Annotated in this window: 52 protein-coding genes (2 of these 52 only partly in view); 27 read left to right on the top strand and 25 right to left on the bottom strand. The window is 57.1% G+C overall.

Annotated features, from left to right (window positions below; all coding sequences use genetic code 11):
• From GGE09_RS10450 to GGE09_RS10415, 8 genes are all read left to right on the top strand, one after another.
• Nucleotides 1-250 carry the end of a nitrite/sulfite reductase gene (locus GGE09_RS10450; RefSeq protein ID WP_309746063.1) on the top strand. 1418 nt of this gene lie to the left of the window's left edge, so 250 of the gene's 1668 nt are visible here — the last part of the coding sequence; the start codon falls outside the window, past its left edge; its stop codon occupies nt 248-250.
• Between the two features lie 12 nt (nt 251-262).
• Entirely contained in the window at nt 263-1000 is a 738-nt protein-coding gene (locus GGE09_RS10445) for a phosphoadenylyl-sulfate reductase (protein WP_309746062.1), read from the top strand.
• Nucleotides 1001-1003: 3 nt separating this feature from the next.
• Entirely contained in the window at nt 1004-1438 is a 435-nt protein-coding gene (locus GGE09_RS10440; protein WP_309746061.1) for a DUF934 domain-containing protein, read from the top strand.
• A 43-nt stretch (nt 1439-1481) separates the two neighbouring features.
• Nucleotides 1482-2318: a ferredoxin--NADP reductase gene (locus GGE09_RS10435; protein ID WP_309746060.1), complete on the top strand. Its 837-nt coding sequence runs from the start codon at nt 1482-1484 to the stop codon at nt 2316-2318.
• A gap of 405 nt (nt 2319-2723) precedes the next feature.
• On the top strand, nt 2724-3026 hold the full coding sequence (locus GGE09_RS10430) for a DUF2282 domain-containing protein (protein ID WP_309746059.1): 303 nt from the start codon (nt 2724-2726) through the stop codon (nt 3024-3026).
• Nucleotides 3027-3109: 83 nt separating this feature from the next.
• Nucleotides 3110-3979, top strand: coding sequence for a DUF692 domain-containing protein (locus GGE09_RS10425; RefSeq protein ID WP_309746058.1), 870 nt, complete (start codon nt 3110-3112; stop codon nt 3977-3979).
• Nucleotides 3976-4740 carry a DNA-binding domain-containing protein gene (locus GGE09_RS10420; RefSeq protein WP_309746057.1) on the top strand — a complete coding sequence of 255 codons (765 nt, stop codon included), beginning with the start codon at nt 3976-3978 and terminating at the stop codon, nt 4738-4740. The genes GGE09_RS10425 and GGE09_RS10420 overlap by 4 nt, the downstream gene beginning before the upstream one ends.
• Nucleotides 4741-4750: 10 nt before the next feature.
• A complete protein-coding gene (locus GGE09_RS10415) occupies nt 4751-5305 on the top strand; it encodes a DoxX family protein (protein ID WP_309746056.1) in 555 nt (184 codons plus the stop codon).
• Here the strand turns inward: GGE09_RS10415 and GGE09_RS10410 are convergent.
• On the bottom strand, nt 5302-5625 hold the full coding sequence (locus GGE09_RS10410; RefSeq protein ID WP_309746055.1) for an ArsC/Spx/MgsR family protein: 324 nt from the start codon (nt 5623-5625) through the stop codon (nt 5302-5304). The genes GGE09_RS10415 and GGE09_RS10410 overlap by 4 nt on opposite strands.
• Before the next feature lie 233 nt (nt 5626-5858).
• Here GGE09_RS10410 and GGE09_RS10405 point away from each other — a divergent pair, with 233 nt between their 5' ends.
• Entirely contained in the window at nt 5859-6068 is a 210-nt protein-coding gene (locus GGE09_RS10405; RefSeq protein ID WP_309746054.1) for a cold-shock protein, read from the top strand.
• Between the two features lie 87 nt (nt 6069-6155).
• On the opposite strand, the gene GGE09_RS10400 is transcribed toward GGE09_RS10405, so the two are convergent.
• From GGE09_RS10400 to GGE09_RS10385, 4 genes are all read right to left on the bottom strand, one after another.
• Nucleotides 6156-6989: an ABC transporter permease gene (locus tag GGE09_RS10400; RefSeq protein WP_309746218.1), complete on the bottom strand. Its 834-nt coding sequence runs from the start codon at nt 6987-6989 to the stop codon at nt 6156-6158.
• 1 nt (nt 6990) lies between these two features.
• Nucleotides 6991-7758, bottom strand: a complete 768-nt coding sequence (locus GGE09_RS10395) for an ABC transporter ATP-binding protein (protein ID WP_309746053.1) — start codon at nt 7756-7758, stop codon at nt 6991-6993.
• A gap of 59 nt (nt 7759-7817) precedes the next feature.
• Entirely contained in the window at nt 7818-8840 is a 1023-nt protein-coding gene (locus tag GGE09_RS10390) for an ABC transporter substrate-binding protein (RefSeq protein ID WP_309746052.1), read from the bottom strand.
• 63 nt (nt 8841-8903) lie between these two features.
• On the bottom strand, nt 8904-9584 hold the full coding sequence (locus tag GGE09_RS10385) for a GntR family transcriptional regulator (RefSeq protein ID WP_309746051.1): 681 nt from the start codon (nt 9582-9584) through the stop codon (nt 8904-8906).
• Nucleotides 9585-9873: 289 nt separating this feature from the next.
• Between GGE09_RS10385 and GGE09_RS10380 the strand changes: the two genes are divergently transcribed.
• Nucleotides 9874-10356, top strand: coding sequence for a MarR family winged helix-turn-helix transcriptional regulator (locus tag GGE09_RS10380; protein WP_309746050.1), 483 nt, complete (start codon nt 9874-9876; stop codon nt 10354-10356).
• 65 nt (nt 10357-10421) lie between these two features.
• Here GGE09_RS10380 and mdoH read toward each other — a convergent pair whose 3' ends face one another.
• The 9 genes from mdoH to GGE09_RS10335 all read right to left on the bottom strand — a co-directional run bounded on the left by mdoH (nt 10422) and on the right by GGE09_RS10335 (nt 24605).
• A complete protein-coding gene (gene mdoH / locus GGE09_RS10375) occupies nt 10422-12311 on the bottom strand; it encodes a glucans biosynthesis glucosyltransferase MdoH (RefSeq protein WP_309746049.1) in 1890 nt (629 codons plus the stop codon).
• Entirely contained in the window at nt 12308-13495 is a 1188-nt protein-coding gene (locus GGE09_RS10370; protein ID WP_309746048.1) for an OpgC domain-containing protein, read from the bottom strand. Before GGE09_RS10370 ends, mdoH begins: the two co-directional genes overlap by 4 nt.
• Nucleotides 13496-13535: 40 nt before the next feature.
• Nucleotides 13536-14909, bottom strand: a complete 1374-nt coding sequence (locus tag GGE09_RS10365; RefSeq protein ID WP_309746047.1) for a tetratricopeptide repeat protein — start codon at nt 14907-14909, stop codon at nt 13536-13538.
• A gap of 182 nt (nt 14910-15091) precedes the next feature.
• A complete protein-coding gene (locus tag GGE09_RS10360) occupies nt 15092-16714 on the bottom strand; it encodes a thiamine pyrophosphate-binding protein (RefSeq protein WP_309746046.1) in 1623 nt (540 codons plus the stop codon).
• A gap of 64 nt (nt 16715-16778) precedes the next feature.
• Entirely contained in the window at nt 16779-17609 is an 831-nt protein-coding gene (locus tag GGE09_RS10355) for an alpha/beta fold hydrolase (RefSeq protein ID WP_309746045.1), read from the bottom strand.
• Between the two features lie 11 nt (nt 17610-17620).
• The gene (locus tag GGE09_RS10350) at nt 17621-18055 is read right to left on the bottom strand and encodes a rhodanese-like domain-containing protein (RefSeq protein WP_309746044.1); all 435 of its coding nucleotides are present in this window, start codon (nt 18053-18055) and stop codon (nt 17621-17623) included.
• Nucleotides 18056-18574 (bottom strand): YHS domain-containing (seleno)protein, encoded by a 519-nt coding sequence (locus GGE09_RS10345; protein WP_309746043.1) that lies wholly within the window; start codon nt 18572-18574, stop codon nt 18056-18058. It abuts the gene before it with no gap.
• A 314-nt stretch (nt 18575-18888) separates the two neighbouring features.
• On the bottom strand, nt 18889-20067 hold the full coding sequence (locus tag GGE09_RS10340) for an FAD-dependent monooxygenase (protein ID WP_309746041.1): 1179 nt from the start codon (nt 20065-20067) through the stop codon (nt 18889-18891).
• A 98-nt stretch (nt 20068-20165) separates the two neighbouring features.
• Nucleotides 20166-24605 (bottom strand): LamG-like jellyroll fold domain-containing protein, encoded by a 4440-nt coding sequence (locus GGE09_RS10335; protein WP_309746040.1) that lies wholly within the window; start codon nt 24603-24605, stop codon nt 20166-20168.
• Between the two features lie 376 nt (nt 24606-24981).
• On the opposite strand from GGE09_RS10335, the gene GGE09_RS10330 reads away from it, so the two are divergent.
• Nucleotides 24982-26622, top strand: a complete 1641-nt coding sequence (locus GGE09_RS10330; protein WP_309746039.1) for a sulfatase-like hydrolase/transferase — start codon at nt 24982-24984, stop codon at nt 26620-26622.
• A 2-nt stretch (nt 26623-26624) separates the two neighbouring features.
• Here GGE09_RS10330 and GGE09_RS10325 read toward each other — a convergent pair whose 3' ends face one another.
• On the bottom strand, nt 26625-27374 hold the full coding sequence (locus tag GGE09_RS10325) for a sulfite exporter TauE/SafE family protein (RefSeq protein WP_309746038.1): 750 nt from the start codon (nt 27372-27374) through the stop codon (nt 26625-26627).
• Nucleotides 27375-27496: 122 nt separating this feature from the next.
• Here GGE09_RS10325 and xylB point away from each other — a divergent pair, with 122 nt between their 5' ends.
• The 4 genes from xylB to GGE09_RS10305 are packed head-to-tail and all read left to right on the top strand — an operon-like array spanning nt 27497 to nt 32568.
• Nucleotides 27497-28963: a xylulokinase gene (xylB, locus tag GGE09_RS10320; RefSeq protein WP_309746037.1), complete on the top strand. Its 1467-nt coding sequence runs from the start codon at nt 27497-27499 to the stop codon at nt 28961-28963.
• Between the two features lies 1 nt (nt 28964).
• Nucleotides 28965-30272, top strand: coding sequence for a xylose isomerase (gene xylA, locus GGE09_RS10315; protein WP_309746036.1), 1308 nt, complete (start codon nt 28965-28967; stop codon nt 30270-30272).
• A 5-nt stretch (nt 30273-30277) separates the two neighbouring features.
• Nucleotides 30278-31258: an aldose epimerase family protein gene (locus tag GGE09_RS10310; RefSeq protein ID WP_309746035.1), complete on the top strand. Its 981-nt coding sequence runs from the start codon at nt 30278-30280 to the stop codon at nt 31256-31258.
• Nucleotides 31255-32568, top strand: coding sequence for a cytochrome c peroxidase (locus tag GGE09_RS10305; protein WP_309746034.1), 1314 nt, complete (start codon nt 31255-31257; stop codon nt 32566-32568). Before GGE09_RS10310 ends, GGE09_RS10305 begins: the two co-directional genes overlap by 4 nt.
• Here GGE09_RS10305 and GGE09_RS10300 read toward each other — a convergent pair.
• A complete protein-coding gene (locus GGE09_RS10300) occupies nt 32562-34106 on the bottom strand; it encodes a CRTAC1 family protein (protein WP_309746033.1) in 1545 nt (514 codons plus the stop codon). The genes GGE09_RS10305 and GGE09_RS10300 overlap by 7 nt on opposite strands.
• Complete coding sequence (locus GGE09_RS10295; protein WP_309746032.1) at nt 34096-35304, bottom strand: ROK family transcriptional regulator; 1209 nt, start codon at nt 35302-35304, stop codon at nt 34096-34098. Before GGE09_RS10295 ends, GGE09_RS10300 begins: the two co-directional genes overlap by 11 nt.
• 177 nt (nt 35305-35481) lie before the next feature.
• Here GGE09_RS10295 and GGE09_RS10290 point away from each other — a divergent pair, with 177 nt between their 5' ends.
• The 5 genes from GGE09_RS10290 to GGE09_RS10270 all read left to right on the top strand — a co-directional run bounded on the left by GGE09_RS10290 (nt 35482) and on the right by GGE09_RS10270 (nt 40608).
• Complete coding sequence (locus tag GGE09_RS10290) at nt 35482-36507, top strand: substrate-binding domain-containing protein (RefSeq protein ID WP_309746031.1); 1026 nt, start codon at nt 35482-35484, stop codon at nt 36505-36507.
• 135 nt (nt 36508-36642) lie between these two features.
• Nucleotides 36643-37965: a sugar ABC transporter permease gene (locus GGE09_RS10285; protein ID WP_309746030.1), complete on the top strand. Its 1323-nt coding sequence runs from the start codon at nt 36643-36645 to the stop codon at nt 37963-37965.
• Nucleotides 37966-37977: 12 nt separating this feature from the next.
• Nucleotides 37978-38748 (top strand): ATP-binding cassette domain-containing protein, encoded by a 771-nt coding sequence (locus tag GGE09_RS10280; RefSeq protein WP_309746029.1) that lies wholly within the window; start codon nt 37978-37980, stop codon nt 38746-38748.
• Nucleotide 38749: 1 nt separating this feature from the next.
• Nucleotides 38750-39679, top strand: coding sequence for an ROK family protein (locus tag GGE09_RS10275; RefSeq protein ID WP_309746028.1), 930 nt, complete (start codon nt 38750-38752; stop codon nt 39677-39679).
• Between the two features lie 32 nt (nt 39680-39711).
• On the top strand, nt 39712-40608 hold the full coding sequence (locus GGE09_RS10270; RefSeq protein ID WP_309746027.1) for an alpha/beta hydrolase: 897 nt from the start codon (nt 39712-39714) through the stop codon (nt 40606-40608).
• Nucleotides 40609-40693: 85 nt separating this feature from the next.
• Here the strand turns inward: GGE09_RS10270 and GGE09_RS10265 are convergent, their stop codons facing one another.
• From GGE09_RS10265 to GGE09_RS10250, 4 genes are read right to left on the bottom strand one after another with little or no spacing between them, the layout of a single operon-like run.
• Nucleotides 40694-40939, bottom strand: coding sequence for a MoaD/ThiS family protein (locus GGE09_RS10265; protein ID WP_309746026.1), 246 nt, complete (start codon nt 40937-40939; stop codon nt 40694-40696).
• The gene (locus tag GGE09_RS10260; RefSeq protein ID WP_309746025.1) at nt 40932-43181 is read right to left on the bottom strand and encodes a xanthine dehydrogenase family protein molybdopterin-binding subunit; all 2250 of its coding nucleotides are present in this window, start codon (nt 43179-43181) and stop codon (nt 40932-40934) included. Before GGE09_RS10260 ends, GGE09_RS10265 begins: the two co-directional genes overlap by 8 nt.
• A 1-nt stretch (nt 43182) precedes the next feature.
• Entirely contained in the window at nt 43183-43656 is a 474-nt protein-coding gene (locus tag GGE09_RS10255; RefSeq protein ID WP_309746024.1) for a 2Fe-2S iron-sulfur cluster-binding protein, read from the bottom strand.
• Nucleotides 43653-44513 carry a xanthine dehydrogenase family protein subunit M gene (locus GGE09_RS10250; RefSeq protein WP_309746023.1) on the bottom strand — a complete coding sequence of 287 codons (861 nt, stop codon included), beginning with the start codon at nt 44511-44513 and terminating at the stop codon, nt 43653-43655. Before GGE09_RS10250 ends, GGE09_RS10255 begins: the two co-directional genes overlap by 4 nt.
• Nucleotides 44514-44942: 429 nt before the next feature.
• On the opposite strand from GGE09_RS10250, the gene GGE09_RS10245 reads away from it, so the two are divergent.
• From GGE09_RS10245 to GGE09_RS10220, 6 genes are read left to right on the top strand one after another with little or no spacing between them, the layout of a single operon-like run.
• Nucleotides 44943-46637, top strand: coding sequence for a class I adenylate-forming enzyme family protein (locus tag GGE09_RS10245; RefSeq protein WP_309746022.1), 1695 nt, complete (start codon nt 44943-44945; stop codon nt 46635-46637).
• 6 nt (nt 46638-46643) lie between these two features.
• A complete protein-coding gene (locus tag GGE09_RS10240) occupies nt 46644-47930 on the top strand; it encodes a 3-hydroxyacyl-CoA dehydrogenase NAD-binding domain-containing protein (RefSeq protein ID WP_309746021.1) in 1287 nt (428 codons plus the stop codon).
• Between the two features lies 1 nt (nt 47931).
• The gene (locus GGE09_RS10235) at nt 47932-48708 is read left to right on the top strand and encodes an enoyl-CoA hydratase-related protein (RefSeq protein WP_309746020.1); all 777 of its coding nucleotides are present in this window, start codon (nt 47932-47934) and stop codon (nt 48706-48708) included.
• A 20-nt stretch (nt 48709-48728) separates the two neighbouring features.
• Nucleotides 48729-50030: an acyl-CoA dehydrogenase family protein gene (locus GGE09_RS10230; RefSeq protein ID WP_309746019.1), complete on the top strand. Its 1302-nt coding sequence runs from the start codon at nt 48729-48731 to the stop codon at nt 50028-50030.
• A 3-nt stretch (nt 50031-50033) separates the two neighbouring features.
• The gene (locus GGE09_RS10225) at nt 50034-50807 is read left to right on the top strand and encodes an SDR family oxidoreductase (RefSeq protein ID WP_309746018.1); all 774 of its coding nucleotides are present in this window, start codon (nt 50034-50036) and stop codon (nt 50805-50807) included.
• 9 nt (nt 50808-50816) lie between these two features.
• A complete protein-coding gene (locus GGE09_RS10220) occupies nt 50817-51587 on the top strand; it encodes an SDR family oxidoreductase (RefSeq protein ID WP_309746017.1) in 771 nt (256 codons plus the stop codon).
• An 83-nt stretch (nt 51588-51670) separates the two neighbouring features.
• Here the strand turns inward: GGE09_RS10220 and GGE09_RS10215 are convergent, their stop codons facing one another.
• Genes GGE09_RS10215 through GGE09_RS10200 form a run of 4 tightly spaced genes read right to left on the bottom strand, consistent with a single transcriptional unit; the run spans nt 51671 to nt 56749 of the window.
• Nucleotides 51671-52684, bottom strand: coding sequence for an amidohydrolase family protein (locus GGE09_RS10215; RefSeq protein WP_309746016.1), 1014 nt, complete (start codon nt 52682-52684; stop codon nt 51671-51673).
• A 20-nt stretch (nt 52685-52704) separates the two neighbouring features.
• Nucleotides 52705-53577 (bottom strand): acyl-CoA thioesterase II, encoded by an 873-nt coding sequence (locus tag GGE09_RS10210; protein WP_309746015.1) that lies wholly within the window; start codon nt 53575-53577, stop codon nt 52705-52707.
• Entirely contained in the window at nt 53577-55535 is a 1959-nt protein-coding gene (locus GGE09_RS10205; protein WP_309746014.1) for an acetoacetate--CoA ligase, read from the bottom strand. Before GGE09_RS10205 ends, GGE09_RS10210 begins: the two co-directional genes overlap by 1 nt.
• Nucleotides 55532-56749: a serine hydrolase domain-containing protein gene (locus tag GGE09_RS10200; protein WP_309746217.1), complete on the bottom strand. Its 1218-nt coding sequence runs from the start codon at nt 56747-56749 to the stop codon at nt 55532-55534. Before GGE09_RS10200 ends, GGE09_RS10205 begins: the two co-directional genes overlap by 4 nt.
• Before the next feature lie 125 nt (nt 56750-56874).
• Between GGE09_RS10200 and GGE09_RS10195 the strand changes: the two genes are divergently transcribed.
• A protein-coding gene (locus GGE09_RS10195) for a carboxyl transferase domain-containing protein (protein ID WP_309746013.1) crosses the window boundary here: on the top strand, nt 56875-57671 show its start. The gene runs 2428 nt beyond the window's last position; 797 of the gene's 3225 nt are visible here — the first part of the coding sequence; its start codon is at nt 56875-56877; its stop codon lies beyond the right edge, outside the window.

Below are 57671 nucleotides of genomic sequence, written 5' to 3'. Positions count from 1 at the left end.
GGATCGCGCAGGCGTTGAAAACTACCAGATCACGCTTGGGGGCGATCACACAGAAACCGCCGCTATCGGGGAACGGGCTGGTCCGGGCTTTGCCTATGACGAGATCGTTCCTGCCATTGAACGTCTGGTTTACGGCTATCTGGATCTGCGCGCCGATGCTGACGAGACATTTATCGAAACATTCCGTCGGTTGGGGGCCGCGCCGTTTAAGGCCGTGCTGTACCCCGCCGAACAAATCGCAGCCGAATAGGAGACGCATGCCATGCCTTTAGAAGCCGCTTACCTGACTGTTCCCGAACGTGTTGAGATGCTGAATTCCAGCTATCGCCACCACGCTGCCATTCCTGTTTTGACCGAAGCGCTGAACGACCCCTTGCTGGGCAAAGTCGCTTTGGTGTCCTCTTTCGGGGCTGAATCCGTTGTGTTGTTGCATATGGTCGCCAACATTAAACCCGATACGGCTGTTGTGATGATCGACACGGAAATGCTGTTTCCCGAAACGCTCGACTATCAGGCCGAAGTGGCTGAAAAGCTGGGCCTGACCAACATGCAGATCGTGCGGGCGGATGCTGCGGCCATTGCGGCGGCAGACCCTGATGGCACGCTGAACCAAACTGCGCCTGACGCCTGCTGTTCCTTGCGCAAGACCGAGCCGCTGCAAAACGCTTTGGGCAATTTTGATGCTTGGATCACAGGGCGCAAACGGTTCCAAAGCGGCCAGCGGGCTGTGCTGGACCTGTTTGAAAGCGAAGACGACATCCGTATCAAGATCAACCCTCTGGCCCATTGGCGTCAGCAGGATCTGATCGAATACATGGAAAACAACGCCCTGCCCCGGCATCCGCTGGTGGCCAAAGGCTATCCTTCGATCGGCTGTGCCCCCTGCACAACCCCTGTCGGGCGCAACGAAGACCCCCGCTCGGGGCGCTGGCGCGGACAGGAAAAAGTCGAATGTGGTATCCATTTTGGTGCTGATGGCAAGATCGTCAGAGGAGCCTGAGACATGACAACTATATTAATTCAAGACAGCGGTTTCGTCCAAGACGACTGGGACGGCCCTTTGCTGGACTGGGATGTCACCACACAGGGCGGCGCTGAACCAAAACGGGGTTACGGGTTGGATGTTCCCAACACCGTGACCGCGGAACAGTTGAAACCCTATTTCGACACGGTCGGCATGATCCGCGTCTTTTTCCCCAATTCCCATGACGGGCGCGGCTTTACCATTGCGCGGACAGCGCGGTTGCTCGGTTATACCGGACGGCTGCGTGCCTTTGGTCATGTGATCGCCGATCAATATGCCATGGCCCGCCGTGTTGGCTTTGACGAAGTCGAGATCGACCAGACCCTTGCCGCCCGTCAACCCGAACCCCAATGGCTGGCCCGCGCCGACTGGCAACATCACAGCTACCTAAACCGGTTGCAAAAATCTGCATAATTGTTATTACACTAACAATTGACCTTTCGACAGGAATACGACAATGACGGATCAGAATCCTATCACTACGACCGAGGCAAAACCTGTGCCAGTACTTCCCGACGCCCAGATCGTCACCAAAGTCACCCATTACACCGACCGTTTGTTCTCGTTTCGGGTGACACGGCCTGCCAGCCTGCGGTTCCGTTCGGGCGAGTTTGTAATGATCGGCTTGATGGGCGATCCTGATCCGAAAACCGGAAAGCAGAAACCCCTGCTGCGCGCTTATTCCATCGCCTCGCCCAGCTGGGACGATGAACTGGAGTTCTATTCCATCAAGGTTCAGGACGGCCCGCTGACCTCCAAGTTGCAAAACATCAAAGTCGGCGACGAAGTGATTGTGCGCCCCAAACCCGTGGGAACACTGGTTCTGGACGCGCTGCTGCCGGCCAAACGGATGTATTTCATCGCCACAGGCACCGGTGTTGCGCCTTTTGCATCCCTGATCCGCGATCCTGACCTGTATGAACGCTATGACGAAGTAATCCTGTGCCACACCTGCCGCGAAGTGGCAGAGCTGAAATATGGCGCCGATCTGGTGGCATCCTTGGCGGATGATCCGCTGATTGGCGAAGTTGTGGGCGACAAACTGAAATACTTCCCCACAACCACCCAAGAAACCAGCGCCCGCATGGGCCGCGTCACTGACCTGTTGAAAGACGGCTCGGTCGCCAAAGAATTCGGCCTGCCGCCGCTGAATCCCGAAACAGACCGCCTGATGGTCTGTGGTTCTATGGGTCTGAACCTTGACATCAAAGCCATCTGCGAAGCCGCTGGCATGACCGAAGGGTCCAACAGCCAGCCTGCCGATTTCGTGGTCGAAAAAGCCTTCGTCGGCTAAAACCGCCCAAAGATTTCAAATACTGAAAGCCCCCCACAATGGGGGCTTTTTGCGTTTTACTGTCGGCGTCTTAAAGAATTATCGCGGATATTAATTCAATATTATGTTTCAAAGGATCAGACTGTCAGGCTCACAGCGCCGTTCTGTTCGGGCACGCAGTTAACGCCACGTCATCAAAAGGCTGCCAACCGACCACTCTGAAAACCTGTTTAAGAACAACTGTATAGGCCCGATTTTACGCGAATAATCGCCTATGTACATTCTTCCACACGATACCTGCTCGAAATGTTACAACGCCTGAACTACCTGTTATACACATCCATGTGAGTGGCAATTGATCCCCCCACATGAATAATCAACCCATCGCAAACTGCGAAATTTAGTTCACGACAGAGAGGAATTTACATGTCCAACACAGTAAAAACACTGGCCGTTGCATCTGCCGTCGCCGCGGCGGTTGTGTCCCACGCGAATACAGCTTCTGCCCAATCCAAAGAAAAATGCTACGGCGTTTCCCTGACAGGCCAAAACGGCTGCGCCGCAGGCCCGGGCACATCCTGCGCTGGCACGTCCACAGTGGATTACCAAGGCAACGCATGGTCGTTGGTTGACGCAGGCACCTGCACCGAAATCGAACTGCCTGCCATGGCCGATGGGTCCGCACGCAAAGGTTCGACCGAAGCTTTGAGCCGCGACCTGCCAAGCTGATTAAGCGCAAACCACATAGGGTGTGGCTGGTAAACCGGCCCACCCCGATCTGAATAAAACCTTGATACAAGGGGATTTTTAAAATGCTGGACGCACGGGCAGACAGACCAAACACCGTTCCAAATCGGGCTGGTGTCGGGTTCAAAGCACAGCATCTCGACGGTATTTTAAAAGACCCTGACAGCATCGGCTGGTTGGAAATCCACGCAGAAAACTATATGGGCGACGGGGGCCGTCCCATTGCCCAATTGCGCCACCTGCGCGAACGGTTCGCCATTTCCTGCCACGGCGTTGGCCTGTCCATCGGGGCCGAGGGTCCGTTGGACGCAGACCATCTGACACGGCTGAAAACGCTGGTCGACTGGCTGGAACCAGGGCTGTTTTCCGAACATCTGGCATGGTCCACCCATGACAGCCATTTTCTGAATGACCTACTGCCCCTGCCCTATACGCAGGCCACCGTAGACCGCGTTGTGGATCATATAGATCAGGTACAAACCACCATCGGACGACAAATGCTGCTGGAAAACCCCTCTACCTATGTGGCTTTTGCCGAAAGCGACCGCTCTGAAATAGACTTCCTGCGCGATGTGGCACAGCGTTCGGGCTGTGGGCTGTTGCTGGATGTGAACAATGTTTTTGTGTCAGCCACCAACCAGAATTACTCGCCTGAAGGCTATATAGATGCGTTTCCCACGGAATTGGTGGGCGAATTGCACCTTGGCGGCCATGAACAGGACGCCGATGATTTCGGCGCACTACTGTTGATTGACAGCCATTCACGAGCAGTGGTTGATCCGGTTTGGGCGCTTTATGAATACACGCTGGCCAAATCCGGCCCGCGCCCCACCCTGATCGAATGGGACAATGACATCCCGGACTGGTCCGTGCTCGCAGCCGAGGCGGCGCGCGCTGATCATCTTTTGTCAGCCCAGCCTGCGTTACCAAAATGAGCACGCACCCTGCAACCGTCGGACAATCCCCCTTCGCACAGGCGGTTCTGGACCCCAATATGGCTGTTCCCCAAGGCCTGATTGACCCCGCAGGCCGTCCTGCGGGCAAGCGTTTTGACGTTTACCGTAACAATGTAATTGTCAGCCTGCTTGACGCGATGGAGACCGCTTTTCCGGTGATCCAAAAGCTGATTGGCGCTGGAAACTTTCGCACCCTATCTGGTCACTACGTGCGCCAGCACCCACCGCAAACACCTGTGTTAATGTTCTACGGCGTGGATTTTCCAGAATTCCTGACCGGTTTCGAACCGCTTGCCCATCTGCCCTACCTGCCCGATGTGGCCCGTCTGGAACTGGCACGGCGCAGCAGCTATCACGCTGCCGATGCCTTTCCTGTGGCCGGTGATGCCCTATCCCAAATCGACCCCGCGCGGCTGATGGACACCCGTTTTACGCTGGCTCCGACGATGCGGATCGTTCCCAGCCCCTATCCCATCGTCGACATCTGGGATTTCAACATGATCGATGGCACGCCGCCCCCACAAGCCGCCGCGCAAACTGCCCTAATCACACGGCCGGAGCTTGACCTTGAAATGCAAGTAATCCTGCCAGAGCAAGCAGATTTTCTAACGGCAATTGCCCAAGGCGATCCCCTTGGCGCGGCTTATGATGCTGCAACCGGGATTAACCCGAACTTCGATCTCTCCGCCGCTATTGTCCTGATGTTGCAATCAGGCCTTATCACCAAAATCCAACCTTAAAGGGGCGTCCATGACTGCTGTTTTGAACCTGTACACCACACTTATGGGCACCGTCCTGCGGCTTTTAGGCGACTGGTTTCTCCCCTCATTCGCCCGTTTTTCCTTTGCGGCGGTGTTGTTATTCTACTTCTGGAACTCGGCGCTTACAAAAATTGGCAGCGGTATTTTTGGTATTTTTTCGCCAACCGAAAACGCCTACATCCAGATTTTCCCCAAAAAATTTGAGGCCGCAGGCTATGATATCACACAGATGGGCGGGTTTGACTGGCTTGTCGCGGTTGCAGGCACCTGCGCCGAGTTCATCCTGCCTTTGCTGATTGTTATCGGCCTGTTCACCCGCCTTGCAGCCCTTGGCATGGCAGGTTTTGTAATCGTGCAAAGTTATGTGGATGTGGTTGGCCACGGCGTGTCGGGCAAGACCTTGGGCGCGTGGTTTGACGGGCCATCAGATGCGCTGATACTGGATCAGCGCCTGATGTGGATGCTTCTGTTTGCAGTGCTGTTCATCAAAGGGGCCGGTCCGATTTCGATAGATCGGATTCTGCGCCAACCCGTTAAAATCTAAAGATACTTTGCCTGAGTGTCTTTGCCCCACCCAAGGGTTAGCGTGCCACCTGCATCTATCACGGGCCGCTTCATCAAGGTCGGGTGCTCCCCTAACAAAGCAAGCGGCTCCGCTTCACGGGCCGCTGCATTCAAACCGCGCCATGTGGTAGAGCGGGTGTTCACCAAATCCGCCCCGAATTCTGTATAAAATCTTTGTAATTCGGACGCAGGCACACCATCAGCCCGCACGTCTACAAAACTGATTTCGCGCCCGGCCTTTTGCAGCGATTTAAGCGCCTTGCGACAGGTATCGCAGTTTTTCAATCCGTACAGTTTCATGGCCGATCCTTTTAATATTTTCTTGATTTCTAAGACTTCGGCACGTTTTCGCAAGCATTTGGCGTCATTAAACCTTCACTTGCAAAAAAATAAATCGTGAGTCATAGATTCAGTGTGAGGTTCATCTTTATACGATCCGCTCCTTCTTTGATGTAGCAGACGCGACCTAAGACCCTGAGCTACACCACCAGCCGCAGCATCGTGCGGGCGGCGATTTTAAAGGAGCGTTTTTAATGGCTACCGGTACAGTAAAATGGTTCAACTCAACCAAAGGCTATGGTTTCATCCAGCCTGATTCCGGCGGAGCAGATGTATTTGTACATGTTTCTGCTGTTGAACGGGCAGGTCTGAACGGCTTGAACGACAACCAAAAAGTAACTTTTGAAGTTGAAACAGGCCGGAACGGTCGCGAAGCCGCGACGGATCTGAAACTGAACGATTAATTCAGTGCCCTTGTGAATTCAAAAAGGCCCCGTCGCATTTTGCACGGGGCCTTTTTCTTTTGGCAGCCTAATCAGGCGCCCAAGATGTTAGCTGCGCCAGTCCAGCAAGCGGCGTTCAATCAGCCCGATCACGGTGCTGACAACGATTCCAAGCAGCGACAGCAGTAAAACCCCTGCAAACAACCGTTCCAGATCATAAAGCGCGCCTGCTTCAAGGATATAAGCGCCGATGCCGTATTCCGCGCCCAGCATTTCAGCGGCCACCAGCAGGATGATGGCAATGGCCAGACTGATGCGCAGGCCTGACAGGATACCGGGCATGGCACCGGGCAGAACGATTTTGCGCACGATGGAAAACCACGACAGGCCAAAACTTTGCCCCATGCGGATCAGGCTGCGATCCACGTTATCCACCGCCCCATAGGTCGCCACAACCGTGGGCGTGAAAGTGCCAAAGGCGATCAGCGCGTATTTAGAGCCCTCGTCGATACCGAACCAGATCACGAACAAGGGCAGCAGGGCGATTTTGGGGATCGGGAAGATTGCTGCGACCAAGGGCACAAGCCCCGCGCGGATATAGGAAAACAGCCCGATCAACACCCCAACGCCAACGCCAACAAGCGCCCCTAGCGTTGCACCTACTGCAAGTCGGGACAAGGATGGCAACAGATGTTTGTACAACAGCCCCGATTGATGCAATTCGATCAAGGTCTGCAACACATCTGACGGTTTGGGCAAGGTCAACGCGGTTATCCAGCCTGTCCGTGTACCCCATTCGGCAACGGCAATCAGCAGCACAAAGACCACCGCCCCCACCCAGCGTTTGCGCACAGGGGCAAAGCCGCCGCCGCGAAAGGTGACGGGCTGGGCCCGTGTCTGGGCGTGTGTCGGGGCCTGTGTTGAGGCGTGACTTGCAGTCATATCAGACATCCAACAACTCCGCATCAGCGGCGCGGGCTTCATCGCGCATCAACTGCCACAAGTGGCGTTGGTGCTTGTCCAGATCGGCATCCCCGAACTGACGCTCTACCAAAGGTTTGTCCAGATGCACGATCTCGCGGATCTGCCCCGGCCTGCGGGACAGGACCACGATGGAATGGCCCAGACGCACAGCCTCGGCCAGATTGTGGGTGACGTAAACCGCAGTGAACGGTGTGCGGGTCCACAGGGAAACCAGATCATCCATCAGCAATTCACGGGTCTGACTGTCAAGCGCAGACAGGGGTTCATCCATCAGCATCACAGCAGGGTTCACTGCCAACGCGCGGGCAATGGCCACCCGTTGTTTCATGCCACCCGAAAGCTGTTTGGGCAGCGCTTTTGCAAAATCCGTCAGTTTGGTGCGGGCCAGCACATCGTCGATGATTTCCTTGGCCCGCGCACCGCGAATGCCGTGGTCTTCTAGCACCAGCGAGATGTTGCCCGCCACAGAGCGCCACGGCAGCAGTGCGAAATCCTGAAAGATATAGGTGAGCGGGTTCAGACAGTCCGCAGGCGGGGTGCCAATTTGCAAGACCCTGCCCTTTTTGGGCCGTTCCAGCCCACCGATCATGCGCAGCAATGTGGATTTTCCACAGCCCGACGGCCCCACAATGCAAACAATTTTGCCATTGGGAATGTCGAGTGTGATGTCGCGCATCACCTCAAAGCTGTCATAGGAATGGCTGACATTTTCCAGACGGATATCCATAGAACGGCCCTTATAGAATGGTTGCGGGGCGCGGATCATCGCACCCCGCTTTGGCTGGTTTAGGCCTTAATGGTTTCCACGTAGGACGCGTCAACAAGTGTGTCCAAAGTGATATCCGCATCCACCAGATTTTCCGATTGGAACCATTTCAACTGATCCTCGATCGACGCCACATTCAAGGCTGCGTTCTTGTTCAGACGCATGGTGCCGTTGATGATAGAGGGGGCAGCTTTTTCCAGCGGACGATCCGTGTAGACGTATTTATGGATCAGTTCGACCATGTCATTCATCGCCGCGTCGCCACCGGTTTTTTCGATCATCGCGTTGTTGTAATCGTCAACCCCTTTGGAATACCCACCAAGGAAGCTTTCGGTCATACCCCGTTCATCTGCCGCATTCTTGGCTGAAGTAAACACTGTAGTGACCTGATAATTCGGAATATAATCCGCAACATTGCCGATGATGTGCACAGCACCCGATCCCGCCAGAGGCTTGGCGATATGGGGGACGATAGACCAGGCATCAATCTGGCCGGATTTCAGTGCGCCGATGATGGCCCCGACTTTTTGCAACGGTTTGAAGCTGACGTTTGCATTCTCGGCCGCCGCAACTTTTGCACCCATGTAATGGAAAGAGGACCCTGCCGTGGAAATCCCGAAGGTTTTGCCGTCCAGCCCCGAAGGATCGGTCAGACCTGCCTGAAAAGCTGCGTCCGAGGCCAGGATTTTCTGCCCGTCGATACCCGCTTCTTCAGACAAAGACCCGCCGATCACTTTAATCGCGCCTTTTTGCGCCAGCGAAATCAACCCGCCAGACACAGCCGTCACCGCGTAATCCACATCGCCCGAGGCAATGGCCACTGCCATTGGTTGCGCGGCCTGAAAGAATTTAAATTCTACATCCAGTCCCGCGTCTTTGAAATAGTCCCGCTCAAAGGCAACAAAACTGCCCGAATGGGATGTAAAGCGCAGTGCGCCCACAGTGATCTTCTTGTTGCTGGCCAAAGCCGGTGCTGCCAATGTCGAGGCCGCGGCAGCGCCCCCCATCAGGATCAGTGCCTTACGGCGGTTCAAAGTAATCATGGTTTCCTCCCAGTGATTCAAGTTTAGTGGTGAATTAAGTTATTATTCACGGGTAAATCTGTGTCAGGCCGTGTTCGGCTCTGCCCGTAGTTCTGCTTCGATATCCTCGGTTAAAACCTGCAGCGCGGCGACTGTGTCCCGTTGAAGCACGGCATCCAGCAGGGCTTGTTGACGGGCTTTACGACGGGCAAAATCCAGATTGCCCTCGCGCAGCAGGGCCAGCCGAAAGCGGCGGGATTGGTTGAAAAACTTGGCCTGCATATCAATAAGACGAGGCGACCCAGAGGCATCAATCAAGGTAGCAGCAAAGGTTTTGCAGGCTTCATCCCAAGTCAACGCAGTCAGGTCATCGGGCGTGGTTGCTACGGCAATTTCGGCCTTTTGCAAAGCGTGATGTGCGGCCATAACGCGACCCTCCCACTGTACATCGCCGTATTCAAGCGCCAGTTCCAGCCCCGCCTTTTCAATTTGGCCACGCACCATGATGATGTCGCGCAGATCGTCCTCGGTGGCGGATGTCACGCGGAACCCCCGCTGGGCTGTTGCTTCTACCAGACCTTCGGCAGACAGCAGACGCAGGGTTTCGCGCATGGAATGGTTCGAGCCGCCATAACGCTGGCGCAACTGTTCGATTTTCAGCTTTTGATCCGGCATCAGACTGCCAAACGAGATATCCCGACGCAGGGCCGCAGCCAGCATCGCAACAATCGTTTCATCCTCTCCCGTCGTGCGCTTAAAGATCATCTTATCCGTCATTTTGCAAAATGTTGGATGTTTTTGCGGCCAATCCCCGCTTAGGTCAACATCAAATCCGCCCCCACTCTGAGTCGACCCGTTAACCTTAGGTTGGGTTGAGAATTCGTGTACCAACCATGGGTGAATTTCCAGATTTATCGACATGGGAAAATTGTTGCAAAATGGGTAAAATATTAAAAAATATTGGTGTTTTATACGTCTTGCCAAACTTTGTTGACACATCAACTTAAAATACAGTGTATGCGGGCGAGACAATATTGAGAGAGCACGTTCAAATATGGAAGATTCAGTCGAATACTCCGCACAAGCGCAACCGGATGTCCCGCTGAACCGGCTGGTGACCTATAGAATTGCGCGCTTGCATGCCAAGTTGAACTCTCAGGCGACCCGAATACTAAAGGAAAACGGAAAACTGACGCTGATGCAGTGGCGGGTTCTGGTGATTGTGAACGCGACCGAAGACGCCACCCATTCGAAAATTGCTACCAAAACTCAAATTGACGGGGGGCAGATCAGCCGCTGCGTAAAATCAATGATCGCAGCCGATTTACTGTCGGCAGAAGTGCATCCCACCGACCACCGTCAAGTCAATTTACGCATGACACCGAAATCCACAGCCATGTTTCAACAGGCCCTGCCCGCCATGCGCAAACGCCAGTCTTATTTCGGGAAGGCCCTGCCAAAAGAACAACATGACGTTCTGATCACCGCGTTCGACACATTGGACGCAATGACAGAGCTGAGTGTTTTTCCAGACTGATCCGGTTCTTGCGCCCTTGTGACTGTCACACCTCACAAAAGCGCAAAAACCGATAGATCACCGCTTTATTCTGCCGCCATTGGAACGGGTTCCGGACGGGCCAGCATCTCTGCCAGCTTGTCCCGCTGGATAAACGCCGATTGCAGAATTTCAGGCAGCTTCAGGTCTTGGGCTGTCATCAAAGCGACAGTCCCATTCTTGCGCCGCAGATTCAGGCCGCTAATAGCGGACATGGGGACAGCAAGCAGCAAACTGACACCGATGGGCAGCAGCCACAAGGTAATCATTCCGCTCGCAATGCCCACCATCAGCACGAGCCCGAAAGCAGTTTCCACCCTATGGAACCGCAGCATATCAGGCAGGGAATACCCCGTTTGATAGCGCTTTTGCAGCCCCCAGCTTTCATGCCGCCCCAGACAAATCCGAATGATTGCTATGGTTTGCTGTATCATCATTACAGGGGCTACCGCGATCGAGCCGATGACCTCCATCGCGAAAGACCCACAAAACCGCCATGTGCCGCCAAAGCCCTTGCGTTGCTCGGGATCAGATAGAACTAATGCAGCGCCTGCGAATTTCGGAGCCAATAGCAAGACATAGACAAAAGCCAACATCCAGACCGTGCCTTGGGTTAGAAACGACTGTCCTACCTGCCCGCCAGCATCGGGTGTCAATTGCGGCGTGGAATACGCAACAAGGCTGGCTGAAATCCAGATCAACACCAGCGCAAACCACGCAGGCGACATCAGATAACTTAGCGCGTTATGCCCCATGTGAAACCGCGAAACAGGGTGAAAACCCTTGCGCCACAGAATCCGCAGATGCTGCATGTTTCCCTGACACCAACGACGGTCTCGCAGGATGTAATCAATCAGGGTGATCGGGATTTCTTCAAAACTATCCGTCACTTCCGGAACAATCCGCACCCCCCAGCCTGCACGGCGCAACAATGCGGCCTCTACGAAGTCATGGGAATAGATCAGAGTGTGCTTGCCACCGCGCGCAGGCAGATACGGCAGCCCCGCACAATCGGCGAAGGCGCGTACACGCATGATCGCGTTATGGCCGATGTAATTCCCCTCTCGCACGGACCAAAAGGCCAGTCCCTCGGCAGGCAGATGGCCAAAGGCAGCCCCTGCGAATTGTTGGAGGCGGCCAAACAGGCTGTGCGCACCAAAATGCTTGGGATTGCTTTGCACCAGCGCCAGCGTCGGATCAGAGCCGAGCGCATCCGCCAGCCCGACCATGCCATGCTGGCTCATCACGCTATCCGCATCAAGCACCAGCATCGCATCATAACCGCCGCCCCAATTGGTAATCCAATCACGCAGGTTTCCGGTCTTACGATCCGCATTGTTATGACGGCGGCGATAAAACAGGCGACCTTGCTCTGCGACCATCCCCATGGCGCGTTCTTCTTGCAGGGCAATCGCCTCGTCCTGCGTATCGCTTAGAATGAAAAACGTAAATTCATGATCCGAGGATTGACCTGTCAGATCATCCATCATGGCTTTGACATTGCCAAAAACGTGGATTGGACTTTCATTGTAAATTGGCACTAAAACCGCGATACTTAGCGGGCTTATCCCGTCAATTTGTGGCTTTTGTGCAATAAATTCCCGCGCCAGCCCCGCCACTGTATGGGCCACAACCAGTGTGATCCAGAAGAAAGTGACCCCCACCAGAAACAGCCAGACGGATTCAATCAGGTTAAACCCGTCAGCGGATTGCCAGCTATAGAACACGCCAATCATAGCGCCTGTCAACACCAGCGCAGGCCCGCCAATCAAGGCGCGTTTGACCCAGTCCATCGGATTTCGTTTCACACCCGGCGCGTTTGGATCTGTAAACGGCTGGTCAAAATCCTGCGCCGGCATTGCCAGTGGGCTGCGCGGTGGCATCCACGCGACGGCCGCGTCAAGTTTGTGTTCAATTGAAATGGGATGCGTATTCATTGCGCCACCTGTTTGTTACGCCAAGGTTGGGATTTGAACCAGCCCGCCAGATAGGCAACGCCGACAATCAACCCAAAACCGATCAGATTGCCCAGCAACACGACCGAAGTCGCGCGCCCGAGCTGATCAAAACCAAAACCGATAATCCGTGCCAAAACCATTGAGACCATAAAGACCGCCAAGGATTGCTGCCCCACTTTCAGGATCAACCGCAGCACAAACCGCCAGGCCGCTGCCGCAAGCCCGCTTCCCGTGGCTAGCAACCGCGTGCCACCCTGCCCTGCGATGGCCCAGCCCAGATAGGCCAGAGCCATAAAATGGACATACCGCAGCACACCGAAATCGGTTTTCTGGGTCAGGAAGTGAATGTCTTTCGCGATAGATTTCAACTCGGGCACCGCATTCAGAATGCGGAAATAGGCAAAGGGCACGGTTGCCAGCACAAAAACGACCGCCAAAGCCACCAGCCCCCAATGGAACCGCGGTTGGGGCAACCAGCCCGACATCAATGCAAAACCGGTGAAAAACACCAATTGCCAGCCGAAAGGATTAAAGAACCATTCCCGATCGGTCCAAGGCTCTGCCGGCATCATTAACACGTCAAAGTTCGCCCCGAGCCAGACAGCCAGCACAAAGCCAACAGCAAAGCCAGTGTGCAATTTTTGCAAACCGACCACCACAGGCATCATCGCCAGTATGCCGATATACATGGGCAAAACGTCGAAATAATTCGGCACATAAGTCAGCGTCATCAGCCCCACCAGATTGGCGGGAGTTTCGTCAAAAAACGGCCAAAGGTTCAGGTCGCCCACATAGTCTTTTTCGAAAGCCCCCGTGCCGTTCAGAAGGGCGACAAATGTGGCGATCATCAAAAATACGCCGATATGGGCCCAGTAAACCTGCCAGATGCGCAGGGCCACGCGCGCCGTGCCCATCCACCAGCCTTTGTTGCGAAAAGCCGAGCCAAAGGCGATGGCCGAGGCCATGCCCGAACAGAACACAAAAATCTCGGTCGCGTCCGAAAAGCCAAAGCGCGCAGGAATCCACAAGGCAGGCACATTGCCCGGAATATGGGCGATCAAAATGATGAACATGGCCAGCCCGCGATAAAAGTCCAGACGCGGGTCGCGCGTGCGAATTTGGCGCGTATGTGCCGAAGGGTTGTCACCCAGTTGCGAGGTCATAGAGGTTTGTTTCCGTTGGGATATATCATATCAAATGCCGTTATTCAGCAGCGACAGTGCGCAGGGTTTTCGCGTCTGTCAGGCCTTTGGCGATCATTTCGAAACGTACTGCAGCATAACGATCCTCTGCGCCATCCCGTTTTGCACATCTTTCCTTCAAAATGCCTTTTGCCTCGTTCAAAAAGCCCCCGCGAATGGCGGAATCGATGGTCAGCCGCTCAAAAACATCTCTTTGAGCATGGCTGCCCCCTGCCAGTTGCAGGTTTTGGCGCGCTTTGGACAGGTTCAGAAAGGCAGATTCGTAATTGGCATCGCCAAAAGCCTCTAGTCCTGCTGCGGCGGCCAGCCCCGGATCAGCCATGGTTTGCCCCAGATCAGTCCCACGGTTTTGCGCGTCTTTGGCAAGACGGGCGGTGATGTCGCGCACTGCTTTCGCACGGTCGTCGCGCACCAGCGCCATCAGATAATGCAGATCGGCAAAGATCAAACAGCCGTCCTGCGTGCGGTTTTCCGAAAGATCGGCCAGTTCTTCCCAACGGTGACCCACGTCAACCCCGTCCAGTTCCAACCGGCTGAGCAGCGACGTTGCGTTGGAAATATCCCGATAGTCGTCAGTTTTGTCTTTGCGGATTTCCGTGTCATACAGCGCAAGTACCTGCGCCACGTCCCCCTGATCCAGATGCATCAACGCCTTGTGCCACCAAACGTGATAGCGGAAATTATTACAGTGCGACCACGCCTCTTCCCGTCCTGACAGCCAATCCAAACCCGCTTTGGCGTTGGCGGTCATGTCAAACACATGGGCCACCGCATGCAGCCCCCAAGCATCGTCTTTGGCAAAGGTTAACCCTTTCAGCCCTGCCAGTTGCGCCCGCGCGTAATCGCCGGTTTCTTCCAGTGCAAAGGCGTAGCAGCCCATCACATAGCCATAGGCCGCGTGGTCCTCGCCGTAGTGGGGCAATGCCGCTTCGATAGACTGCCGCATGCCGCTGGCATCGCCCACCACAAAGCCTAACCCGTGGCTTATTTTCAGGGCCAACGCATCTTGTGGATGGCTGCGCAGAACCGTTTCCATACACTCTCGCGCGGCACGGATTTGACCGTTCAGGCACTGCCCCAGCGCGGTTACAAACAACTGTTCACGCGCCGTCACTGGCGCTTGGCGTAAAGCTGCCTGCGCCGTGGTTAGCGCCTCTTGTGCCGTTTGAACCAGCTCGCGCCGGCTGAGCATCATGTAAAACAGACCTTTGACTGCATGGCCCATTGCAAAGCCGGGTTCTGCCGTCAGAACGGCCGCCAAATAGGTCGGCGTCGCGGCTGAATGCGCCAGAAAGGCCAGTTGCATTCGATCCCAATCATCCCGCGTTGACGGGCTGTCCAACGAGACATCATTTCCAAAAATATCTGTGAGCATGCGGTTCCCTTTTTACGTCCCCCGACAAGAGGGCCTCCTATTGGATTAAACCGCTTTTGGATTTCGCAAAATGGCTGGGACAAGCAGATAACGTGCAAGTGAACCGCCGTGTGTAAAATCGGCGAAACTTGCAGGTTTTTGCCGTAAAACAAGGGGAATGACGGCGTAATCTTGCCTAAAACTTAGATCCTGCCGTCATAGCTGCCCCGTTCTATTACAGCCGCGATCAAGGTAAAAGCCGGCGCTGTGCGGGCCTGTTCCATCGCAGTGCGCAGATCAGCGCGGTTTGACACGGTAACACCATTGCCGCCAAAGGCCCGCGCGATGGCAGCGTAGTCATGGACGGCGAAATCCACCCCCTGATTTTGCATCTGGTTCTGACGTTGTTTCAATTCGATCAGGGCAAGGCTGGCATCCACGAACACCACAAAAATCGGCGCGATTTTCAGCTCTGCTGCGGTGGCCAGTTCCCCTGCCACCATCAAGAACCCCGCATCCCCTGAAAAGGACACCACATCCCGATCCGGTGACGCCAGCTTTGCGCCAATCGCCAGAGGCACTGCGCAGCCCATGGTGCAAAACCCCGAAGATTGCATCAATGCGCGGGGTTCATGACAGGTCCACATTTGCGACAGTAAAATACGGTGCGCGCCACTGTCTGCCGTGGCCAAAGCTGTATCCGGCAGTGCTTTGCGGCATTCGTCGATTACCGCCGCAGGCCCCCAAAGGTCATCTGTCGGGAATGCCTGTGCCAATGCGGTCTTTACCGCTGCTACTTGTCCGTTTTCCCATGTTTTCTGCGCGCGCAGGCCTGTCCCCAAAAGGTCCAGCGTTTGCCCTATATGGGCGATAAAATTCACCCCCGCCTGATGCATATAATGGTCGTTCGGAGTGGACGAAATATCAATCACGGGGGTTTGGTCTGGATTCCATATCTCGCGCCAGCCGGGGCGCATTTCAATCGGGTCATAGCCAGCGCAGATCACCAGATCAGCGGATTCGATCAGTGGGATCAAATGACCATCGGCCAAAGGCGACAACCCCGCCCCGCCAAGGCACAACGGGTGGGTTTCCGCCACAATGCCTTTGGCTTTATAGGTGGTCACAAAAGGCACGCCGAAGCTTTCACAAAACGCTGCGATTTGCGGGCCTGCGGCATCATTCATCGCATCCAGCCCGACGATCATCACAGGGCGTTTGGCCTGCGCCAGCCAGTCCCGCGCTTGGGTAAGGTCTGAACTGGACGAAGGCACTACGGGGGCTGCAACCGCGCGGCGGCGCAGCCTTGGCAGGGTGACGGTTGCACCCGCCACGGCAATCGGCACATCAATGTGCACCGGACCAAGGCGGGGCTGTGTGGCCAACCCAATGGCACGGTCCGCAATGATGTCACAGCTCTGCACTGTCAGGCGAAACGATTGTTTGGTGATCGCGGAAAACACCGCACTATGGTCCATCACTTGATGGGTATAGGTCATGGCCTCATCCGCATCCACGCAGCCAGTCAGCACGATCAGCGGCACCCGATCTTGCAGGGCGTTGGCGATGGCATTCACCCCGTTCATCGCCCCGGGCCCAAGGGTCGCCACCAAAATTCCGGGCGCACCTGTGCGGTGGTATTCGGCTTCGGCCATGAAGGCGGCGCTGTTTTCGTGTTTCACCAGTATGAATTCAATGCCAGCCCGCACCAGCGCGTCGATCAGGGTTAAAACCTCGCCTCCGGGCATGCCAAAGGCGCGGCGGCAGCCCGCTTGGTACAAACGTTCAGCCAGATAATCAGCGGCACGGCGGGAGGGATTTGACATAGGGTTAAAGGCCTTCGTTTTCATGGTTTTGGGGACTTAATCCGGATTCGCGCGGATGGACGGACTATTCTGGCACAGCTGCATCAAACCAATCCAGCGCCATTTCGGCCCAGCCCTCGGGCACCACATGGCCGCCGTCAAAAAGCGCCAGTTCCAACGCGCTGTTCGGGCTGCATTCGGTCCAACTGCGCCGCCAGAACGGGGCGGCTGTGTCAAAGCTATCGGCACGGGGTTGTTCGCATGTGTTGGTGCTGGCCCAAAGGCTCATGGCGTAGAACACATCGCCTTGGGTGAATCCCGATCCAACGGTGCGTCCTTCCAGCGGGACGGTGCCATCGCGCCAGCCATGGGTGTGCAACAGGCGCACGGGGGCGGCGCATTCTGTGGGATGGGGCCGCCAAAAACTGCCACTGACGGGGGCAAAAGCCGTGGCAATATCAGGGGTCTGGCAGGCCAGATAGCTGGTCATTGACCCACCGATGGAAAATCCTGCCAGCAACACGCGGTCCGGGTTCAGGTTAAACCGCGTAGCAGCATCCTTGATAACCGCACCGATGAAGGCGGCTTCATCCCGTCCGCTGTTGCGCTGGGGGTGAAAATTCCAACTGGTGTTTCTGCCGCGCATCAGCGCGTTCGGGGCGATGATCGCAAAGCCTCGGTCCAGAATCGGCTGCACCATAGATTTCCGCCCCAGCGATCCGTTGCCGTTGCCGCCATAGCCGTGCAAGAACACCACCATCGGGGCATTCTCCGGGGCGTTCGGGGGGAGTTTTACTTCGTAGTTGCCCTCGGCAATCACGCAGGAGTCAGGTTTATCACCACAATTTGCCAGCGCGGCGGTTGTGCTGACAGACAGCCCCAAAGCGGCTATCACAGCCAATGTGATCGTTTTCACACAATCCCTTTCTATTTCACCAACGGCAGGCCAAGTTCAATCCAGCCAATCCCCGCATCAGAGCCTAGCATACCTTCTGGCACATCCAGAACCCTGTCAAATCCCGCCGCAACAAGCTGATCCGCCACCCGTTTGGAGCGCACGCCGCGGGCGCAAATCACTGCCACAGGGCGGCTGCGATCCCCGCCCATATGCGCATCCAGCGCGGCGATAAAATCAGGACGCCGCATATCCAGCCGATAGGCCCCCGCGCCGCTGCCTGTGTAAAGCCATTCATCGGGGCGGCGAATATCCAACAGGGTAATCTGCCCGTTTGCCGCCATATCATAGGCTTGCTCTACATTTATTGTCGTGCTGTCTTGGGCCCTTACAGAGTGAAGGCCAGACAGTATCACAGCCCCGAGAACGAGGCTGCGACGCGTAATATAGCCAGCTCTTATGCGCATTTAATCCGCAACAGGGGCTTGCGAGGTATAAAACGGAATGGTCCGGTCAGAGGCCGCCTTAGGCTCTAGCCCGGGCCAATTGCCTTCGGACTTTTTCAGGTTGCCACTGATGTCTTCTTCCCAAAACCCCACCACGTCTTGGGTCACATTCAGGTATAGTTTGCCATCCACAATACGCCACAGGTTCGGATTGCCCGGAACCTTGCCCTGCTGCGCCACTCCGTAAGCGCAGTGGCCGTCATATTGGGGCACGTAAGCCGCAGGATCGGCGACGAATTTGTCGCGATTTTCTTCGCTCGCAAAGGCCCAAGTCGCGCCGTTATACTCCGCCGTTATGGATTTCTTGCCATTCACAGCAGGGGATTGTGGTGTGCCAACCGCAGATTGTTCCATGTCAAAATAAGCCACCACATCATGGCCCGAAACGGCAAATTGCGTTTCGTCCAGATATTGCGGGCCAGCCCAAGCCAAAACAGGTGCTGTCACGGCGACAAAGGCCAGAGGGAGTAAGCGTTTCATTATCGAGGTTTCCTTTTCCAGATCAAGGATCACTAGGGACTGAAACGGATTTTAAAGATAGCCTGCCTCACACGAAATTGAGCGAACGTCAGCGGCTGCGCAAAAGGCTATGCTGAACGGCTTTGGGCGGCTAGGGGGTGGGAACAGCGAAACAGCGGCACGGGATCGGGACTGGCAGCCTGCCAATGATTTCACACGAACCGCCGAGGCGTTGTATGCGTTGTTCGAAAGCTGGCAGCCGTGGATATCTGGCGATACCAGTAATGCGCTCCGCGCGGAGGTATTTCGGCTCAAAAGAAGACGTTGCGGGGGTTTTATGACAGGACGGTTGTGGCGTTATAGCCGTAGACTTCATCAAAGGGCCGCAGGGCGAGGCGCTCTGAAAGCTGCCCTGCGACAGCCAATTTCAGGCGGGGCAGCAGGCCATTGGCAAAACCCGTTTGATGAAACAGCGCCCCGTTTGATCGGGCACGGGCTTGCAAGCGGCTGGTACGGGGTTTGCGCAATGCGGTGTAACGGGTCAGCGCGGTTGTCGCGTCTTTTTCGGTTGCAACGCAGCGAGCCAGAACAAAAGCATCTTCAATTGCCATAGCCGCCCCCTGAGCCATGAAGGGCAATGTGGGGTGGCAGGCATCACCGAGCAGCCCGATGGGGCCTTCGGACCAAAAAGGCAGAACAGGACGGTCAAACAGCGCCCATAAAAAGGGTTGTTTTACCCCTGCCAACAGGGTTTGCACCTTGGGGTGCCAGCCCGCAAAAGCGGTTTGTAACTGGGCAGGATCGCCTTGCTCGGTCCAACTGGGGTTATGCCAGTTGTCCCGTTCCTCGACCGCCACGAAATTCACCAGATCGCCGCCCCGCAGGTAATAGGTGACCAGATGTTTGCCCTGCCCCACCCAGACAGAGGCATCCGGCCCGATCAACCCTTTTGGCAAGTCAGCCGTCCGCACAGACCCGCGCCAAGCCACTTGCCCCGTAAAGCGAACAGGCAGGTTCAGGTGCATCTGTGCCCCAATGGCAGAGCGGATGCCATCTGCGCCAATTGACAGGTCAGCGGATTGTTCCTCTCCTGCCACCATCAACCCTGTCTTTGTATAACCTGTTACCGCTTGGCCCAATTTGAATGTGACCCCAAGGCGCTGTGCTTCTTGGTACAAGATTGCCTGCACATCGGCGCGGTGCACATGCAGATACGGTGCTCCGTATAGCGGGTGGCAGACTGCGCGCAGCGGTAGATTTACGCGGTCGCGCCCTGTTACTCCGTCTATCACACGCGCCCGCTCTGGTGCGAAGGCGACGGCTTGTAAAGCCTCCTCGATACCGAGCGCGGCCATGACACGCATGGCGTTGGGGCTAAGTTGCAGACCTGCCCCGACCTCGGTCAGTTCTGTGGCTTGTTCGTAAACGCAAACTGTGACGCCTTGGCGCGCCAGTGCAATGGCGGCGGTCAACCCGCCGATCCCTGCGCCTGCGATATTTGCACTGCGGATCATTGGGCGCTGTCCTGCGGATTAAGGTTCGTATCGGGTTTGGTCATGGCCCTGCCTAACAAGATCACCGTCCCAATCCAACACTGCTTTCGTGTCACAGCTTACAGCAGGCTATCAAAGGTGACTGTTTGATCCGCAAACACCAGCCTGTCGATATCGCTGAGCACATCGCGCCCTTCATACAAGCCATCACTGCCCCCGTTGGCGCGATCTGTTACGATCAAACGGGTCACATCTGCACCGCGGGCGGAATTGAAATACGTATTGGTTTCAAAGGTGTAGTTGGCAAGGTCGCCCATGAAATGCACAGTGTCGCCTTTGCTGGTGCCACCATCGCCCCACGATTGCCCATAGATATAGTCATCCCCGATGCCACCAAAAAAATGATCCGCGCCACTGTCGCCGCGCAACTCGTCATGGCCGGACCCCCCAAACAGCCTGTCATTATCCGTGCCGCCCGCCAGATTGTCGTCATCTGCGCCGCCATCCAGCCAGTCCCGACCGGAATCGCCGTAGAGCACATCCTCGCCTGCGCCACCCCAAAGGTGATCATCATTGCTGTTGCCATCCAGCAGATCATTGCCATTGCGCCCGATCAAAATGTCAGCCGCAGAACCGCCAGACAGGGTTTCACTGGCGCCGGTACCGATCTGCACATCCGAAACAGCCACCTTAACATCGTCAAAGGCCAGATAGTCAATCTTACCGCCGATCTTATCCCCTGACACCTGCAAAGCCCCGTCGATCATTGCAAAGTCAAAGGCATCCGCATTGCCTGTAAAGGTAGCGAAACCGTCGCGCGGGGCATTCCCTGCAATCACATGGTCCGCCAACTGGCCTTTGTAGACAGAAAAATCGGTGATCGTTCCGTCCAACCTTGAATGGATCGAATTGATTTCCCCTGCGTCCGAGGCCCAACCCGTGCCGCCCACAACCAACCCTTCGCCGTTTTGCGCCCAATTATGGGCATAGGCGGTTTCATAGGCTTGCTTCACCCCGTCCAGATACAGTGCCGCCCCCTGATCCCCAAGGCTGAGCGCGAAATCATAGGTAACCCCTGCCTGCACCACGCCTTTGGCCACCAGATATTTTGACCCTTCGGGCGATTGCAGACGCACCAACAGGTCGCCGTCTTCATTAACCCAAACGGTGGTGTGGCCCTTGCCATCCCCGTCTGCGTCTTTGGAAAACAACGCCTGCCCCATGTTCAGTGTATTGACGTTGAACGATAGGGACACCGTCAGCGCTGCCATTTTCAGCTGTGGCGCATTTTCAAACCCCATGGCGCTTTTCTTGTCAGAGGCAAAGGTAAAGCTGCCGGGTATCACGAATTTTGGCGTGGCACCGCCCAGTGTATCCACCGCTGATGCGTCTTTCAGAACCGATGGCGTGAAAGACTTGATCTCATTCGCCCCCACTTTTGCGGGTTTCAGCGCCTCTTGCAGGTCGTCGATTGTGGTGATGATGCCATAGGCGGGGCTGGCGGTGTGTTCGATGTCGGCTTGGGTGATCAGATCGCCGTAGACGGTGATGGTGCCAAGCTGGTCGTCGTTATGGGCACCGCCCCCCGAACCTTGGTCGGAATAGAGCGCGATGATTGAATGATCCATCACCCCGTCGCCATTTGCATCCCCGTAAGTGACCGAGGAAATCTGCGTGGTGTGGCCCTCAACCACGATGCGGTCGCCCTCTGCGCGGGAAAAATCGGTGACAATATCATTGCCCAGATGATCCACCCAATGGTCGTGCAGCTTGTCGTTTTCGCCCGCAACCCCGTGCCAGTTTATGATGCCGTCACTGTTGGTGTGCTTTTCGATATAGCGTTTCTTGGCGTTGATAAGGGTTTGAAAGTAAAACACATCTGCGCCGGATCCGCCGGTCAGAATATCATCGCCGGGGATCGGTTGGTTGGGGTACAGCTTGCCATCCGTCAACTCGTTCATCGGGTCGGATTCATCGCGGTCGGCGTCATAGAAAATCTTCGGCTCGCGCGCATCGGCCTGACTGATCAACAGGTCGTTGCCGCCCCCGCCGAACAGGCGATCTTCGCCGTGGCCGCCGTCCAGAACATCCGCGCCGCCCCCGCCAATCAAGCGGTCTGCGCCGTAGCTGCCCTGCAGGAAATCTGCGCCCCCCTTGCCGTTGATCCGGTCATCGCCAAACTGCCCGTTCAGCCCGTCAGAGCCGCCGCTGCCGTTCAGTTTATTGTCTCCGTTGCTGCCCGATTTCAGCGTCACATCCATCGGCATGTGGCCGTGCGGGCTAACGCCGAAACCCTCGATAATTTCCTGCAAATTGTCCGAGGCATGGTGCAATTGGGTGAAAACCGGCATCAAATCCGCCATATCCAGCGCCATTCCTGCGGCCATTCCGGTGCCCATATCGGAATATTGCGCCAGTCGGGCCACGTCTGCGCTAGAGAGCTGGCTGTCAAACACCATCACTTCACCCACAGAGCCCGTCATCAGGCTGTGCGCAGCATCGGACCCGTGATCCCGCCACGCCCGCGTGCCGCCGATCACCAGATTTTGCGTGTTGGCTGAAAGCCCCTCTTTGAACTCCGGCTCGGCTGCGGCCAGCACACCGTCCAGCCAGATCATCAGCCCGTCTTTGCCAAAAGACACCGCAAAATGATAATCCTGATCCGCCGCCAGCACCAGATCAGGCACCCGCATCCACAGATTGCCGTCCGCGCCCTCCATCGAAACGATCACCTGACCGTCCTTCAACCAAACCGTAAACCCGCCCGAGGTTTCCCCGTCCAAGTCCTTGGACACCAGCGCCATCGTGCCCGGCAATGACGGCAGATTAAAACTGAGGGAAAGGGTCACATTGCGGGCTTCAAGGGATGCGAAATGCCCCACATCCATATAGTCACCCGCTTCGCCGCTTAGTTCAGCGGTTTCGGAAATTTCAACCACTGGGGTTTTACCGCTGCCAAGATTAACATTCAGAGCCTCTGGCAAGTTGTTGGATTTATAGCCTTTAATGACATTCTCGCCCACTTTTGCGGGTTTCAGCGCCTCTTGCAGGTCGTCGATTGTGGCGATGATGCCATAGGCGGGGCTGGCGGTGTGTTCTATGTCGGCTTGGGTGATCAGATCGCCGTAAACCGTGATGGTGCCAAGCCGGTCGTCGTTATGGGCGCCGCCCCCTGAACCTTGGTCGGAATAGAGCGAAATGATTGAATGATCCATCACCCCGTCGCCATTTGCATCCCCGTAAGTGACCGAGGAAATCTGCGTGGTGTGGCCCTCAACCACGATGCGGTCGCCCTCTGCGCGGGAGAAATCGGTGACGATATCATTGCCCAGATGATCCACCCAATGGTCGTGCAGCTTATCGTTTTCGCCTGCAACACCGTGCCAGTTTATGGTGCCGTCACTGTTGGTGTGCTTTTCGATATAACGTTTCTTGGCGTTGATAAGGGTTTGAAAGTAAAACACATCTGCACCGGCGCCACCCGTCAGAATGTCATCGCCCGGGATCGGTTGGTCGGGGTACAGCTTGCCATCCGTCAACTCGTTCATCGGGTCGGATTCATCGCGGTCGGCGTCAAAGAAAATCTTCGGCTCGCGCGCATCGGCCTGACTGATCAACAGGTCGTTGCCGCCCCCGCCGAACAGGCGATCTTCGCCGTGGCCGCCGTCCAGAACATCCGCGCCGCCCCCGCCAATCAAGCGGTCCGCGCCGTAGTTGCCCTGCAGGAAATCTGCGCCCCCCTTGCCGTTGATCCGGTCATCGCCAAACTGCCCGTTCAACCCGTCAGAACCGCCGCTGCCGTTCAGTTTATTGTCTCCGTTGCTGCCCGATTTCAGCGTCACATCCATCGGCATATGGCCGTGCGGGCTAACGCCGAAACCCTCGACAATTTCCTGCAAATTGTCCGAGGCATGGTGCAATTGGGTGAAAACCGGCATCAAATCCGCCATATCCAGCGCCATTCCTGCGGCCATGCCCGTACCCATATCGGAATATTGTGCCAGTCGCGCCACATCCGCGCTGGAAAGCTGGCTGTCAAACACCATCACTTCACCGACCGAGCCCGTCATCAGACTGTGCGCAGCATCGGACCCGTCATCCCGCCATGCCCGCGTGCCGCCGATCACCAGATTTTGCGTGTTGGCTGAAAGCCCCTCTTTGAATTCCGGCTCGGCTGCGGCCAGCACACCGTCCAGCCAGATCATCAGCCCGTCTTTGCCAAAAGACACCGCAAAATGGTAATCCTGATCCGCCGCCAGCACCAGATCGGGCACCCGCATCCAAAGATTACCGTCCTCACCCTCCATCGAGACGATCACCTGACCGTCCTTTAGCCAAACCGTAAACCCGCCCGAGGATTCCCCGTCCAAGTCCTTGGACACCAGCGCCATCGTGCCCGGCAATGACGGCAGATTAAAGCTGAGGGAAAGGGTCATCACATCGCTTGCCAAGGCCTTTTTGTGATCAATATCGATCACGTCCTCAATCGTGCCAGACATTTGGAACGTCTTGTCTTTCACGATAATTGGATTCAAATCGGCTGGAAACGACACTGGCATATTAGGACTCCTGATCCGTGTTGTCTGCCCCTGCCCGCGGATAGTCCTGCGGTCCAAATGGGGCGTGATTATGGCGTTTGCAGCCTTGAGCCCCGTTAGGTGCCAAAAAAATACCGACTGTGGCTGCTTGCACCCGGCTCTTGCGATTCAACCACTAGTAGACTGTGCCACCCCCAAGGCCTACCCGCTAAAAATGAGGGAGCAAGTATCCGCCGAACCATAGGTTTTCTGCGCATAATCCAGCCAAATGGTCTGACGATATCTGTGGAATTGCTCAGGTCGTTAACAGATTAAGCGGTTGCCGATCCCGTAGGATATTCGCTAGACTGCCCCAGATAACTGCCAAAGAAACTGTGCCAAATTTCAGGAGCCACCCGTGAATATTCTGTTTATCATGTATGACCAATTGCGCTTTGATTACCTGAGTTGCGCCGGGCATCCCCATATGCACACGCCGAACTTTGACCGGGTGGCGGCAAAAGGCGTGCGGTTCAGCAATGCTTATGTGCAATCGCCGATCTGCGGGGCCTCTCGTATGTGTTATTACACGGGGCGGTATGCGGCGTCCCACGGGGCGCAATGGAACGGCTTCCCGCTGCGTGTGGGTGAGGTCACAATCGGCGATCACCTGCGCAAACTGGGGATGAACAGCTGGATCATCGGCAAGACCCATATGCAAGCCGACGCCGAGGGCATGGCCCGTTTGGGCTTGTCGCCTGACAGCCAGATCGGGGCGCGGCAAGCCGAGTGCGGCTTTGACAACTGGTGCCGTGATGACGGGCTTTGGGCCCAAGGACCAGACGGTTTTTATGACGAAAAAAGATCACCTTACAACGAATACCTAAAGTCAAAAGGCTACCCCAGCGAGAACCCTTGGTCGGATTTTGCCAATGCGGGGATCACCGATGAACAGATCGCCAGCGGCTGGATGTTTCGCAACGCCGACCAGCCCGCCAACATCCGCGAGGAGGACAGCGAGACCCCTTGGCTCACCTCTGAGACCATCCGTTTTGTGGAGGAAGCCGAAGGCCCTTGGATGGCCCATGTTTCCTTCATCAAACCCCATTGGCCCTATATTGTACCCGCACCTTATCACAATATGTACGGGTCCAACCACGTGCCAGCTCCGCGCCGTCATGACATGGAGCGGGACAATCCCCACCCTGTTTACGGCGCCTATATGGAAAACAAAATCGCCAGCGCCTTTCAGCGTGAAGAGGTGCGCCAAAAGGTCATTCCCGCCTATATGGGACTGATCAAACAATGTGATGACCAACTGGGGCGTCTGCTGGATCATCTGGAAGCCACGGGAAAAATGGACGACACCATGATCGTTCTGACCTCGGATCACGGGGATTATCTGGGGGATCACTGGCTGGGGGAAAAGGATTTGTTCCACGAACAATCGGTCAAGGTGCCGATGATCCTTTTTGATCCCCGCCCCGAAGCTGATACGACCCGCGGCACTGTTAACGACGCGCTAGTGGAAAGCATTGATCTGGCCGCTACCTTTGTTGAAGCCGCAGGTGGTACTGTGCCCGATCACATCATCGAAGGCCGTTCGCTGCTGCCTTGGCTACACGGTGAAACGCCTGACTGGCGAAAATATGTGATTTCGGAATATGATTTCTCGGCCACGCCACAGGCCGCAAAACTGGGGTTGGAGCCGCGTGATGCCCGCCTGTTCATGGTTTTCGATGGGCGGTTCAAGATGATGCACACGGCTGCGGGGTATCGCCCCATGTTGTTTGATCTGGAAACCGATCCTGATGAATTCGTCGATCTGGGCGAAAGCCCCGATCACGCAGCCACGCTGGAACGGCTTTACAGCCACCTGCACGAGTGGGGCCTGCGCATGAGCCAGCGGGTCACCAAATCCGAGGAGGCCATTCGCCAAAGCCGCGGCAGATCCGGCCGGAAAGGCGTCATGCCATTCCTCTATGACGGCAGTGAAGTCCCAGAGGACTGGACCAAATTCTACCGTGGCCCAGCGCCAAAGGATTACACAAACGACTAGGGTTACACCCCGAAATAGGCGCGGCGCAGCAGGTTCAGGCCAAGGATCAGGAAAACGATCAGAATTGTGCTGCGGAAATACTGGGGCGAAAGGCGGTTGCGGAAAAACTCGCCCAAGGAATAGCCGATCAGCGCTGGCACGATCATCAAAGCCGAGGTCAGTGCCAGCGGTCCGGTCAGAAACCCGAGTTTTGCATAAGATACGCTTAACGGGATGCTGCCCACGGTCACCAAAAAACCCGTGGCGCGGATGAATTCGTCTTTGTCCACGCCGCGCATGGTCAGATACATGCCCAAGGGTGCCGCCCAAGCCCCCGTCAGACCGCCGATCACCCCCGCCGCTGTGGCAAAACCGACCTGCGCCCGCGCATCGTGTTTCACGGCGATGGCTGGCAGCCAGCCTTTCCAGCTAAAGCCCACAAAGATCAGGATCGCGACGCCAAGGGCTGCCACCAGCCAGCGGTCTTCAACGTTTTTGGCCAGCACACTTGTCAGCACCACACCGACGCATAACACCACGGCAAAGACGCGGTAGCGTTTGATGGTACGCAGAATATGCCCGCCCCGCAGCCATTGCCAGCCGTTGATGCCGACCATGGGAAACAGGATCAGCGAAATCGCGATGCGCGGCTCGATCACCAGCGTCATGGCAGCAATTGCCGCCGTAGGCAGGCCGATCCCCGCGATGCCTTTGACCAAACCTGCAAATAGAAAGGCGAGCGTGGCAATGACGGTGATGTTTGAAATATCCATGCCCCTCTTTAGCGGCCCTTCACAGGCGAGGCGAGACCGAAAGCGCCCTGCCCTTTGCCAGCTTACATCCATTGTGAATCTTTTAATTTGACAGAAAAATTAAATACTGGATAACTACCGCCATGGGAGAATCTATCAAAACATTTCTAGGCATTGATCTGGGAACATCCGGACTGCGCGCGCTGCTCGTAGATCAGGACGGGCGCACTGTTGGCAGTGCACAAGCGCATTACGCGGTGACCAATCCACACAGCGGCTGGTCTGAACAAGACCCCGCCGACTGGGTTGCCGCCTGTATCAGCGCCATTGCAGACTTAAACCGTAAGCATGGGCCGGAAATGGCACAACTGGCTGCAATTGGCACGGCGGGCCAGATGCACGGGGCCACCCTGCTGGACGCAGAGGGCGCGGTGCTGCGTCCTTGCATTCTGTGGAACGACACCCGCGCCCACGCGGAGGCCGCCACCTTGGACGCCCTGCCCGAATTTCGTGAAGTTTCAGGCAATATCGTCTTTCCGGGCTTCACCGCGCCCAAGCTGGCTTGGGTCAAAAACAACGAACCTGATATTTTTGCCCGCGTGGCTACGGTTTTGTTACCCAAGGATTATCTGTCCTTTTGGCTGACGGGCGCACGGGTGTCGGATATGTCTGACAGCGCAGGTACAAGCTGGCTCGATGTGGGCGCGCGGGACTGGTCCGACCCTTTGCTGGCGCAATCTGGCATGACGGCCAGCCAGATGCCCCGCTTGGTGGAAGGGTCGGAAATCGCCGCCCCTGTGACGGCCGAGCGAAGCGCCGAACTTGGCCTGCCAGACGGTGTTCTGGTGGTGGGCGGTGCAGGTGATAATGCCGCCGCCGCTTGCGGGATTGGCGCGTTGAACGAAGGTCAGGGATTTGTCTCGCTTGGTACATCGGGCGTGATGCTGGCGGGGAAATCCGGCTATGCGCCGCTGCCCTCTTCGGCTGTGCACACCTTTTGCCATGCAGTGCCGAACCGCTGGTATCAGATGGGGGTGATCCTTTCCGCCACCGACAGTCTGAACTGGCTGTCGCGCACCCTTGGCAAACCGGCTGCCGATCTGGCAGGGCTGCTGGACGGCCCTTTGCGCGCCCCTGGAAGCGTAACCTTTCTGCCCTTCTTGTCGGGCGAACGTACCCCCCATAACGACAGCCATATTCGGGGCGCGTTGCTGGGCCTTGATCACGCCACCGGACCCGAGGCTCTGGTGCAAGCGGTCTTTGAAGGTGTGGCCTTTGCCCTGCGTGAAAACCTTGATGCCTTGCGGGCAACCGGAACCGAATTGGCATCCGCCATGGCGATTGGTGGCGGGGCCAAGTCTGATTACTGGTTGCAACTGATTGCCACGGTGCTGAACATTCCGCTTGATCTGCCCGAAGACGGCGAAAACGGGGCTACCATGGGTGCTGCCCGCCTAGCCATTTGTGGTGCGACGGGTGCTGACCCTGATACGGTAATGACCCAACCCGCCATCGCCCGCCGCATCAGCCCCAACCCAGAGCATATCGCGGCCTATGAACAGGCCTACCAAGCCTATCGCACCGTGTATCCAGCTATAAAGGTATTATAACATGACAACTGGTTTCTTTGACGGGATCGCTCCCGCTAAATTCGTCGGCGCGGCTGGCGGAACAGATTACGACTACAGCCACTACAACCCCGACGAAATCGTCATGGGCAAACGGATGGAAGACCACCTGCGTTTTGCCGTAGCCTATTGGCATTCCTTCGCATGGGAGGGCGGCGACCCCTTTGGCGGCGCTACTTTTGAACGGCCTTGGCACCCCCAAGACGATATGGGCCGCGCCAAGATCAAAGCGGATGTGGCCTTTGAAATGTTCGATATCATCGGCCAGCCCTATTATTGCTGGCATGACGCCGACATCCGCCCCGAAGGCGATACATTTGCGCAAAGCCTGCGGAATTTTGAAGAAATCATCGATTATTTCGGTGAAAAAATGTCATCGCGCAAAATCAAGCTGCTGTGGGGCACCGCCAATATGTTCAGCCATCGCCGCTGGATGTCTGGCGCATCCACAAACCCCGACCCCGATGTATTCGCCTATTCAGCTGCAACAGTGAAAACCTGCATGGATGCCACGCAAAAGCTGGGCGGTGAAAACTATGTGCTTTGGGGCGGGCGTGAAGGCTATGAAACCCTGCTCAACACCGACATGGGCCGCGAGCTGGACCATATGGGCCGTTTCCTGAACATGGTCGTCGAATACAAACACAAGATCGGTTTCAAGGGCACCATTTTGGTGGAACCAAAGCCCCAAGAACCGTCCAAACACCAATACGACTATGATGCCGCCACCTGTTACGGTTTCCTGAAAAAATACGGTCTGGAAAACGAGGTGAAGCTGAACCTTGAACAAGGCCACGCCATTCTGGCGGGTCACAGCTTTGAACATGAAATCGCCACGGCTTCTGCTTTGGGCGTGCTCGGGTCCATTGATATGAACCGCAATGATTATCAGTCGGGCTGGGATACGGATCAATTCCCGAACTCTGTGCCAGAGGTTGCTTTGGCCTATTATCACATCCTCAAAGCGGGCGGGTTTACCACAGGCGGCACCAACTTTGACGCCAAACTGCGCCGCCAGTCGCTGGAACCTGCAGATCTGATCGCGGGGCATACAGGGGCGATGGATGTTTGCGCGCGCGGCCTGAAAGCCGCCGCCGCAATGATTGAAGACGGCGGTTTGGAAGCAGCCCTGCAAGACCGCTACAGCGGGTGGGACACAGAAGCCGCGAAATCCATGCTGGCCAGTGACTTTGACAGTATCTTTGAAACGGTTCTGTCTGGTGACATCGCCCCGCAGCCCCGATCGGGCAAGCAGGAACGGCTGGAAAACCTCGTTAATAAGTTCGTCTAAGCCCCATGCCCGGCGCCGCAGATATTCGCAGCTTTACCTTGGAAACTGCGCAGTCTGCGGTGACGCTGCTAAACCTTGGCTGTGTGACACAAAGCTGGGTCAGCAGCCTTGCTAGCCCGGAACGGTCCATTGTTCTGGGCTACCGTGATCCCGCGGCCTATTTGACCAACCCGCAGTTTCTGGGGGCGATTGTGGGGCGTGTCGCCAATCGCATCGCCAACGCGCGGTTTGAACTGGACGGGGTAGGTTATCACTTGGGCGCGAATGCGCCGCCCCATATTTTGCACGGCGGGCACGATGGGCTGCACCAGCGGATTTGGGATGCGGACGCGGATGGCAGCCGCGCGGTGCAATTGCGGTTGCAGTCACCAGACGGGGATCAAGGTTTTGCGGGGGCGGTGGATTTCACGGTAGAAATATCCTTGTCGGGCAACAGCCTGACCTATCAAATGAGCGCACAGGTGGACCGCCCCACCCCGATCAATCTGGCGCAACATTCCTATTACAATCTGGCTGGCTCTGGCCCGATCAAACATCACCGCCTGCACGTGGCCGCAGATGCGATCTTGAACACGGATGCAGCGGGCATCCCCCTTGGCCCCATGCACAGCTTGAACGGTCAGCCGCTGGATTTCCGCACAGGTAAAACCATCCAAGCCGGCGATCCGCAAAGCCACGGGATCGATCACAACTATTGTCTGACCCCAGATACCCCTGCCCCCCAAGCGCGGCTGTCTGCGGCAGGGCTGACCCTGTCGCTTTACACCGACCAACCCGGCCTACAGGTCTATACCGCAAGCAATCTGTCCCCCGTCGCGCCGCCCCTGCATGGGCAGAACCACCGCGCATTTACCGGGATTTGTCTGGAACCCCAAGGCTATCCCGATGCGCTGAACCAGCCCAGCTATCCTACTATTGTTGTCACGCCAGATCGCCCCTACAGTCAGCGCCTGACCATCGCGCTTGATCAAGAACCCCTGACATGAAACCCGTTCTAACCTTTCTAGCTGCCAGCTGTCTGGCCTTCCCCGTTCTGGCACAGGCGGACCCTTTGCCAAAGGCAAACGCCAGCTTTTCCACCCCTGACATGGATGAAGTCCACCTTGGGCAGTTATTGTTCTTTGACCCAATTCTCAGCGGCAATCGCACGGTGTCTTGCGCCACTTGCCACCACCCGCGTTTTGCCACGTCTGACGGCGTATCATTGGGCATCGGGGATGGTGGCATCGGGCTTGGGCCAGATCGCAGGCCAGATCCTGACAATTACCCCGAGGAACGGGTTCCCCGCAACGCGCCTGCCCTGTTCAATCTGGGTGCGGCCCAGTTCCAGACCTTGTTTCATGACGGCAGGCTAGAGACCGACAGCACCGACCCGTTCGGGTTCCGAACCCCTTTGGGCGAGGATATGGAATATGGTTTTGACGGGGTGCTATCTGCGCAGACCATGTTTCCAGTGCTGTCACCTGATGAAATGGCGGGGCATTATTCGGAAAACGACGTGTCACAGTCGGTGCGGCAGGGGTTTTTCACCGGGCCAAAAGGCGCTTGGGCTATTCTGACAGAGCGGGTGGCCGCGATACCGGCCTACCGCGCAGGATTTGACGCCTTACTGCCTTCGGATAAACCGTTACATTTTTCAGATATTTCCAACGCAATCGCTGCGTTTATGGCGTTTGAGTGGCGCGCCGATGACAGCCCTTTTGACCTGTTTTTGCGCGATGGCACGCCGCTTGACCAAGATGCAACTGCAGGGATGGCGCTGTTCTATGGCAAGGCGGGTTGTGGCACCTGCCACACGGGTCAGTTCCAGACCGACCACCAGTTTCATTCTATCGGCATGCCCCAGATCGGCCCTGGTAAATCGGCGCGGTTTGAATCCCATCACCATGATGTGGGGCGCATGCGGGTGACGGGTGCGGCGGGGGATGCCTATCGGTTTCGCACCCCATCCCTGCGCAATGTGATGCAAACCGCCCCCTACGGGCATGACGGTGCTTACGGTGATATTCGCGGCGTATTGGAACAGCATCTTTCGCCCGAAACAGCTTTGCGCAACTACGACCCTGCGCAGGCGGTTCTGCCCGACCTTTCTGGTGCCGTTGATCTGGCAAACCTGACGGACACAGACGAAATTGCACGGATTGCTGCGTCCATCGACATAGCACCTGTCACGCTTACGGATGCTGAAAAAGACGCAATCATCGCGTTTTTGGGCAGTTTGACCGATCAAACCAGCCTGAACGGGCGTTTGGGAGTACCAGCCACAGTTCCAAGCGGCCTACCCGTGGATCAGTAAGGCGCAGCGTTTAAAGCACCGCTAGCGCGGGTGATTGTGTAATAGCGATCCCCCGCCAGTTCCAACCAGTCGCTTTTTGCGCCGTCTGGCCAGATTACCCGTATGGAAAACTGATCCTTCGCACCCAGCCCGAAATGTATAAGGCCCAATTGCCCGCCTGCATGGCCTCCACCGATAGTGATTTCACGGCTGTGCAGCACATCGCCTGATTTCACCTCGACCCAAGCGCCGATGGCATCAGGGTTTGCACCGTTTTGCACCAGCCGCACGCCTGTCCAGTGGCCCGTGTCAGACGTCACATTCTGATACACTTCAAAGGGTGCGCGGCGGTTCACCACAACCACATCCAGCAGCCCGTCAAGGTTCAGATCCGCCAGCGCCGCACCGCGCCCGCGCATCAGACTGGCCAGTCCGGCGGACTCGGACCGCTCCACAAATGTCCCGTCGGCACCCTGCACCAGCAGGTTGTTGGGGTCCTTCATCGCAAGCCCCGGCATTTGCTCCACATTGCCCTTGGCAATAAAAATATCGTCGCGACCGTCATTCTGCACATCGCCAAATTCCACATGCCAACCGGTAGACGGCCGCCCGTCCCCCCCCGTAAACGGCCGCTGCGCTGTGGTGCCAAGGCTATAAGGCGCGTCCGTGAACCTTGGCTCTGTGGCGGGGCCTTCGTGGATTTGCAGGCGTTGATCCCCCATAGAGGTCATCATCACCTCGGGCAGGCCATCGCCTGTCAAATCACGGCTGGCGATGCCCATACCCCAAAGCTTGTGATCCACCCAGCCGTCATCTGCGCCGTAAAAGCGGGGCGTTGGCCCCATGCGCAACAGTTGTTCATGGCCGTTGGAAACATAGTAATGCCGATCATTGCTGATCCGCAGATCCGCCTGCCCGTTGCGGGACCAGTCGCTGAACAGCATGGACAGCGGGCAATAACCGGGGGTCAGCGGGATCGGCGGTGCGTAGGTTTCACCCTCGGGCCGGTAAAGGTAATTGACATCACAGGCTTCAAACGGTCCCTCAGGGTTGTTGCGATCCACATAGTTGCCAAAGGCCAGTGTGGGCAGGGATTGGCCCTGTTCCCATCTGGCGGAAAAGGCCGTGGTCCATGCGGGGATGTCTTGAAACGACAGGTCGTCAAACGGGGTGAACTGGCAATCCGCCCCACCTTTCAGCAGCAGGTTTTCCCCTACACGCAGCACCACCAGATCGGCCCAGCCGTCACTGTCCATGTCGATGGGATAAGCGCCAGAAACACCCCTGATCGGATCAGACGTGGCCTGCGCCTGTTCAAACGAAATCCCCCCGCCTATGGTTGAGGAATTGCGCATCAGTTGTGCAGGATCGGCGCCCCCCGCCACAAAAAGATCAGGCCGCTTGTCGTGATCGCAGTCCAAAACGGCCACACCGCCCCCGACAAAATGTTCCCAGCCGCCGCCGTAGATATGGTCGGGCGCGATAACGGGCGTAAAACGCGGATCGGCACCAGCAGGGGATGCCAGCACAGCGGCGCAGATCAGGGCCTTACACTTCATTTGCACGCAAGGCCGCAACCGCCATGTCCTCTACCCCTTCAAGCGCATAGGCCGCAGCCCCTTTGGCCCACATCAGATCGCCCCAGCGGTGGATAACCACCTCGGGCGGGGGTTGATCCACTTGGACAATAGAATTTTGAATACCCGCAATCACCTCTTCTGCGTACAGATGGTTGGAATGCATCCGCTCTCCGGCCAGAACGATGATCTGTGGGTCGAAAATATTCACGATATTGGCCAGCCCCATTGCAAACATCCGCCCGGCCCGATTGACGATATTACTGGCCAGTGGATCGCCGTCATGGGCGCGCTGTAACAAAGCCTCGATCCGGCGTTCATCGGTGGCAGCATCGCCGTGATCAGCCCCTGAACTGGTCACGCTGGCCTCGCGCAGCAGGGCGTAATCGGCCACATAAGCCTCTAGGCAGCCCCGTTGACCACAGCGACACAGCGCCCCGTCCAGATGGACTTTGGTGTGGCCGAATTCCGCACCGCACCCCCGCGTACCACGGTAGATTTCATTGTTGATGACGATGCCCATACCCACACCGCTTTCAATGGTAACAACGATGAAATCCGTCGCCTCGCGCCCGAGGCCAAAGCGTTTTTCCGCCATGGCCACAAGGTTCGCGTCATTGTCCACAAACGCAGGCACCCCCAGCGCAGTTTCGATGTCACTGCGCAAATTGACGTTGCGGTCCTTCAGCGAAGGCGACCAATGCACCAGCCCCTGCATCACGTCCACAATGCCCGCAATGCCAATACCGACCCCCGATAAATCCGACAGCTTCTTGCCCAAAGGGTCCAGCATCGCCTGCAATGCCGACGCCAGCAGCTGCACCATCGCCGCTGAAGAAAAGGTGGATTGTTCCATCTTGTGGCTGTGTTCGGCCAGTTGATTGCCTTCAAAATCCATCAACACCAAAGACAAAGACCGATGCGCGACCTTTATGCCCGCAACCAGATGGGCCGCACCGCGTATTTTCAAATCGACCCGAGGCCGCCCCCGCGCCATTTCCCCACCCTGTGCGGGCACCTCTTCGATCAGGCCCGCGCGGATCAACTCGGCTGTAACGGTGGTGACGGTCGCGCGGCTGATACCGGTATTTTGCGACAGATCAATGCGCGCAATCGGGCTGTTCTGGCGAATCGATGCCAGAAGAATGCGCCTGCCATATGTGCGTTGCTGTCCAATCATTGCGATATTCCCTATATTTCTATTGGTTTAAATCCAAGTGAAACCAACAGAAATTCCCCCCTTGGACAGTGTGGCCTGATTTAATTTGATTTTCAAATTAAAACTGCTATCACTTTTGAACACCCGAAGATTCGAGGCTCGAATCAAATCGGGTCGGATTACCTTTGGGAGGATATCATGAAGAAATTAACCGTCGCACTTGCGGCCGTCGCAACCGCCGCCATGACCACTGTGTCATTTGCTGCTGATCTGACCGTTGGTGTTAGTTGGTCAAACTTTCAGGAAGAGCGCTGGAAAACCGACGAAGCCGCCATCAAGAAAGCACTGGAAGCCGCTGGCGCGCAGTATATTTCCGCGGATGCGCAGGCCTCTGCTGCCAAACAACTAACCGATGTCGAAGCCTTGATCGCACAGGGCGCAGATGCGCTGATCATTCTGGCCATGGACAAAGACGCCATCATCCCTGCCGTCGATAAAGCAGACGCCGAGGGCATTCCGGTGGTCGGCTATGACCGCCTGATCGAGGATGACCGCACCTTCTATCTGACCTTTGACAACAAAGGCGTGGGCCGGATCATTGCAGAAACCGTCAGAGCGGTTCAGCCCGAGGGCAACTTTGCCATCATCAAAGGCGACAAAGGCGATCCGAACGCAGCGTTCCTGCTGGAAGGCATGATGGAAGTGATCGGCGCTGACGTTGAAGCTGGCAAAATCAAAATCGTCGGCGAAGCATTTTCCGATGGCTGGAAGCCTGACAATGCGCAAAAGAACATGGAACAAATCCTGACCGCCAACAACAATGCGGTGGATGCAGTTCTGGCTGAAAATGACGGCATGGCTGGCGGTGTGATTGCCGCCCTTGCAGCCCAAGGCATGACCATTCCTGTGGGCGGCCAAGACGGCGACCACGCAGCGCTGAACCGTGTGGCCCGTGGCACACAAACCGTTTCGGTCTGGAAAGACTCCCGCCAGTTGGGCTCGGCTGCGGCTGAAATCGCAGTGGCGCTGGCTGGTGGCACGGCTCTCGATGCAATTGACGGCGCGGTTAAATGGTCCGGTGGGTCAAAAGGCCTTGAAATGAATGCAATCTTTCTGGCGCCAACACCGATCACCAAAGACAACATCAATGCTGTGATCGACGCAGGCCATATCGCCAAAGACAAAGTCTGCGAAGGCGCAATGGACGGCGTTCCAGGCTGCTAAGCCAATCAAACTTCGGGCATCGCCATTCCTTGGCGATGCCCGCCCCCAATCATCACCCCTTTTATTGTTACTCTATGCTAACCTGACATTACACTTTCAGGACGCTTTAGCTTACTCTGGCTCGGGACACCGTATATGACCGATAACACCGCACACACGCAGGCCGCAGGCGCGCAAAAATCTGGCCCCTTCACCCGTTTCATCCGCGCAACCGAGTTGGACACACGTCTGCTGGGCATGATCGGCGCTCTGGCCCTGATCTGGATCGGTTTTCATCTGTATGGCCAGTTGGTTAACGGATTTGGCGCGTTTCTGACGCCCCGCAACCTGTGGAACCTGTCAGTACAAACTGCCTCTATCGGGATTATGGCGACAGGAATGGTGCTGGTGATCGTCACCCGCCATATTGACCTGTCGGTTGGGGCGGTCCTTGGCTTTTGCGCGATGATTATGGGCGTGACCCAAGTCTATATCCTGCCGCAGTTTCTGGGCCTTGGCCATCCGCTGTTGTGGATCCTTGCGATCTGCTCTGGCCTGCTTGTGGGCACTTTGGTCGGCGCGTTTCACGGCTTTCTGATTGCTTATGGCAAAATCCCTGCCTTTATCGTCACACTTGGTGGATTGCTGGTCTGGCGCGGCGCGGCGTTTCTGGTGGCGCGCGGCGAAACCATTTCCCCTGTAGACCCCACCTTTGCCCTGCTGGGCGGTGGCCCCTACGGCGCGGTTGGCGCAACAGGCAGCTGGATCATTGGCGTTTTGGGCTGCATTGCGGTTCTGGCCATGATGCTGATGGGGCGCAAACGACGGGTGGGCTACGGCTTTGCCCTGCGCCCGCTTTGGGCAGAAACATTTCTGGCGATTGTGGGCTGTGGCGCAGTGATCGGCGCGGTGCTGCTGGTCAACGCCTACCCTTGGCCCAAAGGCATCGTGAAACGCTATGTGGCAGAAACAGGTGTGACGGTCCCTGAAGGTGGTTTGTTCATCTCGCACGGCTTTGCCATTCCGGTGCTGATCCTTGTGGCGGTTGTTATCCTGATGACCATCCTGATGTCGCGTACCCGTTTTGGCCGCTATGTCTATGCCATCGGCGGCAATCCCGAAGCCGCTGAACTGGCAGGCATCAACACCCGCTGGATGACAGTGAAAATCTTTGCGCTAATGGGGTTCCTAACCGGCCTGTCTGCCGTGGTAGCATCTGCCCGACTGGGATCGGCCACCAACTCGCTTGGCACATTGGACGAGCTTTACGTCATCGCCGCAGCCGTAATTGGCGGTACGTCGCTGGCGGGCGGGGTCGGCACGATCTACGGAGCGGTGCTTGGGGCGTTCGTGATGCAATCCTTGCAAACCGGCATGGTGCTGATCGGCTTTGACGCCGCGATTCAGCAGATCGTCGTCGGCTCGGTGCTTGTCTTCGCCGTCTTTCTTGACATCCTCTACCGTCGCAATTCCAAGTAAGGGAACCGGATTATGACCACCACACAAACCACGACCCCGCTTGTAGAACTGCGCGATATTTCCATATCTTTCGGGGGCATACGGGCCGTTGATCATGTCAGCCTCGATCTGTACCCCGGCGAGGTTGTCGGCTTGCTGGGCCATAACGGCGCGGGCAAATCCACCCTGATCAAAATCCTGTCAGGCGCCTACCAGCGGGACAGCGGCGAAATCTGGATCGAAGGCAAAAAAGCCGAGATCAGCAGCCCCCGCGATGCCCGCGACTATAACATCGAAACCATCTACCAAACACTGGCACTGGCCGACAATCTGGACGCGCCGTCCAACCTGTTTCTGGGGCGCGAACTGACTAATGCCATCGGTTTCGTCGATGACGCCCAGATGGAGGCTGAGACCCGCAAGATCATGGCCCGCCTCAACCCCAACTTTAAAAAGCTGAAGGAACCGGTATCTGCCCTGTCTGGCGGCCAGCGCCAATCCGTTGCCATCGCCCGCGCGGTCTATTTCAACGCCAAGATCCTGATCATGGACGAACCCACAGCCGCGCTGGGGGTGCATGAAACCAAAATGGTTGCCGATCTGATCCAAGAGCTGAAAAAGCAAGGGCTTGGCATCTTTCTGATCAGCCATGACACCCGTGAAATGATGGAACTCTGCGACCGCGTGTCGGTCATGAAAAACGGCCAGTTGATCGGCACCGAACGGGTCGAGGACGTGACTGAAGATGACATCCTGTCGATGATCATCATGGGCAAGAAAAACCCTGATCAGGCTGTGAACTGACGTGCAAAAACCTTGCTATATTCTGGCCGATATTGGCGGCACCAACGCGCGTTTTGCCTATGGCGACGCGAGCGGCATTCATACCAAAAGCCAACGCAGCTATCGCAACGGGGATTTCATCCGCTTTGATGATGTCCTTGCTGCGTTTCTGGCTGATTGCCCGCCGCCCCCATTGGCGGGTGGATGTTTTGCGGTGGCAGGCCCCGTTGCTGGCCACGCCGCACGGCTGACCAACCGCAACTGGCTGATTGATACAGATCACGCCGCACGGGTCGCAAAAGCGCCGTCCATTCGGTTGATCAACGACCTCTCTGCGCTAGCCCGCGCAACCGCTTGCCTGTCCGATGATCAGGTGCAGGTGGTGCGCGGCCAACCCGCAGGCCAAAGCAACGGCCAGTCACTGGTGCTTGGCCTTGGCACGGGTGTCAATATCGCCACGCGGATGGGCACATCAGTGCTGGCCGCTGAAATCGGCCACAGCGCCCTGCCCCGCCACATGACTGAGCTGCTGGAACAGGCCACCAACCAGCCCGTGCCGCCTGACACAACCGTCGAACACATTCTGTCAGGACGCGGGTTTGAAGCGATCTATCAAAGCCTGTCGGGCAAAACCCTTGGCGGCGCGGAAATTGCCGCGCTCGCACAGGCAGGAACCGATGAAACTGCGCTCAAGGCACGGGGATTGTACCAAAGGCTGACCGCACTTTACCTGCGGGATCTGGCCTTTCACTACTTGCCCAAAGACGGGTTATTTCTGGCCGGCAGCGTGGCGCGCAGCCTGCTGAGCGACATTCCGGTCTGGCAACTTTTGTTTGCATTGGATCAGGATGGCCCCTTTGATGCGGTCCTGCGCGACATTCCGGTGTCCCTGATCACCGATGACGCTGCGGCATTGTCAGGATGTCTGGAAACCGCCAAAGACCCTGCCTAAACTTAAGGCAGCAGCGCAGCAGAGGTTTTCCCATGCAAGACATCCAGTTTGACATCAACGGCAAGACGTTCCACGCCATAACAGCCGGAACCCCCGGCAAGCCGCTACTGCTGTTCCTGCACGGCTTCCCTGAATATTGCGGCGCTTGGGCAGGTATCCTGCCCTCTCTGGCCGAGGATTATTACTGCGTTGCCCCTGATCAACGGGGCTACGGCCAATCGTGGCGCGGGCCTGATGTGGCGGATTACGCCACCAAACATCTGGCTGCTGACGTGCTGGCGATGATCGAAAAATTCGGCAAAGGCACTGCTGCGGCGCTGATCGGCCACGACTGGGGCGCATCGGTTGCCTATGCCTGCGCCATGCGCGCGCCGGACGGGATGATCGAACGCCTGATCATCGCCAATGGCGTCCACCCGGCACCTTTCCAAAAGGAACTCGCCGCAGGGGGCGCGCAGACCGCCGCCAGCCAATATATCGAATGGCTCCGCGCGGATGGATCGGAAAACGCCCTTGCCGAGAATGACTTTGAGCGGATGTTCGGCCTGTTCGCTAAACACATGGATATGCGGTGGCTGACAGACGACCTGCGCAAAGCCTATCACGCTGCATGGCGGGACGCGGCGGGCGTGCGCGGCATGGTCAACTGGTACCGCGCCACCCCCTTGCTGGTGGCCAAACCCGGCGAACCGATCCCTGCTGACAAACTGCCCGTCTGGGACCAGGCCGCCTTGTGCATCACCATGCCCCATCTGCTGATCTGGGGGATGAAGGACACCGCCTTGCTGCCCGAAACCCGCAACGAGCTGGCGCAATATTGCGATGATTTGACCATTGTGGAACACGCAGATGCCGACCACTGGATCATCCATCAACAACCAGACTGGGTTGCCGATCAGATCAGCACATACCTGTTACAGACGACCTAGTCGCGCGTTCAGAATGGATATTTAACCCAAAAAGAGCTTTTTTGTTTGCCCAATATCCCCGCCGGAGGCTTGAATACTTTTCCTGTCAGCCGCCCTTAAGCTGCTGCATAAGATAAACTTCGCTGTCGGGTTTCACAGGTTCGGTCAGACCGCTTGCGATGACTTTACCATCCACGGCCACCGATACCCCTGCTTCGATCACATGTTCCAGACCGGGGTATTGCGCGACGAGGCCCGTTAGGACCTCGCCGACATTTTTTGCGTCCACCTCTACGCAGTCTTTGCCATCGGCAAAGGCGCGCAGGCCGGACCAGAGGTTAACCTCAACCATTTGCCTGTTTATCCAAGGCTGCCAGAATGCGTGGTGGCGACATGGGCAGTTGTTTCAGCCGCACGCCAGCCGCACTTGACACAGCATTGGCAATCGCCGCCAAGGGCGGACAGATTGACGTTTCACCCACCCCGCGCACACCATAGGGGTGGCCGGGGTTTGGAACTTCGACGATCACCGTGTCGATCATTGGCAGGTCAGACGCCACAGGAATACGGTAATCAAGGAAAACCGCGTTTTGCAAACGTCCGTCTTCGCCGTAGATATATTCCTCGTTCAGTGCCCAGCCGATGCCCTGTGCAGCACCGCCTTGGAACTGGCCTTCCACATAGGTCGGGTTGATCGCCTTGCCTGCGTCCTGCACAACTGTGTAGCGCACGATTTTGGTCTGGCCGGTTTCTTTGTCGACCTCTGCATCCACGATATGGGTGGCGAAAGAAACGCCAGCGCCCTCGGGGGTTGCTTCAAAGTGGCCTACAATCGGACCGCCTGTGCGCCCCATGCTGCGGGTCAGCTTTTCGATTGGAAGCGGATCAAAATCACCTGCATTCGGACCCGAAGGTTTGGCACAGCCGTCTTCCCAGACCACCGCGTCCTCGTCGATGCCCCATTTCGCAGCCGCACGTGCGCAGAGGATTTTCACCGCCGCACGGGCTGCTTTGATCGTCGCCAGACCGGACGCATAGGTTACGCGGGAACCGTGAGACACTTCGTTATAGCCCAATGTCGCAGTATCCGCGACGGTGGCGCGCACGCTGTCGTATGGGATGCCCAGTTCTTCGGCTGCCATTTGCGCCATAGATGCGCGCGAGCCGCCGATATCAGGTGTGCCCACAGACAATTGCGCAGTACCATCTTCGGAAAGGGCCAAAGTGACCGAGGTTTCGCCACCGTGGTTAAACCAGAACCCGCAGGAAACGCCACGGCCCTGACCCTCTTTCAGCGGAGCCGAATAATGGGGGTGGGTTTGCGCCGCTTCCAGTGTTTCCACCAGACCGATACGATCCCACGTCGGGCCGAAGCTGGCCTTAGTGCCCTGCTTAGAAGCGTTTTTCAGGCGCACTTCGATGGGGTCCAGATCCAGCTTTTTGCACAGCTCGTCGATCACGGATTCAACCGCAAACGCCGCCATAGGGGAACCGGGCGCACGGTAAGCGGCCTGTTTCGGACGGTTCGCCAGCACGTCATAGCCAACCTGCTTTACGTTTTCCAAGTTATAAGGCGCAAAGGCACACATGGCAGTGAATTCCATAGGCGCACCGGGGAATGCCCCGCCTTGCAAACGGAATGTACCCTCACCTGCTGTGATTATGCCGTCTTTGGTCATGCCGATTTTCACATCCATCGAGGTCGAAGATGTGGGGCCAGTGGCGCGGAACACTTCAGAGCGGCTCATCACCAGTTTGACCGGACGGTTTGTTTTACGGGCCAAGGCCAACGCAACAGGTTCGATGAACACAGCCGTTTTACCACCAAAGCCACCACCGATTTCCGATGCGGTAACGCGCAGTTGCGATGTTTCCATGCCCAGCATTTCCGCGCAAAGTTTTTGCACGTTCCAGTGGCCTTGGGTACAGCACCACAACTCGCCTTTGTTGTCTTTGCCAAGTTGGGCCAGACAGGCGTGGGGTTCGATATAGCCCTGATGGGTTGCTTCGGTCAAAAAGCTGTCTTCCACCACCAGATCAGCGGCAGCAAAGCCTGCATCCACATCGCCGTGACCGCTTTCGTGGTAGCGCACTACGTTGGGGTGCATGCCTTCGGGAACGGATTTATCCGCTGCCCCTTCACGGATCACAGGGGCATCCGCAAGCATAGCTTTGTCCACATCAGTGACGTGGGGCAGGATTTCATATTCCACTTCCACCAGTTTGGCCGCATCCCGCGCGATCAAAGCCGAAGTCGCGGCAACAGCCGCAACCGCATGGCCGTCATACAGGGCTTTTTCACCAGCCATGACGTTTTCCAGCACGTCCAGATTGCCACCCTTCAGGCCCGTTGCGAAATCGGCACGGGTAACAAAACCTTTAACGCCTTTCAGCGCCGCAGCTTTGGTCGTGTCAATTTTTACAATCCGCGCATGGGCGTGGGGGGAACGGATGATCGCGGCGAACAACATGCCCGGTGCTACAACATCGGCGCCGAATTTGGCTTTGCCTGTTACCTTGTCGATCCCGTCAGGGCGCTTTACCCGTTGGCCAACAACTTTGAAGTTATCTGTTTTTACGTCATCAAAAGCCATATCAAGAAGCCTCTCTCAGGTCAGCAGCGGTTTCCATAACCGCGCGGATGATTTTGTCGTAGCCAGTACAGCGGCACAGGTTGCCCGCCAGCCAATAGCGCACTTGGGTTTCGGTCGGATCGGGGTGTTTTTCCAGCAAGGATTTGGTTGCTACCAGAATACCCGGTGTACAAACCCCGCATTGCAAAGCCGCATGTTCAATGAATTTTTCCTGCAACAGGTGCAGGTTTTCACCGTCTGCGATACCTTCAACGGTTTCAATCTCTTTGCCTTCGGCCTCGGCCCCGAGCACCAGACAGGAACAGACCAGACGGCCATCCATAGTGACAGAGCAGGCCCCACAGTCGCCGGTGCCGCAGCCTTCTTTTGAACCGGTCAGGCCCAGTTTATCGCGCAGTGTATCCAGCAGGGTTTCCCGCGGATCACATAGGAATTCAACATCGTCGCCGTTAATTTTTGTACTTACATGGATCATGATGCGGCCTCCGCCCGTTGGTATGCAATTTTGGCGGCGCGCTTCGCCAGGACGCCAGCCACATGGGTGCGGAATTCAATGGTCCCGCGTTTGTCGTTGATCGGTTTGCAGGCCGCACTGGCCGCTGCTGCCAGCGCGTCCAGCGCTGCGTCATCCAGTTCGGTGCCGATGATCGCTTTGGCAGCCGCATCCACCAGCAGAACCGTCGGCGCCACCGCGCCAAGAGAGACCCGCGCCTCGATGATTTTCTTGCCGTCCAGCCGCAGGTTGATGCCACAGCCCACAACAGCAATATCCATTTCAGTGCGCGGGATGAACCGCAAATAGGCATCCCCCCCATGTGCGCCCCGTGCGGGCACATGGACAGCCGTGACCATTTCTCCCGCCGTCAGGCTGGTTTTGCCCGGTGCGGTCGGGATGTCTTCGACGGCAACCCGACGCTCGCCGTTTGGCCCTGTGACAGAAACCGTCACGCCAGCGGCAACCATCGCTGGTACGCTGTCCGCTGCGGGCGATCCGTTACACAGGTTGCCGGTCAATGTGGCGCGGCCCTGCACTTGGGTCGAGCCGATCAGATCCATGGCTTCAACCAGACCCGGCCATTCCTTGCCAAGGGTATCGTGTTCGGTCATTTCTGCGCCCGTAACGGCCACCCCAATGCGCCAGCCGTCACCTTCGCGGGAAATCTCGGACACGCCGGCGATTTTCTTAATGTCGATCAATACATCTGGCGTGACGATATCAGCGCGCAACTGCACCAGCACATCTGTGCCGCCCGCAAGAAAGCGGGTCACACCCTGTGCGTCTTTGGCGATTGCCACTGCATCATCAAAACTGCTTGGCGTATGATACTGCATGTTTCCTCCTGGAATTTGGGCGGCTTGCACCCGATTTTATGTCGTCTTTATATGTTCGTCGTAAAGTTAGCGCCTTTCGGCCAGCGGAAAACCCAGAATCGACGTATGGGCAGACCGTGCCTGTCACACGCCCAAGTCGCAAGCTAGAAATCACCTTTCCCAAGGCCACAGTGTGGAAAAAATCTAACCCTCGGCTGAAAACGACCGTGGGTCAAACTTCCGTTACGTTAGGAAATTTCAGCAAAACACTTGCCAAGGCTAGCCCGATGTTATGACCTATCGCTGTGCTGGTGCGCGGCCCGTCAATCGGCCACCCACCCACTCGGGAGGAAATATGAACACCATTTTACGCCAGACGCGGGCGCATAGCCGCTCCGTCCCATTTTGCAAAAGATATGCCAGTCGGTTTTCCATCTGCGGGTTTTCATCATGAGCGGGATGACCTTGGCCGAGGCTGCCGCCCATGTCACCGCAACCGATCCGCGTTTTGCGCTGACCACAGCCAATGTGCGCGGCGTGGACTACCGCGTGTTCCAGAATGCACCGCCCCATTTGCGGGCCTTGATGCAGGCATCAGCCCCAGCCCACGGCGACGGGGCCGATGAGTATCTGGTCTACCAGAATGAACGCTGGACCTATGACGCCTTTTGTGACGAAATCCGCCGCATGGCTGCCGCGCTACAATCTGAACTGGGCATCACACAGGGCGACCGCGTGGCACTGGCTATGCGCAACTTTCCCGAACTGCCGATACTGATGATGGCCATCACCAGTATTGGTGCGGTGGTGGTGCCTTTGAACGCTTGGTGGACCACGGACGAACTGGACTACGCCCTGACAGACAGCGGTGCCACATTGGTATTTGCCGATGGTCCCCGCTTTGAACGGATCGCCGCCCTTGGCGCGGACAAGGCCCCCAAACTGGTTGGTCTGCGCGACGCACCTGCGGACAGCCTGCGCTATGAAACCTTGCTGGCCGCAGTTCCTAACGCCGAATGGTCGGACGCGGTTATTCACACCGACGATGATATGGCGGTGATGTATTCCTCGGGCACAACGGGGCATCCCAAAGGTGTGGTGCAAACCCATCGCGGCGCCATGTCGGCAATTTTCACATGGCTGATGTCGCTGGTCATGCCGCCCCTTATGGCGCCAGCCGATGAACCTCCTGCGCCGCCCGCTGGCCCCCAAGCCATTCTGGTGGTCACCCCGATGTTCCACGTCACCGCAACCCATCCGATGTTCCTGCTTAGCCTGCCCATGGGAGCCAAGCTGGTCTTGCTGCACAAATGGGATGCAGACGAAGCCGTGCGCGTTATCGCCGCTGAAAACATCACCCGTTTTCTGGGTGTCCCCACCCAATCCGCCGATCTGATGGAGGCCGCAAACCGTTTGGGCACCCCGCTGCCGTCCCTGCAATACGTGGGCGCGGGCGGTGCCAAACGCCCCGCCGCCCAAGTGGCCAGACTGGAAGCAACCTTTCCGCAAGCCAATGTGGCATCTGGTTGGGGCATGACCGAAACCAATGCCGTGGGGCTGGGCATCGCCGGACCTGATTACGTGGATAAACCCGGGTCAGCGGGCCGTTTGTTGCCCCCCATTCAGGATCTGGCCATTCTGGACGATGCGGGCAATCCCCTGCCCCTGAACACCATTGGAGAGTTGACGGTAAAAAGTCCCGCCAACATGCGCTGTTATCTAAACAAACCCGAGGCCACCGCCGAGGTGTTTCAAGACGGCTGGCTGCGCACCGGCGATATGGCAATGCTGGATGCAGACGGCTATGTGACCATTGTGGATCGCAAGAAAGACATCATCATTCGGGGCGGCGAAAACATCGCCTGTCTGGATGTGGAAGGCGCGCTGCACAAACATCCCGCCATACACGAAGCCTGTGCCTTTTCCGTACCGGATGAGCGTCTGGGCGAAATTGTCGGCGCGGGTATTGCAATAAACGCGGGCCAGTCCGTAAGCGCCGAAGATTTGAAAACCTTCCTGCGCGACCATCTGGCCCAGTATAAAATACCAGACCGTTATTGGTTCCAAACCACCCCTTTGCCGCGCGGTGCCACAGACAAACTGGACCGCCGCGCCCTGCGCAAAGACTGCTTATCAAAGGACTAGATCGACATGGACGTAGCACAATACCTTGAAACCGCAGGCACGCTGGCATGGCAGGTTCCAAACCTGCCAGACACCACCCCGCACCGCCCCATCAAAACCGTTGGGGTTATAGGCGCGGGCACCATGGGCGGCGGGATTTCGATGAATTTCGTCAATGCGGGCATGACCGTAAAGATCGTCGAAACCAAACAGGACGCGCTGGATCGCGGCCTGTCCGTGGTGCGCGGCAACTATGAACGCTCTGCCAAACGGGGCCGGTTCCCGATGGAAGAAGTAGACGAGCGCATGTCCCGCTTTGTCGGCTGCCTGTCCCTGTCTGATCTGGCGGATTGTGATCTGGTGATCGAAGCCGTATTCGAAAACATGGATCTGAAACGCGAGATTTTCACCGAACTTGATCGCGTGATGAAACCGGGCGCAATCCTTGCCACCAATACATCGGCACTGGATATTGATGAAATCGCATCCGTGACCAAACGGCCCGAAGATGTGATCGGCCTGCATTTCTTTTCCCCTGCCAACGTGATGAAACTGCTTGAAATTGTCCGCGCCGATCACACGGCTGATGATGTGGTGGCCACCTGTATGTCGCTGGCCAAAACCATCGGCAAAGTGGCCACGCTGGTTGGCGTCTGCCCCGGCTTTGTGGGCAATCGCATCCTGTTTGCCCGTCAGGCGCAGGCCAATCGTCTGTTGAACAAAGGGGTCATGCCCTGGGATGTGGACGCCGCGCTGAACCAGTTCGGCTTTCGCATGGGGCCGTTTCAGATGTCGGACCTTGCAGGGCTGGATATCGGCTGGTCCAAGGGTGCAAAAACCGCCAATCCGATCCGCGATGCCCTGTGCGAAATGGATCGCCGTGGCCAGAAAACCCAAGCGGGGTTCTATGACTATGACGAAAACCGCAACCACACCCCGTCAGATGTATCCGCCAAGGTGATCCGCGACATTACAGGGGTTGAACCGACTTCAATGCCTGTCGATCAAATAATCGAGGCCTGTATCTATCCGATGATCAACGAGGCGGTTAAAATCCTTGAAGAAAACAAGGCCCAGCGCCCGTCTGATATAGATGTGGTCTGGATCAACGGCTATGGCTGGCCTGCGGATAAAGGTGGGCCGATGTTTTATGGCGATACGGTTGGCGCGGCGGCAGTTCTGGCCAAAATGGAAGACCTCGCCAAAGACGATCCCACCTGTGAACCCGCCGCCCTGCTGCGCGAACTGGCGGCAAAGGGTGGCAAGTTCACCGACATCGACATAGGTGGTCTGAAAACAAAAGGAGACGCTTGATATGGCTTACGAGTTTATCACAACCGAAAAACGCGGGAATATCCTGCTGGTCACAATGAACCGCCCCGAAGTCTATAATGCGGTGCATGGACCGATGCATGACGAAATGTCCCAGTGCTGGGATGATTTCGCCACCGATCCCGATCTGTGGGTGGCCGTGCTAACAGGCGCTGGCGACAAAGCCTTTACCGCAGGCAACGATCTGAAACACACCGCCCAAGGGGGCAAAGGCCCGACCAGCACCAACGGCTTTGCGGGGCTGTCTTCACGCTTTGATCTGGAAAAACCGATCATCGCGGCCGTAAACGGTTTTGCCATGGGCGGCGGTTTTGAAACCGCGTTGTCCTGTGACATCATCATCGCATCCGATCAGGCCACATTCGCCCTGCCCGAGGTCAAGGTCGGCTTTTTCGCTGCCGCATCGGGCGTGCAACGTCTGTCACGCTATATCGGGCGGCTGGCCGCGCAGGAACTGATGTTCACAGGCCGCAAGATCACCGCAGCCGAGGCGTTGTCGCTGGGCTGTGTCAACGCGGTCGTGCCCCACGCAAACCTGCTGGACGCGGCCATGGCCAAGGCAGAGGAAATCGCCTCTGTGTCCCCGTCATCCGTCAAGGCCACCAAACGGGTACTGAATTCCATGAATGTGGCCGAAGGCCTGCCCCAAAGCAACGAATACAGCCGTGAAGTCATCCAAGACCTGATGACCACCGAAGACTTCAAAGAAGGCGTCAGCGCCTTTGTCGAGAAACGCAAACCAAATTGGGTAAACCGCTAAGCGGAAAGGACACTACCACTATGTCACTAGGAAACCACAACGCAGAGCTGAACCAGCTGGCCATGTCTGAAAAGGCGCAGCCGCTGCTGGACGCCGTCATCGCGCATATTCGCGACAATGTTGATCCGATCACCGAAGAATATTACAAACTGGGCGAAGGCCGCGCAGATCGCTGGTCCCATGCGCCGGGCCAGTTGGAACTGCTGGAAACCGCCAAGGAAAAAGCCCGCGCCAACGGGTTGTGGAACTTTTTCCTGCCCAACGCGGAAACCGGCGAGGGCCTGTCCAATCTGGACTACGCCTATATCGCCGCAGAACTGGGTAAAAACCCGCTGGCCCCTGAAACCCTGAACTGTTCAGCACCTGATACCGGCAACATGGAGGTGCTGGAACGCATCGGCACGCCAGAGCAAAAAGAGAAATGGCTCAAGCCTCTGTTGGCTGGTGAAATCCGCTCGGCCTATGCCATGACCGAACCCAATGTTGCATCGTCTGACGCCAAGAATATTTCCACATCTGCGGTGCTGGAAAACGGCGAATGGGTGATCAACGGCGAGAAGTTTTACATCTCTGGCGCGGGCGATCCGCGCTGTAAGATCATGATTACAATGGTGAAAACATCCCCCGATGCGGAAACCTTCAAGCAACAAAGCCAGATCCTTGTGCCGATTGATGCACCGGGTGTGGAAATCCTCGGGCCGATGCATGTCTTTGGCCACGATGACGCCCCCCACGGCCATATGCACATCCGTTTCAACAATGTACGCGTGCCCGAAAGCAACATGCTGCTGGGCGAAGGACGCGGCTTTGAAATCAGTCAGGTCCGGCTTGGCCCCGGACGCATCCATCACTGCATGCGCTCTATCGGTCAGGGCGAACGGGCGTTGGAAATGATGCTGGAACGGTCCCTGAACCGTGAAGCTTTTGGCAAAAAGATCATTGATCTGGGCAAGAACATGGAAACCATTTCCCGCGCCCGTATCGAGTTGGAAGCCATGCGCCTGATGGTTCTGAAAGCCGCCCGCGCCATGGACGTTCTGGGCAACAAAGAGGCCCGCATCTGGGTGTCTGCGGTGAAAGCCATGGTGCCTGAAAAGGTCTGCCAGATCATCGACCAATCCATGCAGGTGCACGGCGCGGCTGGCTTGTCCCAGTGGTTCCCACTGTCCGATATGTATGCCGGTCAACGCACCCTGCGCTTTGCCGATGGTCCTGATGAAGTCCACCACCACGTGGTCGCCCGCGCAGAAGTGCAAACCTATAAAAACTCCAACGACCGCACACCGATCATCGCCGCTGGCAGAAAATTTGAGGGGCCATAGATCATGACACAGCTTTTTGACATGACAGGAAAGGTCGCGCTTTTGACAGGCGCGTCCAAAGGCATGGGTTTTGAGATGGCCAAAGCCATGGCGCTGCACGGCGCCAAGGTGGTGATCTCGTCCCGCACACAGGCGGATCTGGATACGGCAGCCGCCGCCATCAATGAGGCTTGCGGCGAGATCCGCGCCTACGGTGTGGCCTGCAATGCGGGCCACAAAGACCAGTTGGAAGCACTGGTCGCCAAAACCCACGACCTATTGGGCACAATCGACATCGTCTTTGGCAACGCAGGCGTGAACCCCTATTACGGGCCGACCTCGGAAATTTCCGACAAAGCCTATGAAAAAACCATGCAGGTCAATGTGCAATCCAACCTGTGGCTGGCACAACTGGTCGCACCGGACATGGAAAAGAACGGCGGCGGCTCGATGGTGTTCACCTCGTCTATCGGGGCGTTCAAACCCTCGGTTCAACTGGGCACCTACGCCATGTCCAAACTGGCCGTCATCGGTCTGGTGCGCAATCTGGCGGCTGAATTCGGCCCCAAAGGCATCCGCGTCAATGCGCTGTGTCCGGGCGTTGTGCGCACCGAATTCGCCCGCGAGTTGTGGGACAATCCCAAAGCCGCAGAACGGGCCACCCGCGACATCCCACTGGGCCGCTTCGGCGAACCCGAAGACTTCGCCGGTATCGCGGTTTTCTTGGGATCAAACGCCAGCCAATACATCACGGGGCAAGCCTTTACCGTCGATGGCGGCTCCGTCATGTGGACATAGGGGAACATCATGGAACTTAAAGACAAAATCATCGTTGTCACCGGGGCTGCTGGCGGCATCGGCAAGGCGATGGCAATCCGTTTTGCCGCAGAAGGCGCAAAATGTGTGGTCTGTGCCGATCTGAACGGCGCAGGTGCGGCGGCAACGGCCAAAGAAATCGGCGGCGTGTCCTTTCAGTTGGATGTGGGCAAAGAGGATGAAATCAAAGCCCTGATTGACACCACAGAAGCCGAGCAAGGCCCGATTGATCTGTTCTGTTCAAACGCTGGCATCCTGTTTGGTGGCGGCGTCGAAGTGGAAAACGACAAGTGGCAGACAATCTGGGACGTGAACGTAATGTCCCACGTCTGGGCCGCCCGTCACCTTGTGCCATTGATGGAAAAACGCGGCGGCGGCTATCTGCTGAACACCGCTTCCGCTGCAGGACTGCTCAATCAGGTGGGCGCGGCCCCCTACGGCGTGACAAAACACGCAGCCGTTGGGCTGGCCGAGTGGCTGGCGATGACCCATGGGGATCAGGGCATCAAGGTCTCTGTCCTTTGCCCGCAGGCAGTGCGTTCGGACATGACGAAAGGCCATGAAGACGGCGTTGCATCGTTGAACGGCATGCTGGAACCCGAGGTCGTGGCCGAGGCTTGCGTCAAAACCATCCGCGACGAAACTTTCCTTGTGCTGCCCCACCCCGAGGTGATGGATTACATGCGCAATAAAACCAGCAACTACGACAAATGGATCGGCGGGATGCGCAAACTCAACCGCATCTTTGGCGGCGCAATCTGATCGCCAGCCCCCAAACTCTTTTTGGGAAAAATATCCACACCGAAGGCAGATCCGGAACAGGCAACTGTTCCGGATTTTTTGCGCTATAGCCCATAAACCTGCCGCGCCGTGCCTGCGAACATCCGTGCCTGATCCGCCGCGCTGTAGCCTGCTGCGATCTTCTTTAACCCGTTCCACAACACACCATAGCTGATCGACGCCCGATCCACCGGAAAGTTGCTTTCAAACATGCAACGATCCGGCCCGAAACAGGCGATCATATGGTGATACCACGGGGCATAGGCCGCCTCGAACTCATCCGACGTCAGGGGTTTTGCCCGTTCATGCCAGCCCCAGCCGTTGTCCGGCATGGCCAATCCGCCCAGCTTGGCCCTGACATTAGGACAGGCCGCAATTTCTGCCATTTCGTCTTTCCAAGCAGCAAAAATTGCTTCCCGTTGCCCGGCAAACCGCCCAACCCCAAGGGGCGTGCCAAAGTGATCGAGCACCAGCGTTGTGTCCGGCACAGCGCGGGCCAGTGCCGCGAAATCCTTGTTCTGGGGATGGTAATGCCATGTGTCATAAGTCAGCCCCCGCGCACCCAACAGGGCAACGCCGCGCTGAAAGTCTGGTTCCAGATACAGGCCCTGATCGCCACGGGGCTGGATTTTGAAATCAGCGGATTCCACATCCCACGCCCCCGCATGGCGGATGCCTTTGAACAAATCGCCACCCGCAGCACAATGCGCATCAAGAATAGCGCCTAAATCCCGCCGCCGCAGGTCTGCATGGGCTACAATCCCTGCGATCTGCGCCCGTTCAGGATGCAGACGCGCCAAGGCCGCCTGCCCCGCCACATAAGCGGTTTCCCCCACGGGCGCGAAACCGTCAGCCACATCGCTGTAATAGGCCGAATGGCATTCAATATAGACGGTTTGCACGACCCTATGCCCTGCCCCGATATCACGCCACAGGCTGGCCAGTTCATAGCTGCCCCCGTCCCGCTGCCAAAGGTGATGATGGGGATCGACGATCTCGACCTCTGGTGCGATGGCGTCTTCCACCCCCTGCGCCAACCAATCCTCGCGGCCTGCCGCGCGGGCAATCCATGATACCATATCCCCTCCTTTACAGCGCTTTACGCTGGTTTTTTCGTGATCTGACGCATCAGCCCTTCTTGGGCAACGCTGGCGACCAACTTGCCATCCTGTGTGAAAATTGTGCCACGGTTGAACCCCCGTGCGCCGCCCGTAAACGGGCTGTCCATGGAATAGAGATGCCAATCGGCGAAATTCACTGGCGCGTGAAACCACATGGCGTGATCCAGACTGGCGGTCATCACTTCGCCTGTGAACCAGGTCTGTCCATGGGGACGCAGGCTGGACCCAAGCAGGTTCATGTCAGAGGCATAGGCCATCAGGCAATGCTGCATCTTGGGGTTGGCCCCCTGCGCGCCGGGCATACGAAACCACAGCTGGTTTTCATCCTCGACCACTTTGGGGTTGAACCAATCCTGTGGGGCCACTTCGCGGATTTCAATGGGCCGCGCGCGCAGGAAATCGGCGCGCACCCCGTCTGGAACCATATGCTGGTTTTCCTTGCGCCAGTCCTCGCGGGATTCCAGACTGTCTGGCCCCTGCACATCTGGCATGGTGTGCTGGTGGTGCCAGCCACCTTCCTGCACATGAAACGAGGCCGACATATTTAGGATTTGTTTGCCGTGCTGGATCGCGGTAACCCGCCGCGTGGTAAAACTGCCGCCGTCCCGCGCACGGTCCACCGAATAGATCACAGGAATCGACGGATCACCGGGACGGATGAAATAGGCATGCAACGAGTGGCACAGCCGCCCGTCAACCGTGTTATACGCCGCAGCCAGCGCCTGTGCGATCACCTGCCCGCCGAAAATCCGCGTGGTGGTTTCCCCGCCTGCGCCGATTCCGCGGAACAGGTCCACTTCCAATTGCTCGATTTCCAGCAGGTTCAACAACTCTGCTACGATATCGGTCATCAGGTCTCTCTTTCTGCCCCGTAGGCAATGAATCTGTCAAAGCTTGCCGGATTGGCCATGCTGTCGCGATTCACGACCTCTTCCGGATTTCCGCCTAAAAGCAGCTTTTTGACAGGAACTTCCAGCTTTTTCCCTGAAATAGTGCGCGGAACCTCGGCTATTTGGACAATTTCATTGGGTTGGAAGCGGGCCGATACCCCCTCGCGGATTGCTGCGTTGATCTGCGCCTTGATTTCATCGTCCAGCGTCACGCCGTCGCGCAGCACCACAAACAGCGGCATGAAACTTTCGCGGCCCAGAAATTCCAGATCAACCACCAGACTGTCCATCACCACGTCTAGCGCCTCTACTGCCTGATAAATCTCGGACGAACCCATGCGCAGCCCCTTTCGGTTGATCGTCGCATCCGACCGCCCATAGATCACCGAGCCGCCCGTGGGTGTGATTTCAATCCAGTCGCCATGTCGCCAGATACCGGGGTAAGTGTCAAAATAGCTTTCGTGCAGGCGTGAGCCGTCGTCATCGCCCCAGAAATACAGCGGCATCGACGGCAGTGGTTCGGTACAGACCAGTTCCCCCACCTGCCCGATGACCTCATTCCCGTGGGGATCAAAAGCGCGGACCGCATTGCCCAGCGCACGGGCCTGCATTTCGCCAGCCCGCACCACATCCATCGGGTTGCCACAGACAAAAGCCCCCATCAGATCGGTGCCCCCAGAAATCGGCGCCAGCCAGATATCCTGTTTCACCTCGGCGTAGATCCACGCATAGGCGTCTTCGCTCAACGGCGATCCTGTGGACCCCAAGGAATGAAGGTTAGATAGATCAAAATCCGCAGCAGGTGTGACGCCCGCCTTGGCACAGGTGCCGTAAAACGCAGCGCCCGCGCCGAAATAGTTCAGCTTCTCCTCGGCGACGAACTGCCATAACACGTTCAAATCAGGGTAATTGACCGCGCCATCAAACATCGACAGGGTCATGCCCTGCCCCAAAGACAGCATCTGTGAATTCCACATGATCCAGCCAGAGGAGGTCAACCAGCTAAACCGCTCGCCTGCTTTCATGTCCTGATGCAGCGATTGTTTGGCGCCTTCGATCAGCGCCCCGCCGTGACCGTGTACAATCGGTTTCGGATTGCCTGTGGTGCCGGAAGAATACACCACCCAAAGCGGGTGATCGAACGGCACTTGCGCAGTCTTTAAGTCAGCTTTGCGCCCCAGCATATCCGCCCAATTCAGCGCGCCTTCGGGCAGATCAGCGACAAAAGGCAGGATGATGCGCTGTTCCAGCGTGGGCAGGCTGTCAGTGACCAGTTTCAACAAATCCTGACGGTCAATCGTCTTGCCACCATGGACATAGCCGTCTTGTGCGATCAGCACTTTCGGCTCGATCTGGGCAAAGCGATCCACAATCGCCACATGCCCCATATCGGGCGAGCACAACGACCAGATCGCCCCAAGGCTGGCAGTTGCCAGAAGGGCGATAATCGAGGCTGGGGAATTGGGTAGAATGGCAACAACCCGGTCGCCCTCGCGCACGCCCATATCGCGCAGATGACTGGCCAGACTGGAAACCTGATCGTGCAATTCAGTCCATGTCAGTTGTTCCCGCCCAAAGGTTTCGGACCGCGCACTGATCGCCAATGAGTCGCCCAACTTGGCCACATGGCGCAGGGTTTGATCGGCAAAGTTGATCCGCGCCCCTTCAAACCATTTGGCACCGGGCATGATCCGCTGATCCAGAACACGGGTATAGGGGGCCGAGGATTGCAGGTCGAAAAACTCCCAGATGGTTTCCCAGAAATCCTCCAACTCGGTCACGCTCCATTCCCACATGGCAGGGTAATCCGCAAAGGTCAGGCCGCGGTTCTGTTCAAGCCAGCGCATGTAATCTGCCATACGGCTGTTGGTGGCCCGCTCTGGGCTGGGGGACCATAATATCGGGCGTTCTTTGGTCATGACAGCAGTGCTCCGTGTACCAACGCTTTAAGTTGTGGGCGCGCGGGATAAGAACTGCTGGGGGACAGTTGTGTAAAGAACACCACCGACAGATCCAGCACCGGATCAACCCAGAAAAAGGTCGAAGCCATCCCGCCCCAACTGAAATCCCCTACACTGCCGGGCGCGCCTGCACGGGCGGGGTTCAGCACCACCGCACCGCCCAGACCAAAGCCCATGCCTTCCATCGGTTGTTCGGCAAAACTGCTGGGGCCCATAGACGCAATATCGCCAGGCAGATGGTTGCGCAGCATGAAATCCACCGTTTTTGGCGACAACAGCCGGTGCCCGTTGAACGTGCCTTTGCAGCGGATCATCTCGCAAAACTTCATATAATCATCAATGGTGCCCACCAGACCGCCACCGCCCGAAAAGGTTTCGGCTTTGCGATAGGCGCTGGTGTCGGCCTGATCAATCAGGCGCAGGGGATCGCCACCCTCGGCTGCGGAATTCAGCGCCATCGCATTTCCAGCCAGTGGCGTGTAAAGGGATGCAAAGCGCGGCAACCCCGCGTCAGGAACGGAAAACGCGGTTTCTGTCATGCCCAGCGGGGCAAAGATATGCTCGGCAAAGAATTCATCCAGCGGCTGGCCGGACACCACCTCGACCACACGGCCCAACACGTCAATCGCTACGGAATATTCCCAGTGCTGGCCCGGCTTGAACGCCAGTGGCATCTTGGCCAGTTGATCCACAACCCCTTCCAGTGGCCCTTGATCGGCGCGGAAAATCAGCCCCTGTTCCTCCATCGCGGCGGGCAGCACGCCGGGGTTGAACGGATAGCTTAGCCCGCTGGTATGGGTCAGCAGATGGTGCAGCGTCGGGGTCTGACAGGGTGTCACCTGATCAATCGAAGTAGCCCCTTCGATCAAAGCCGAACATTTGGCGAAAGCAGGGATAAAATCAGAAACAGGCGCGTCCAGATGAAACAGCCCCTGTTCGGCCAGCATCATGATCGCAACCGATGTGATCGGCTTGGTCATGGAATAAATCCGCGCCAATGTGTCCCGCTCAAAGGGCAAACCCGCATCTAAGTCACGCGCCCCTGTGGCGTTGAAATACACCTCTTGCCCGCCCCGCGCGATCAACAAGGAAGACCCTGCATATTTGCGGTCGTTTACATAACGGTCCATCCAGTTGTCGATCCGTCCCAACCGATCGGGGTCAAACCCCATAGCCTGTGGTGTGGCGGTTTGCATGACAATTCCTTCCAAGTGCGCTGCGTTCTTTTGTGCAAAGCTTGCAACGCTGAACCAAGCAGTTCAATCCTTATATAAACAGCCCATAAGAAAGACGTGACGTGACAGCCCTTTTAATTGCCAACCGTGGTGAAATCGCCCTGCGCATCGCCCAAGCCGCCCGTGAATTGCAGATCAAAGCCGTTTCGGTTTTCCCCGATGACGACACAGATGCCCCCCATGTGGTTGGCGCTGAAAAGGCGATTAAAATCGAAGGGCGCGGGCCGGCGGCCTATCTGGACGGCGCGGCATTAGTGGCGGCGGCGCAGGCGGCGGGCTGTGATGCGATCCACCCGGGGTATGGTTTTTTAAGCGAGGATGCGGGGTTCGCTGCACAGGTTCACGCCGCAGGTCTGGTATTTGTCGGTCCAACACCTGAAACCCTGCGCTTATTGGGGGACAAGGCAAGTGCCGTGACACTGGCACAGGACTGCGGCGTGCCCGTCACCCGCAACCTGCCTGTGGGGGCCAGCCCCGATCAGATCGCGGACTTCCTGCAAAGCTGTGCAGGCGGCATTGTGCTAAAGGCCGTATTGGGCGGCGGCGGGCGAGGCATGCGCATTGTCACAGATCCTGCCGAACTCCCCACAGCGATCCAGCAAGTGCAGGCCGAGGCGAAATCCGCCTTTGGCTCAGACGCCTTTTACGTCGAGGAGTATCACGCCGCCCCCCGTCACATTGAAGTGCAGGTGATCGGCGACGGCCAGATCGTCAGCCACCTGTGGGAACGGGATTGCTCTGTCCAGCGGCTGCACCAGAAAATGATCGAAATCGCACCCGCCCCCAACCTGCCCGCGGCCACCCGCAGCGCCATGTTGTCTGCGGCCTGCACAATGGCGCAAAAGGCGGGGTTGTGCGG

The sequence above is a fragment of the Roseobacter sp. N2S genome, assembly GCF_031454055.1.
In the GTDB taxonomy this organism is placed as follows: domain Bacteria; phylum Pseudomonadota; class Alphaproteobacteria; order Rhodobacterales; family Rhodobacteraceae; genus Amylibacter.
Note: the sequence above shows the minus strand (reverse complement) of the source record. Positions and strands in the feature narration are given on the sequence as shown.

Excerpts from the sequence above, each read along its gene's own strand:
- GGE09_RS10445 (WP_309746062.1), top strand. The coding sequence starts at position 263 with ATGCCTTTAGAAGCCGCTTACCTGACTGTTCCCGAACGTGTTGAGATG.
- GGE09_RS10440 (WP_309746061.1), top strand. The coding sequence starts at position 1,004 with ATGACAACTATATTAATTCAAGACAGCGGTTTCGTCCAAGACGACTGG.
- GGE09_RS10435 (WP_309746060.1), top strand. The coding sequence starts at position 1,482 with ATGACGGATCAGAATCCTATCACTACGACCGAGGCAAAACCTGTGCCA.
- GGE09_RS10430 (WP_309746059.1), top strand. The coding sequence starts at position 2,724 with ATGTCCAACACAGTAAAAACACTGGCCGTTGCATCTGCCGTCGCCGCG.
- GGE09_RS10425 (WP_309746058.1), top strand. The coding sequence starts at position 3,110 with ATGCTGGACGCACGGGCAGACAGACCAAACACCGTTCCAAATCGGGCT.
- GGE09_RS10420 (WP_309746057.1), top strand. The coding sequence starts at position 3,976 with ATGAGCACGCACCCTGCAACCGTCGGACAATCCCCCTTCGCACAGGCG.
- GGE09_RS10415 (WP_309746056.1), top strand. The coding sequence starts at position 4,751 with ATGACTGCTGTTTTGAACCTGTACACCACACTTATGGGCACCGTCCTG.
- GGE09_RS10410 (WP_309746055.1), bottom strand. The coding sequence starts at position 5,625 with ATGAAACTGTACGGATTGAAAAACTGCGATACCTGTCGCAAGGCGCTT.
- GGE09_RS10405 (WP_309746054.1), top strand. The coding sequence starts at position 5,859 with ATGGCTACCGGTACAGTAAAATGGTTCAACTCAACCAAAGGCTATGGT.
- GGE09_RS10400 (WP_309746218.1), bottom strand. The coding sequence starts at position 6,989 with ATGACTGCAAGTCACGCCTCAACACAGGCCCCGACACACGCCCAGACA.
- GGE09_RS10395 (WP_309746053.1), bottom strand. The coding sequence starts at position 7,758 with ATGGATATCCGTCTGGAAAATGTCAGCCATTCCTATGACAGCTTTGAG.
- GGE09_RS10390 (WP_309746052.1), bottom strand. The coding sequence starts at position 8,840 with ATGATTACTTTGAACCGCCGTAAGGCACTGATCCTGATGGGGGGCGCT.
- GGE09_RS10385 (WP_309746051.1), bottom strand. The coding sequence starts at position 9,584 with ATGATCTTTAAGCGCACGACGGGAGAGGATGAAACGATTGTTGCGATG.
- GGE09_RS10380 (WP_309746050.1), top strand. The coding sequence starts at position 9,874 with ATGGAAGATTCAGTCGAATACTCCGCACAAGCGCAACCGGATGTCCCG.
- mdoH (WP_309746049.1), bottom strand. The coding sequence starts at position 12,311 with ATGAATACGCATCCCATTTCAATTGAACACAAACTTGACGCGGCCGTC.
- GGE09_RS10370 (WP_309746048.1), bottom strand. The coding sequence starts at position 13,495 with ATGACCTCGCAACTGGGTGACAACCCTTCGGCACATACGCGCCAAATT.
- GGE09_RS10365 (WP_309746047.1), bottom strand. The coding sequence starts at position 14,909 with ATGCTCACAGATATTTTTGGAAATGATGTCTCGTTGGACAGCCCGTCA.
- GGE09_RS10360 (WP_309746046.1), bottom strand. The coding sequence starts at position 16,714 with ATGTCAAATCCCTCCCGCCGTGCCGCTGATTATCTGGCTGAACGTTTG.
- GGE09_RS10350 (WP_309746044.1), bottom strand. The coding sequence starts at position 18,055 with ATGCGCATAAGAGCTGGCTATATTACGCGTCGCAGCCTCGTTCTCGGG.
- GGE09_RS10345 (WP_309746043.1), bottom strand. The coding sequence starts at position 18,574 with ATGAAACGCTTACTCCCTCTGGCCTTTGTCGCCGTGACAGCACCTGTT.
- GGE09_RS10340 (WP_309746041.1), bottom strand. The coding sequence starts at position 20,067 with ATGATCCGCAGTGCAAATATCGCAGGCGCAGGGATCGGCGGGTTGACC.
- GGE09_RS10335 (WP_309746040.1), bottom strand. The coding sequence starts at position 24,605 with ATGCCAGTGTCGTTTCCAGCCGATTTGAATCCAATTATCGTGAAAGAC.
- GGE09_RS10325 (WP_309746038.1), bottom strand. The coding sequence starts at position 27,374 with ATGGATATTTCAAACATCACCGTCATTGCCACGCTCGCCTTTCTATTT.
- xylB (WP_309746037.1), top strand. The coding sequence starts at position 27,497 with ATGGGAGAATCTATCAAAACATTTCTAGGCATTGATCTGGGAACATCC.
- xylA (WP_309746036.1), top strand. The coding sequence starts at position 28,965 with ATGACAACTGGTTTCTTTGACGGGATCGCTCCCGCTAAATTCGTCGGC.
- GGE09_RS10310 (WP_309746035.1), top strand. The coding sequence starts at position 30,278 with ATGCCCGGCGCCGCAGATATTCGCAGCTTTACCTTGGAAACTGCGCAG.
- GGE09_RS10305 (WP_309746034.1), top strand. The coding sequence starts at position 31,255 with ATGAAACCCGTTCTAACCTTTCTAGCTGCCAGCTGTCTGGCCTTCCCC.
- GGE09_RS10300 (WP_309746033.1), bottom strand. The coding sequence starts at position 34,106 with ATGAAGTGTAAGGCCCTGATCTGCGCCGCTGTGCTGGCATCCCCTGCT.
- GGE09_RS10295 (WP_309746032.1), bottom strand. The coding sequence starts at position 35,304 with ATGATTGGACAGCAACGCACATATGGCAGGCGCATTCTTCTGGCATCG.
- GGE09_RS10290 (WP_309746031.1), top strand. The coding sequence starts at position 35,482 with ATGAAGAAATTAACCGTCGCACTTGCGGCCGTCGCAACCGCCGCCATG.
- GGE09_RS10285 (WP_309746030.1), top strand. The coding sequence starts at position 36,643 with ATGACCGATAACACCGCACACACGCAGGCCGCAGGCGCGCAAAAATCT.
- GGE09_RS10280 (WP_309746029.1), top strand. The coding sequence starts at position 37,978 with ATGACCACCACACAAACCACGACCCCGCTTGTAGAACTGCGCGATATT.
- GGE09_RS10270 (WP_309746027.1), top strand. The coding sequence starts at position 39,712 with ATGCAAGACATCCAGTTTGACATCAACGGCAAGACGTTCCACGCCATA.
- GGE09_RS10265 (WP_309746026.1), bottom strand. The coding sequence starts at position 40,939 with ATGGTTGAGGTTAACCTCTGGTCCGGCCTGCGCGCCTTTGCCGATGGC.
- GGE09_RS10260 (WP_309746025.1), bottom strand. The coding sequence starts at position 43,181 with ATGGCTTTTGATGACGTAAAAACAGATAACTTCAAAGTTGTTGGCCAA.
- GGE09_RS10255 (WP_309746024.1), bottom strand. The coding sequence starts at position 43,656 with ATGATCCATGTAAGTACAAAAATTAACGGCGACGATGTTGAATTCCTA.
- GGE09_RS10250 (WP_309746023.1), bottom strand. The coding sequence starts at position 44,513 with ATGCAGTATCATACGCCAAGCAGTTTTGATGATGCAGTGGCAATCGCC.
- GGE09_RS10245 (WP_309746022.1), top strand. The coding sequence starts at position 44,943 with ATGAGCGGGATGACCTTGGCCGAGGCTGCCGCCCATGTCACCGCAACC.
- GGE09_RS10240 (WP_309746021.1), top strand. The coding sequence starts at position 46,644 with ATGGACGTAGCACAATACCTTGAAACCGCAGGCACGCTGGCATGGCAG.
- GGE09_RS10235 (WP_309746020.1), top strand. The coding sequence starts at position 47,932 with ATGGCTTACGAGTTTATCACAACCGAAAAACGCGGGAATATCCTGCTG.
- GGE09_RS10230 (WP_309746019.1), top strand. The coding sequence starts at position 48,729 with ATGTCACTAGGAAACCACAACGCAGAGCTGAACCAGCTGGCCATGTCT.
- GGE09_RS10225 (WP_309746018.1), top strand. The coding sequence starts at position 50,034 with ATGACACAGCTTTTTGACATGACAGGAAAGGTCGCGCTTTTGACAGGC.
- GGE09_RS10220 (WP_309746017.1), top strand. The coding sequence starts at position 50,817 with ATGGAACTTAAAGACAAAATCATCGTTGTCACCGGGGCTGCTGGCGGC.
- GGE09_RS10215 (WP_309746016.1), bottom strand. The coding sequence starts at position 52,684 with ATGGTATCATGGATTGCCCGCGCGGCAGGCCGCGAGGATTGGTTGGCG.
- GGE09_RS10210 (WP_309746015.1), bottom strand. The coding sequence starts at position 53,577 with ATGACCGATATCGTAGCAGAGTTGTTGAACCTGCTGGAAATCGAGCAA.
- GGE09_RS10205 (WP_309746014.1), bottom strand. The coding sequence starts at position 55,535 with ATGACCAAAGAACGCCCGATATTATGGTCCCCCAGCCCAGAGCGGGCC.
- GGE09_RS10200 (WP_309746217.1), bottom strand. The coding sequence starts at position 56,749 with ATGGGGTTTGACCCCGATCGGTTGGGACGGATCGACAACTGGATGGAC.